This is a genomic window from Acidimicrobiia bacterium (genome assembly GCA_035651955.1).
GTDB lineage: Bacteria > Actinomycetota > Acidimicrobiia > IMCC26256 > JAMXLJ01 > JAMXLJ01.
This window is the reverse complement of record DASRES010000008.1, coordinates 56368-109866: the sequence shown is the minus strand read 5'-3', so window position 1 is coordinate 109866 and position 53499 is coordinate 56368. Positions and strand designations below refer to the sequence as shown.

Sequence of the window (53499 nt, the reverse complement as noted above, 5' to 3'; positions counted from 1 at the left end):
GTCAGCGCCGTGCGGTCACGCGGGCGGCTCGGGGGAGACTCGTTCGCACCGCAGCGCGTGCCCTTCGCTCGTGAGGCATCGACCCGTCTCGAGGTCCCACTCCCAGTCGTGCACCGAGCAGTGCAGGACCCCGCCCTCGATCGTGCCGAAGCGTGTGAGATCGGCCTGGCGGTGCGGGCAGCGGCGCTGCAGGCGCCAACCGCCGGACACGAACGTCTCGTCCTGTCGCAGCCGGTCGTGGTACGCGCGCTCGACATATGCCATGCGCGCGGGTGAGAGCGACTTGAAGAACGTGTGCACGTACTCGTTGAACGGCCCGTTGCGGTGCGCGCGGAACCGGCACGACAGGAGCAGCGAGTTCACCCAGTCGTCGAGGTGCCGCTCGATGCAGGCCTCGACGAGGGCGCGGTCGACGTCGAGCCGGTAGACGACGTCCTCGCCGTCCCACTCGCGCACCTCGCCGCGCACGAAGTCGACGACGACACCGACGTCGCCGAGATGCAGCAGGACGTTGCCGCCGATGCCCGAGCGCGTCAGGGGCGCGTCGACGAGCAGCGGCTCGAACCACGCCCGGAGGTCGGCGACGACGTCGCGCCGACCGCGCGACCACGACTCGCGCTCCGCCGTGAGCCAGCTCTTCCAGTCCGCGCGGTACTGCTCGAGATAGGCGCGCTTGTCGGTGAACGGCTCGATCAGCTCGTCCTCGGGGACGGGCTGACGCACCGTCACCTCACCGTGCGCGAGCTCGACGGCGGTCCCGGGAACGACGAGGTGAGCAGGGACATCGCGCCGTTGCAGCCGCTCCAGCCACACCGTCTGGTCCGGGAAGATGTTGTCGTCGGCGCGGTCGAAGTCGTTCAGCTCCCACAGCTCGTCGTCGAGGAAGCACGGGGGTCCCGCGCTCGGGAAGACGTGACGCGCGCGCATCATCGCGACGTAGCGCTCCGCACGGTCGAGACCGTTCGCGCGCTTCTCGGTCGCGAGGCGCGCACGCTCCGCAGGCGGGAAGTCGTAGACGACCGGGTACCAGCTCGCGCCCGAGAACTGCAGGAAGTGCGCGTCGAACGGGCCCGCGGCCTCGATCTCGCCCGGGTCGCCCGGACGTGCGTCGTTCTGGTTGAGGACCCGCGCGGTCTCGTCGGCGAGGACGATCGCGGAGTCCCCGAGCGGACCGTCCGCGGGCGCCGTCATCGCGAACACCGTCACCTGCAGCCCGCCGAGGTCGACCCGACGCGCGTGGCGCGTGCGCACGAACTCCGTGAACCCGAGCTCCCGCAGGGCGTCCTCGAGGAACGGCACCCGGAACGCCGGGAGCAGCACACGCGCGCGCTTGTCGACGTGGCGCGCGAGGAAGTCGGGATCGAAGTGGTCGCGGTGCAGGTGCGAGACGTAGAGGTAGTCGGGCGAGGTGAACGGCGCCGGATCGAGCCCGTCGTTGCGCGGGAACGGGAACCACGACCCGAAGTACGCGGGCGTGAACCACGGGTCGCACAGAACCGAGCCGCCACGCGTCTCGACGAAGAGACCGGCGTGGCCGAGGAACGTGACGCGCATCCGGCAAGCCTACGGTCGCTCCCACCGCAGCCCCGGATACCGGCCCCGCAGACGCTCGCCGCTCAGGCCGATGGTCGCGCTCGCTGCGGGCCGGGATACCCGGCCCGCGGACGCTCGCCGCTCAGGCCGATGGTCGCGCTCGCTGCGGGCCGGGATACCCGGCCCGCGGACGCTCGCCGCTCAGGAAAACCGCGCCTCTCGTGCGTTCGGCGGGTACGGTGCGCCGCGGAACAACCACGGCGGGCACAGTGGGCGGAGCATTCCGAACGGCCCATTCCGAACGGCCTGGCCGATCGACCCTGGGATCCCGAGCTGGGAGGTCTTGATGAACCGTAGGGAGCTGGTGCTCGCGCTCGCGGAGCGTGCCGACACCGACCGTCGCACAGCGGACGAGATGCTGTCGTCCCTCGTCGACATCATCACCGAGACGGTGTCGACGGGCGAGCCCGTCGCCATCTCCGGCTTCGCGAAGTTCGCCCGCGTCGACCGCAAGGCCCGCATGGGCCGCAACCCGCAGACCGGCGAGGCGATCAAGATCGCCGCGTCCCGCAAGGCCCGGATCACCCCGCTCAAGGCCTTCAAGGACTCGGTGATGACGGGCAAGCGTGCGAGCGGTCGCAAGTCGCCCGCGAAGAAGACTGCCGCGAAGAAGACCGCGGCGAGGAAGGCACCCGCCCGCAAGGCGACCGCGAAGAAGACGACGGCGAAGAAGACCGCGAAGCGCCGCTGACCAAACCCGCGAAGATGCGGCACTGACGTACGCAATGCGTTCGTCAGTGCCGCATCTTCGCGTCCGGGCCCCGGCGGGATACGTTCCCCTGCGTGCCGGAGCGTGAGCCGATCCCCGAGGGACTGGACGACGCGGCCCGCCGCGGCATGGCCGTCGCGTTCCATGCGGGCGCGGACCCGTGGCGCGTTGCCGTCGTCTCCCCACACGGCACGCTCACGTACGGCGAGCTGAACGCGCGCGCGAACCGGCTCGCCCGCGCGCTGCGCCGGCGCGGCCTGCGCGCCGGCGACTCGGTCGCGCTGCTGTGCGCGAACCGTCCCGAGTTCGTCGTCGCGTTCGTCGCGGCCCAGCGCTCGGGCCTCCGCCTCACGCCCGTCAACTGGCACCTGACCGGGCCCGAGGCCGCGTACATCGTCCGGGACTGCGACGCGCGTGCACTCGTCGCTGACGCGCGCTTCGCGGACGTCGCGCGCGACGCCGTTGCCGACGGCGACGTGGTCCGGATCGCGGTCGCGGGTTCCATCGCAGGCTTCGAGGACGCCGACGACGTGATGGACGCCGAGGACGGCCGCGATCTCGAGGACGCGACGCTCGGCACGACGATGCTCTACACGTCGGGGACGACCGGGCGGCCCAAGGGAGTGTTCCGGCCGGACGGGCTGCGCGCCGACCCGACCCTCGCGATCCGGATGCACGGGTACCGCGCGGGCGACGCGCACCTGTGCACCGGGCCGATGTACCACGCCGCTCCGATGCTGTTCTCGCTGACCATCCCGCTCGTCGCGGGCGTGCCGATCGTCGTGATGGACGGGTGGGACGCGCGTCGCGCGCTCGAGCTCGTCGAGGAGCACCGTGTCACGCACACCCACATGGTCCCGACCATGTTCCACCAGCTCCTCGCGCTGCCGGACGACGTGCGCCGCGCGGCGGACGTGTCGTCGCTGCGCTCGGTGTGGCACGGCGCGGCACCGTGTCCCGTCTCGGTGAAGCGCCGGATCATCGAGTGGTTCGGCCCGATCGTCAGCGAGTACTACTCGGCGACCGAGGGGCTGGGAACGTTCGTCGACGCCGCGACGTGGTTGCAGCATCCGGGCACCGTCGGTCGTCCGTGGCCCGCCGACCAGGTCGTCGTCGGCGACGACGAGGGCAACCCGCTCCCCGCCGGTGAGGTCGGCGTCGTGTGGCTCAAGGCCGCGACCGTCGGACGCTTCGAGTACCACGGCGACCCCGAGAAGACGAAGCAGACGTACCGGGGCGACTACTTCACGGTCGGGGACCTCGGCTACTTCGACGCCGACGGCTTCCTCTACCTGACCGACCGCAGCGCGGATCTCATCATCAGCGGCGGCGTGAACGTCTACCCCGCGGAGGTCGACGCCGTGCTCCTCGAGCACCCGGCCGTCGGTGACGCCGCGACGATCGGCGTCCCGAACCCCGAGTGGGGCGAGGAGGTGAAGGCGGTCGTCGAGCTGCGGCCCGGCGTGACGGCGAGCGACGCGCTCGCGGACGAGCTGATCGCGTTCTGCCGCGACCGCCTCGCGCACTACAAATGCCCGCGCTCGATCGACTTCGTCACGACGCTGCCCCGCAGCGACACCGGCAAGGTGTACCGCCGCCGCCTGCGCGACGAGTACCGAACGAGGGAGAGCACGTAGATGCGATACCGGCCGCTGGGGGACTCGGGTCTCGTCGTGTCCGTGGTCGGGCTCGGCGCGAACAACTTCGGGATGCGCGTCGACCTCGAACGCACGCGCGAGGTGGTCGACGCCGCCCTCGACGCCGGGATCACGCTGATCGACACCGCGGACGTCTATGGAGGCCGCGGCGGCAGCGAGACGATGCTCGGCGAGGTCCTGAAGGGGCGCCGCGACGACGTGGTGCTCGCGACGAAGTTCGGCATGGACATGGGCGGCGCGAACGGTCCCGACTGGGGTGCGCGCGGGTCGCGCCGCTACATCCGCCGCGCGGTCGAGGCGTCGCTCGAACGGCTGCAGACGGACTGGATCGACCTGTACCAGTACCACGCTCCCGACGGTCTGACGCCCGTCGAGGAGACGCTCGGCGCGCTGCACGAGCTCGTCCTCGAGGGCAAGGTCCGCTACGTCGGGTCGTCGAACTTCGCGGGTTGGCAGGTCGCGGACGCCGACGCGGTGGCGCGCCGCAACGGCTTCACCCGCTTCGTGTCGGCCCAGAACTCGTACAGCCTCCTCGATCGGACCGTCGAGCGCGAGCTCGTCCCCGCCTGCCGGCACTACCGCGTCGGCATCCTCCCCTACTTCCCGCTGTCCAGCGGCCTGCTGACGGGGAAGTACAAGCGTGGCGAGGAGCCGCCCGAGGGCACCCGCCTGGCCGCGAACCCGCGCGCGCTCACCGACCGGGCCTTCGACACGCTCGAGGCCCTCGAGATCTACGCGCGCGAGCGGGGCGTCACGATGCTGACCGTCGCGATCGGTGCGCTCGCCGCGCTGCCGGCCGTCGGCTCCGTGATCGCCGGCGCGACACGCGCGGAGCAGGTCCGCGCCAACGTCGCCGCGGGCGACTGGCAGCCGAGCGCGGAGGATCTCGCCGCGCTCGACGCGATCGTCACACCGGGGCGTCGCAACGCGTAGCGCTCAGTAGCGCACCCAGGCCTGCGGCGTCTCGTAGCCGACGCTCGGCTTGGTCCAGTCGCACACCCCGCTCGGGAAGATGCGGGCGAGGCGAGCCTGCTGCGCGGCGTCGAACGTCACGTCGCCGTAGTCGTGCATGTCGACGGGCTTCAGCGCGCACTTGACGATGTCGTCACGCGTCGGCGCGCCGGCCGCGGTGCGCGAGTCGCCGAACGACGGGTAGGCCTGCGTGCACGCGGCGTCGTGCTCGTTCACGCCCGGCCCGGTGAGCTTCTTGCCGTCCGGGAGGATGCAGGTGTCCACCGCGGCCGCCGGGCGCTTCCCCGTCGTGAGCCACTGGTCGAGCAACGTGACGAATTGCACCGCGCCGACCGTCGCGCCCGTCGCCGACCCGCCGATCGTGGAGCCGGGCGGGACGGTCCACGTCACCTCGTTCGCGTCGTCGCTGCCGAGCCGGGCCCGGATCTCGAAGATGCGGAACCGGTCGTGAATGTCACCCTTGTCGTCCGTGTAGACGTTCGTCGCGACGACGGGGATGCTCCGCACCGCGCCACCCTCGAGGATGCGTCCGTCGCGGTAGGCGCGCTGCACCGCGGCCACCGGGGCCACCTCGCGCGGCGCGACGGGATTGCCGTCGATGTCGTAGCCGCCGACGCTCTCGTTGAGCTGCAGGAACTGGTCGACGGTGATGACGTGATCGCGCAGGGCCTGCAACCCGTACTGCACGCCGACGTTGTCGAGCGGGCGGTACGCGAAGCCGGTCTGCGGGTCGATGCCCGTCTGGTTGCGGTTCGCGTCCTGCAACGTGCAGCGCAGTCCCGTGGGATTCGTCTTCGCGTCGTAGATCTGCGAACGCGGGATGCGCGAGTCGCAGCCGACGGTCGGGTCGATGTTCGACAGGAACGACGACACCCACAGCGCGCACGTCCCCGTCGTCCGGTGCCCCTCGACGGCGGCCTGCTGCGCCGAGCTGAAGCCCTTGCCCGCGTTGCTACGGAAGTAGCGCTGCAGGAGGCCGCAGTCCGACACGCCGCCGGCGATGCTGATCGCGTCCGGGAACGGGAGGATCGGCGAGATCGCGTCGAGGATCCCCGGGTAGTCCTGCGAGATCAGCAACTGCTGGATCGCGCCGCCCGAGCCGCCGGTGCCGATCGTGAAGCGCGGCGGCCCGTAGCGCTTGGCCACCTGCTCCTTGACCATCATCGCGGTCTCCGCGGACAGCACGTCGTTGCACTGCACCTGGAACGTGTTGAACGTCGCGGTCGCGATCGCGTAGCCGGCACCGAGGAGGCCGGCGTCGACGGTCGGCGTGCCGAGCGCGCTGCCCTGCGCGTAGCTCGTGCCGCAGCCGCCGCCGAACTCGTAGACGAGCCGGTGGTTCCAACCACGGTCGTCGAACGTCTTCGGCGCGTTCGACCCGCTGAGCGCGCCGGGGTCCAGGATCGAGACCCAGTAGACGGCCCGGTTGATGGTTCCCTCCTCTACGCGCACGATCTCGTCGACCCGCTTGCCGTCGACGGTCGTCGTCGCGAGATCGGCGGGGCGCGGCCCCGGCACCGTGAGCGGGAGGAAGCTGCCGTTGGTCGAGCGGTACTCCCACGTCGTCTTCGGGGGCGCGCCGCAGTCGGCGTCGGTGGGCGCGCCGAGCCCGAGCTGCTGCGTCGTGCAGACGAGGAGGGGAAGGTGCGGACCCGAGAACACCGGGCCGGTGATCGGGTAGTCGTGCACGTCGAGCGTCGCGCGACGCGAGCCCGCGACCGCGGTGATCGTGTGCGCGCCGGGCGTCATCCCGCCGACGAGCGCGAGCACCGTCGTACCGTCGCGTCGTTGGTCGCTCGTCGCGGCCGGCTTGCCGTCGAGCTCGAAGTGGACGTTCGGGTCGTTCCCGACGCCGTCCACGCGGACGAGCGTGTCGACGCCGGTGACCATGTCCGGCCGGCTGGACGCGTCGGTCAGCCCGATGTGCCCGGCCGTCGTGGTACGCGACGAAGCGGACGAGTGCTTGCTGCCGCCGCTGCACGCCGCCGCGGCGAGGACGAGTCCGGCGAGGAGCGCGAGGGCGCGGCCGTGTGGGGAGTGGAGGCGCATTGCGGCATGCTTTCACGCCCTGGACGCGAGGTCCCGGCATCCCGGTTTCGTGCCGCCCGCTGCCGTCGTACCCTCGCGCTCGTGACCGACCTGCTGGAGCTGCAGGAGCGCGCGGCGGGCGAGTTCGGGAAGCGCGTCGACGCGGTGCGCGACGACGAGTGGTCCGCGCCGACGCCGTGCAACGAGTGGAACGTCCGCGCGCTCGTCAACCACATCGTGTACGAGGACCGCTGGGCCCCGCACCTCGTTCGAGGCGAGACGATCGAGCAGGTCGGGACGCGCTACGACGGTGACCAGCTCGGCGACGACCCTCGCCGCGCGTGGACGGATGCGCGCGCGGCCGCGCTGTCCGCGTTCCGCGCACCCGGCGCGCTCGACGGGACGGTCCATCTCTCGTACGGCGACGAGTCGTCGGCCGTGTACCTCGGTCAGCTCACTGCGGACCATCTGCTGCACGCCTGGGACCTCGCCCGCGGCATCGGCGCCGACGACACGCTCGATCCGGAGCTCGTGCAGTGGGCGTGGGACACGATGAAGCCGCAGGAGCAGATGCTGCGCGCGAGCGGCCTGTTCGGGGAGGCGCTCCCGGTCCCCGACGACAGCGATCTCCAGACCAAGCTGCTGGCCCTCGTCGGCCGCCGGCGTTGAGGGAGGTGGGATGCGGTTCAACCACATGGAGCTGACGTTCGCTCGCGGCACCCTCGACGACACGATGCGCGCCGACGTCGATGCGTTCTACGAGTCGATCTTCGGCTGGCGCGGCTCGGACGTCGACGTCGTCGGCCAGCGCGCGCACTACCTCCACGTCGACGACGGCCAGTTCATCCTGCTCGCCGAGAGCGGCAAGCCGATGTCGTCGCCCGGCTACGACCACCTCGGCCTGCTGCAGGCCACCCGCGACGAGGTCGACCGCCTCCTCGAGCAGTGCAAGCGGTACCGGGAGAAGGACGACCGCGTGCAGATCAAGGAGTACGAGGACCTCGTCATCGGCGACCTGACCGTCCACGCGTTCTACGTCAAGTACCTGCTCCCCATCTACTTCGACGTCCAGTGCATGGAGCGCGCGTAGCGGACGGCGCGTCGAACATGCGCTCGTACACGGCCTGGAGACTGTCGACTGCCGGTGCGCCACGCGCGAACGCGGCACGGACGGCACGAAGCGTCTCCGTCGTCTGAACACGCCTCTCGAACGCCTGCGCTCGCAGCCGCGCGGCGTTCGCACACGTCTCGCGCACGTACTCGGCGCGGTCCCAAGCCGAGCGGTACATGCGGTCGCTCATGGTGCGACTCTCCTGCCCGGCCGTGCGAGGGCGCAACCAGCCTTCGTGACACTCGCCGGACCGAGGTCCGCGCTTGCACGCCTTCGGAGCTGGGTACGGTCGCGAGCACTCGCCGACTTTGGTGACTCTCGGGCGCTGCTAGGACCCTCGCTGCTCTTCCGAATGGAGCAACGGTCAGTGTGCGCCGCTGAGGCCGACGACTTCCGACTGCCAGGAAGCGGGCCTCATGCTCCGAACACCCGAGGACTTCGCGTCGTTGTACGCGGACGTCGCCGAACAGCGGGTACGCGCCGAAGCGAACGTTGCGGCTGCCCTCGCCGCCCGCGCGGCGGCCGCAGACATCGCGCGGGTCGCGTGGGGCGCCCGCACCGTGAACCGATCTCAACCTGAAGGCTGACTGACAGCTGCCGCTCTCTTCGACGCTGAGCCCACCACGCGCAACTCACGTTCAGTCGTAGTGGCGGAGGCGCGGCCAGATCACGGACCACGGCACGCGCTGGTCGCGACAGACGTACATCGCCACACCGCGCTCCTGCGGATCGATCGGTCGCGCGTCGGTGCTCTGCAGCGTGCCGACCTGCACGACGCTCCCCCAGTACCGCGACAGCACGCTGCGGTCGACGCCGACGGCGAGCACGGGACCGTCGCCCGCCCGACCGTAGCCCCACCACCAGTACGAGTTGTGACCGCTGATCGCTTCCGGGAGCCGCGCCGACGAGTGCCAGAAGTCGACGGCGCCCGCCTCGCTGTAGTCCTCGGTGAGGATCGTGGCGTGCGCCTGCTCGGGGCGCGGCAGCGCGTGGAAGCGCGCCGCGATCTGGTCGACGACGTCGTGCCAGCCGAGCATGCCGCCGATGTCCTTGTTGACGTTGTCGATGCCGAGCGCGGTCACCGTCCGGACGGGAAGCAGCGGTGTGAACAGGGGCAACGTGACGAGCCCCGTGACCACGACCGCGCCCGTCATCACGCGCCACGCTCGCTCCGTCCACCGCCGCTCGATCACGACCGCGCCCGCCGCGACGAGCGGCAGATACCAGGAGCCGAGGTAGTACGCCTTGCCCGCCGCGGCGAACAGCACGACGAGCAGCACGACGTAGCCGACCGCGAGCCAACGCCACTGCGCGAACGCGCGGTCGGACCACGCGCGGCGTAGCGCGGCGAGCCACACGAGCGTGCCCGCGAGCGACACCATGCCGAGCTGGAGCGGCAGGAACTGCGGGAGATCGCTCCCCGCGTTGTTCCGTCGCAGGTTGCGGAGGAACTCGAGCGTCGCCCAGTGATGAGTCGCCTGCCACACGACGTTCGGCAGGAACATCACGAGCGCGATCGCGACGGCCGCCCCCGCCCACCGGTTCGCGAGGAGCCGGCGCTGCGGTGTCGCGAGCAGGCCGACGACGGCGCCCATGATCCAGAACGCCATCGTGTGCTTGTTCAGCAGCCCGGCACCGCACACGACGCCGACCGCGAGCCACCACCGGACGTCGCCGGTGCGCACGATCCGCACGACGAACAGCGACGCGAGCGCCCAGAACACGATGTCGAGGGTGACGGTGCTGAGGAAGTGGCTCGTCGTGCCGTAGAGCGGGCCGAACGCCGCGACGGTCGCCGCGAGGACCTGCGCGCGCCGCCGGCCACCGAGCTCGCGTGCGAGGAGCGCGCCGAGCACGACGACCGCTCCGCCGATCAGCGCCGGGAAGACGTGCAGCGCCGGGATCGAATGGCCGAACACGGTCTCGCCGAGCCGGTAGATCCACGGGACGAGCGGCGGGTGGTCGACGTACCCCCAGGCGAGATGGTGGCCGCCGGCGAGGTAGTAGAACTCGTCGCGGTGCGCCCCGTAGAGGGCCGACGTCGCGAACTGGAACACGATCTTCCCGACCGCGATCGGCAGCACGATCCGCCACGCGATGCGCGCCAGTCCACGCGTGTCGTCGCCCGCGACCGTGCGCTCCGGTGCGGCGACCGCGGTCACGACCCCTCGCTCAGCAACGACGCGGCGAGCATCGCGAGCACCGTGCGACGCGCGCGAGCGTCGTCGACATCGGCGGAGTCGGGATCACCGAGCCGGTGGCGCGCGAACCATGTCACGGTCTCGACGACCAGACGCGCGGCGATCGCGGGATCGTCGACGCGCCGGAACGCTCCCGACGCCGCGCGCCGCTCCACGTAGCGGGCGAGCATGCGCAGGATCTCGCGCCGCACGCCCTCGTAGAAGACGCGGCTGAGCTCCGGCCAGTCGCGCGCGGAGCGCTCCAGCATGTCCGCCGCGAGCCGCGTCCGCACCGTGACGTCCCACAGCTCGTCGAGCACCGCCACGAGCTCCGCGCGCGCGTCGCGTGTCGACCGGCGCTTCGCGGCCGAGCTCAGGACGGGGAGGCCTGCCGCGACGTCCATCCGCTTCGCGACGCGCGCGAGCAGCTCGTCGCGGTCGGGCGTCGGGAGCGGCAGGTCGGCGTCGGCGTCGATCTCCGCGAACGTCCGGTCGACGACGAGCGCGAAGAGCGCCTCCTTCGACGCGACGTACCCGTACAGCGTCCCGAGCGCGATGCCCGCCTCCCGTGCGACGTCGACCATCTGCGCGTCCCGGAACCCGTTGCGGGCGAACACGCGCAGCGCGGCGTCCGCGACGTCGGCCAACCGGCCCGGTGCACGCGTCCTCGGCACCCCCGGATACTAGAACAGCCGATTCGGTTATTTCAAGATCCGCCGACGGGGGTCCGGTCGGCGACCGGCACGCGTTTGTGCCCGGCGCGCGAGGGGAACGCGAACCGCACCGGACAGGAGGAGACGTGACGGAACCGACGGTTGAGACGTTCGCGGCCGAACCGGTCTGGCTCGACGACCAGGTGATCGTCCGCCTCTCGGGTGAGCTCGACATCGACACCGCGCCCACGCTGCGAGGCTGCCTCGAACGGGTCGCGCTGGTCGGTCAGCACAAGATCGTGATCGACCTGTCCGAGCTCGAGTTCTGCGACAGCACCGGCATCGGCGTGTTCATCGAGTGGCAACGACGCGCGCGCGAGGGCACGTTCGACCTCGTGCTGCGCTCGCCGCGCGCGCACCTCCGCCGCCTGCTCGAGTTCGCGCTGCTCGACGGTCTCGTCGAGGGGCGGGCGGCCGAGCCCGACGCCGACGGCGAGACCGAAGCCGGCTAGGCCGTTCCCGCGACCACCTCGCCGCGCGCGGCCGCGGCCTCCGGCTCGAACACGAGCGGCAGGCTCTCGGTCTGGCGGATGCCGGGCGAGTACTTGAGGTGCGCGTCGGGCGCGATCCGGTACTCCGGGATCCTGCGGTGGAACTCCTCGAGCGCGACGCGCAGCTCGAGCCGCGCGAGGTGCGACCCGAGACAACGGTGGGGACCGGCACCAAACGCGACATGACGGTTCGCCTGGCGCGTGAAGTCGACCGCGTCGGCACCGCCGAAGGCCTCCTCGTCGGAGTTCGCGGCACCGATCACGATCGCGGCGCGGTCACCCTTCTTCAGCTCGACACCGCCGAGCGTCGTGTCCTCCTTGAGGACGCGGGCGACCATCTGCACCGGCGTCTCCCACCGGATCAGCTCCTCGACCGCACCCGATGACAGCGTCGGGTCGTCGACGAGGCGGCGGCGCTGCTCGGGGTGCTCCGCGAGGTACGCGATGAAGCAGTCGAGCGTCGCGGTGACCGTGTCGAGGCCGGCGAGCATCAGGAGGTGGCACATGCCGAGGAGCTCCTCCTGCGTGAGCGGCCGGCCCTCCATCTCCGCGTGCACGAGCCGGCTCAGCAGCCCGTCGTCCGGGTGCTCGCGCCGTTGCGCGATCGCGCGCTCGAAGTACTCGTTGACCTCCCGGCCCGTCTGCTCACGAATCGCGACCGCCGCGTCCCAGTCGTTCGGGTCGACGTCCGGTCGCACGGTGTTGTCACGCCACTGCAGCAGCAACGGCAGGTCGCTGATGGGCAGACCGAGCAGCAGCAGGAACACCGTCGACGGCAGCGGGGTCGCGAACTCCTCGTGGAAGTCACACTCGCCTCGCGACGCGAACCCGTCGATCAGGCGGTTGACGTACTCGCGCACGCCGGGCTCGAGCTCGGCCATGCGCTTCGGCCCGAACTGCGGGTCCAGCAGGCGGCGGTAGCGGGAGTGGTCCGGCGGGTCGACCTGCAGCGGGATGAGCGCGTGCTCCTGCCCGATCGACACCGCGTCGGGCGCCGACGAGAACTGCTCGGGATGGCGCAACGCGTGCCACACGTCCTCGTAGCGCGAGATCGTCACCTCGGGAACACCGTCGAAGCCGGTTCCGCGCGCGACGGGACACTCGTCGCGCATCTTGCGGTACGCGTCGTGCGGCTCGTTCGCGTTCTCGGGCGTGAACAGGAACATGGTGGGGTCGTCGTACAGGTCCGACATCACGACTCCTTGTCGTCGCTCGAGCCGTCACTCGAAGGTCGTGGGCCCGCGCCGGGTGCGGCGCGAAGCCCGTTCCACCAGAACTGCCAGAGGTAGGCGGCGGTCTCGGTCGCGTCGGCCCGCCCGATCGTCACGTCGTGGATCGCGGTGAGCAGCAACCCGAAGACCGTCGCGGCGTCGCGCGCGGGATCCGCGCTGCGCGCGACACCCGACGCGACCGCGGCCGCGATCTCGTCGGCGAGCAGGTCGACCATCGGTGCGAGCGCGCCGCGCAGCTCGTCCGGACGATGCTCCGCCAGACGGCGGTGCTCGCGCACGAGCACACCCGCATACCCGGCCGCGCCGGGCAGCGCGACCATCGCGAACACGCCGTCGACGTACGCGCGCAGCCTCGCAGTGGGATCGGTGTGCTCGTCGACGACCTGCGCGAGGAGCTGCGCACCGATGCGGGTGTCGTCCTCGAGGAGGGCGAGCAGCAGGTCGTCCTTGCCGCGGAAGCAGCGGTAGAAGGTCTTCAGCGAGAGGCCCGAGCGCGCCGCGACCTGCGGCACCGTGAACGCGGCGTTGCCCGACTCGTCCGCGAGGTCACGAGCCGCCTGCACGAAGCGCTCCATGCGGGCGACCGAGCGCGCCCGCGCGGTCTCCAGCGAGCGTTCGAGCGCGCGCTCCTGCCACGCGGGGGCGGTCGTCGGCACGTTCGGCGTGGTCCCGGTCATGTCGGCCTCGGCCGTGTCGTCGGGTGCGGCGGTCGGGCGTCCGGCGCGGTCCGCTGACCCTGTTGTTGTACCCGGTGGAGAACGTCATTATCCCACGCAGTCAACGGCAGGGCCAACGCGCCCGCGCGCGCGGTCCCCGGCCGGGGCCTCGTGGCAGGTCAGGCCGGGTTCAGCCGCCCGCCGCGGCGCCCGACCCGCCGCCGAACCGGCCGCCACCGCCGAAGCCGCCGAAGCCGCCGAAGCCGCCGGTGCCGGCCGCGCCGCCGATCGTCACGCGCGTCGCCTGGTAGGTCCCGTCACTCCCCTGGGGGCCCTGGACGACGACCGTGTCGCCGATCTTCACGTCGGCGAGCGAGCCGGCGTCGGTCTTCGAGAACTGCGACCCCGGGTTCGTCGCCACCTTCACCGTGTTGCCCTGGAAGTCGGTCACGTAGATGTTCGAGCCGTCGATGAGCTTCACCTGGCCGACGACCCCACGCCCGTTCGCCGCGCCGGCTCCACCGGCGCCGGCCGCACCCGTGCCACCCGCGCCCCCCGTCCCAGTACGCGCGCCGCCGCGCAGCGCGGCGAGCGCGTTCAACGCCGACGAGGTAGAGCTCGATGACGACTTCTGGTGCTTCTGCACGAGCACGCCTGCGTAGAACGCGACGCCCGCGACGACCGCGAACGCGAGCACCGTCGTCACGATGCTGATGCGCCGGCGGCGCGGCGCGATCGCGATCGGCGTGTCGTCGTCGGGACCGCCGTCCGACCCGCCGCCGTTCACGTCCCGCGCGTCGGCGTCGTCCGGCTCGTGCAGCTCGGTCCACACCGGCTGCGTGATCTCGAGCTCGTGCTCCGGTTCGCTGCTCATGCTGGTGCTCCTGGTGTCACACCGTCTGGTCGCGCTCGACGCTCATTCGTGTCGCAGCGCTTCGATCGGGCGCAGGCGCGCCGCGCGACTGGCGGGATAGATGCCGAAGAAGAGGCCGACGGCGAGCGCCACACCGAACGCCAGCGCGACCGAGTAGGCCTGGACGAGTGGTTGCACCCCGACGATCTTGAAATTGCTACCGACGATGCCGGCAACGACACCGAGGACGCCGCCGAGCACGCTCAGCAGCATCGCCTCGACGAGGAACTGCAGCATGATGTCGCTGCGCCGCGCGCCGACCGCCTTGCGGATGCCGATCTCGCGCGTCCGCTCGGTGACGCTCACGAGCATGATGTTCATCACGCCGATCCCGCCGACGAGCAGCGAGATCGCCGCGACCGCGCCGAGCAGCACGGTCAGCACGTGGTTCGTCTGGTTCGACGTCGACAGCAGCGATGCCTGGTTCAGCACGGTGAAGCCGAGCTGCGTCGGGTCGGTCACGCGGTGCGTCGACATCAGCGTCGACGTGATCTCGCTCTGCGCCGCGTCCATCGCCTTCGACGACGTCGCCTCGACCGCGATCTGGTTCACGTTGCCCGTGTTGCCGGTCAGGCCGTCCTGCACCGCGGTGATCGGCGCCATCGCGACGTCGTCCTCGTCCTGCAGGCCGTTCGTCCCCTTCGACTGCAGCACGCCGATCACCTGGAACGTCGTTCCGCCGAACTGCGCGTTCAGCCCGACGGGATCGGCGCCCTGACCGAACAGGTTCGTCACGACCGTCTGGCCCAGGACGACCACGCGCGCGTGCCTGGTGACGTCGGTGTTGTCGAAGAACCGGCCGGCCTGGATCTTGTAGTTCCGGATCGACTCGTAGACCGGGGTCGTGCCGACGAACTGGCCCGGCTGGTACGTCGCGCCCTGGTACGTCGCGGTCACCTGTGCGTTGACGACCGGCGCGACCGACTTCACGTCGGGCGTGTTCTGCTTGCTCTGGAGCGCCTTGACGTCCTTCAGCGTGAGCTGGTTCGCGCGCGGCTGCGTGCCGGTGAAGGCCCGGCCCCCGCGGCCCGCGCCGAACCCGCCCCGGAACACCGTCAGCGTGTTCGTGCCGAGGCTCTGGATCTGCTCCTGCACGTTGTGCGACGAGCCGGTGCCGACCGCGACGAGGAGGATCACCGCGCCGACGCCGATGAGGATGCCGAGCATCGTCAGCGCGGAGCGCAGGCGGTTGGCGACGACGCCCGCGATCGCGAAGCGGAGGTTCTCGGTGATCTTCACGACGTCAAGGCGACACGCCGCGCGGCCCGTCGCTCGTCCGCGACGATCCGTCCGTCGCTGAACCGCACAATCCGCTTCGCGTGGTCGCCGACACTCGCCTCGTGCGTGATGACGACGACGGTCCGGCCCGCGTCGTTGAGGCCGTCGAAAATGTCGAGCACCTCAGAGGCCTGCGACGTCGCGAGGTTCCCGGTCGGCTCGTCGGCGAGCAGCAGCGGCGGGTTGCCGACGATCGCGCGCGCGATCGCGACGCGCTGTTGCTGGCCGCCGGAGAGCTCGTTCGGGCGATGACGCACGCGCGTGCCCAGCCCGACGGACTGCAGCGCGCTCATCGCCAGCGCGCGACGTTGCCGGCGCGGCACGCCGGCGTAGACCAACGGCAGCTCGACGTTCTCGAGCGCGTCGAGGCGCGGCAGCAGGTTGAAGCTCTGGAACACGAGCCCGATCATCCGGTTCCGCACCGTCGCGAGATCGACCTCGTCGAGCTCGGTGACGTCGTAGCCGTCGAGCAGGAAGCGCCCGCGCGTCGCCGCGTCCATGCACGCGGCGATGTTCATCAACGTCGTCTTGCCCGAACCCGACGGACCCATGATCGCGACGTACTCGCCGCGGTCGACGCGCAGCGACACGTCGCGGAGCGCGTCGACGCGCGCCTCGCCGACCCCGTACGTCTTCCAGACGTGCTGCATCGAGATGACCGGGCGCGGCATCCGCCGCGCGACGTCAGCCACCGCGACCGCCGAACCCACCGCCACCGAAGCCGCGCCCGACGCCGCCGAGCCCGCCGCCGCCCAGCCCGCCACCACCGAGCCGGTTCGTCAACCCGCTCGTCCCCGACCCCGTCGTCGCCGACGCGCCGGGTGCCGACACCGACGTGACGACACGGTCACCCACCTTGAGGCCCGTGAGGACGACGGTGTCGGTGTCGCCGACCATCCCCGTCGTGACCGGCGTCGTCACCTGCTTCTTGCCGATCAGCACGCTGACGGTCGCGTTGGCGCCGCTGCCGCGCACGGCCGCGCTCGGCACGTGCAACACGTTGTCGGCCTCACCGGTGATCACCGTGACCGACGCGGTCATGCCCGGCTTGACGTTGGCGGCCGTCTGCGTGAGTTGCACGTTCACCTGATACGTGACGACGTTGCTCACCACGGTCGACGTCGTCGCGACGCTCGTCACCACACCCGGCACCGTCGTGCCCGGCAGCGCGTCGAACGTGACCGTCGCCGGCTGACCGGGCTGGACCTTCGTCGCGTCCGACTCCGAGAAGCCCACGCTCACGTCGAGCGACGACACGTCGACGAGCGTGATGAACGAGCTCGACGACGACGAGCTGCCGGAGGACGCGCTCGACGACGTGCCGGTGCCGGAGGAGCCGGTCGTGACCGCAGCGGTCGCGCCGGTCGCGCCCGTCGTGCCGCCGCCCGTCCCGCCGGTGCCGCCCGTCCCGCCGCCCGCGCCCCCGCTACCGCCCGACGCACCCGAAGCACCGGATGCGCCCGAGGAGCCCGACGCGCTCGACGACGACACCGCGCTGTTGCCGCCTCCGCCGACCGTCTGGCCGACGCTGCCGTTCACCGCCGTGACGACCCCGTTCGACGGCGCGACGAGCACCGTATCGTCGAGCGCCTTTTGCGCGTTCGCCTGACTCGCCTGTGCCGAGATGATCGCCGCCTGGTCCGCGGCGACGTCGGCCTGCTGCGGCGGCTCGGCCTTCACCGCGTTGGACGCGAGCGTCGTCTGCTGCTGGTTCTGCGCCTGCGTGAGCGCGTTCTGGGCCTGGTCGACGGCCTGCTGGTCCTGCGCGAGCTGGTTCGCGGGCGCGTGCGCGGCCTGGTCGGCCGCGAGCTTCTGCTGCGCGTTGGCGAGGTTCTGGCTCGCGGTGTCGACCGCGCTCTGCGCCTGCTGCGCGGCGAGGTTCAGCTGGTTCTGCTCGGCGGGCGTGAGCACCTGCTCGAGCTCCTGCAGACGCGCCTGCGCGGCGTTCGTGTTCTGTTGCGCCGCGGCGAGCTGCTGCTGCGCCTGGGTCGCGTCGAGCTTCGCGAGCACCTGACCCTTGGTCACCTGCTGGCCCGGCGAGACGTCGATCTCCGAGACCGTCCCGCTCGTCGCGAACCCGACCGAGTACGTGCCGGCGGGGACGACGTTCCCGGTCGCCTGCACGCTCGACTGCACGACGCCGCGCTGCACCGTTGCGGTCCGGATGATCGGTGCGCTCGAGCCCGACGCACCCACCGACGTGGCGGCGAGCACCACGACCGCGACGAGCGCGGCCGCGAGCACGACGTCGTACCACTGGACGCGACGGCGTTGCGGACGGTCGAAGAGCCCTGCGGACTCGTCCGCACGCGCGTCGACGGCCTCACGCCGAGCCAGCGCGCTCACGCTTGAGAGCCACCTGTCGTGCTGCTGGTGCCGCCGTTGTCACGGCCGCCGTTGCCGAAGAAGCGGCCACCGTTCGGCAGGAGCGGCGCGCACACCTTGTTCGCGGCCTGGAACGTCGGGTCGTTGCGGTTGATCCCGCGCAGCCCGCCGAACCCGTTGCCGTTGCCCTGGTCCGGGATCGTGACGCCGTGGTCCTTCATGCAGCTGCGGTACGCGTTCAGCGCGGCCTGCATCTGCTGACGCTGCTGCTGCGTCTGGGGCGGCAGCTTGCTCTGGCACGCCTGCTGCGCGGCCTGGAGCTGCTGGCGCTGCTGCGGTGTCAACGGCGCGCGCGACGACGGCGGGGTCGATCCGTCGTTCGGGGCGCCTTCCCCGCCGCCGTTGCCACCACCGAACCCGCGGCCGCCGAACGTCACGCCGTGCTGACGCAGGCACTGCCGGTACGCGGCGAGCGCGGGATTGTTGCGGCCGCGGCCCGTCGACGACGCGGTGGTCGTCGACGTCGACGAGCTCGTCTTCGACGATCCACCGCCGCCGCACGCGGCGAGCGCGATCGCGCCCACGACCGCGGTCACGATCACGGCGGCACGGCGCCCGTGTCGCGTCGTCGGTGCCTCGTTCACCGTCGTCCGTCTCATTGGCTCCCTCTCGCCGGAGCCTCCCGGCCTCCGGACGTGCCGTTTCCGGCGGCACATTGGACACCCTCGACCTGATGGCGACCTGAAGTACGCATGAGGATTTCCTGATATCCGCCAGATCGCGCCCGTCAGCCGGTCGACGCGCTTCCGACGGGGTCGATCACGGCGAGCTCCTCGTGTCGGGGGTTCGCCGGACACATCGGACGTCCGCATCGCCGACCCGACCCCCGACGCGTCCTTCTCAGCCAACTCTTCGGCGCTCCGGCCGCCATTCGTGGCGATGCACCGCACGACCGGGGTGCCCTCATGGTCGTCTCATCGTCGTCGCCGCTTCTCGCACGAACGTCCGTTCGCTACCGTGGAACGACCGTGGCCGTCCACCAGCCGTCCTTGCTCCATCTGGGCGAACCGCGCGTCGACCGCGGCGCCCTCATCGAGCGCGTCCCGCTGGACGAGCACTCGTGGGTCGACGTCGGGCGGGGGTTCGTCCTCGGTGCCGACACGCTCCTCGACCGGCTGCTCGCGCGCGTCGAGTGGCGGCAGGGCCGGCGCTGGATGTACGAGCGGATGGTCGACGACCCGCGCCTGTCGCGCCATTACACGCGCGACGAGCCGCCGCCCGACACCGCGATCGCGGACATCGGCCGCGCGCTCGAGGAGCGCTACGGCGTGCCGTTCGGCGGCGTCGGCGTGAACTACTACCGGGATGGTCGCGACAGCGTCGCGTTCCACCGCGACCGCGAGCTGCGCCGTCTCGACGACGGTCTCGTCGCGATCGTCACGCTCGGCGCGCGCCGCCCGTTCCTCGTCCGCCGTCACGAGCCGCCGCGCGGCCGGTCACGCGACTTCTCACCTTCGCGCGGTGATCTCGTCGTGATGGGCGGCCGCTGCCAGATGGACTGGGAGCACGGCGTGCCGAAGGTCGCGAGCGCGGGCCCCCGCATCTCGCTCTCGTGGCGCTGGTCCCGCGACCCCTCGTCAGCCTGACGCGTGTTCGAGGCACGCGGCCGGCTGGCATGCGTGCGCCGCATCCGGGTGCGTGACGCTCGTGACGCTCGCGCCCCGGCGGATCGTCCCGAACGCGATGACGCCACCGGCCGCGGCGACGAGCGCCGCGATGCGCAACGCGGTCGGGTACCCGCTCGCGAACGCGCCCTTCGCGGTGCCCGTCATGCCCGCGACGGCGGGCACGACCGCGATCGCGAGCAACGACGCGAGGCGCGCGACCGCGTTGTTGATGGCTGACGCGATGCCCGCGTGCCGCTCCTCAGCCGCGGCGAGCACCGCCGCAGTGAGCGGGGCGACCGTGATCGTGAGGCCGATGCCCAACACGACGACACCCGGGAGCACGGCCGTGAGATACGAGTCGCCCGCGCTGATCTCACCGAGCAGCGCGAGCCCGACCGCGACGACGAGCGGCCCGACGGTCATCGGGATGCGCGGACCGATGCGTTGCGCGAGTGCGCCAGCCCGCGCGGAGAACAGGAACATCAGGATCGTCAGCGGCAGCAGTGACGCGCCCGCGTACAGGGCGCTGTAGCCGAGATCGACCTGCAGGTGCACGACGACGAGGAAGGTCGCGACACCCAACGCGGCGTAGACGGCGAGCGTCGTCGCGTTCGCGCCGCTGAACTGCGACGACCGGAACATCGCGAGCGGGACCATCGGCTCGCGTGCGCGCAGCTCGACGAGCAGGAACGCCGCGAGCAGGACGACACCGCCGATGCCGGCACCGACCGACAAGGGCGGCCACTGCTTCGCGGGCCCCTCGATGAGCGCGTACACGACGCCGGCGAGACCGAGCGTGAGCGTCGCGGCTCCCGCCACGTCGACGTGGCCGCTCGCCTCGGTGTCGCGTGACTCGGGGACGTGTCGTTGCACGATCCACACCGTCACGAGGATGACGGGCAGGTTCACGAGGAACACGAGCCGCCACGACACCGCGTCGACGAGCCATCCGCCGAGGAACGGGCCCACCGCCGTCCACACCCCGGCGAGCCCGCTCCACGCGCCGATCGCGCGCGGGCGGTCGTCGGGATGGAACGACGAGGAGATGATCGCCAGGCTTCCCGGGACGAGGAGCGCGGCCGCGATGCCCTGCAGGACGCGCGACACGATCAGGACCTCGACGTCCGGCGCGACCGCGCACGACGCGGAGGTGACGAGGAACCCGAGCAGTCCCCACACGTACACGTGACGGCGGCCGCGCAGGTCGCCGAGCGAGCCGCCGAGGACGATGAGGGAGCCGAGCGTCAGCAGGTAGCCGTCGAGCACCCACTGCAACCCGGCGAGGTTCGTGTGCAGACCGTGCCCGATCGCGGGCAGCGCGACGTTGACGACGGTGCTGTCGAGGAACGCGACGCCCGAGCCGAGGACGGTCGCGGCGACGACCCACCGCCCGCGGGGCGTCGCGAGCCGCAGCGGCAGGTCCGTCGCGGCCGGCGTCACCGGCGTCCCGGACGTCGTTCACGCCGCATGAAGAAGGCGAGCACCCCGATCGTCAACGCGATGACCTGCCCGCCCACGACGATGCGGTTCACGTCGATCGCCGGCTGCCACGACACGTTCCCGTCGCGGATCACGACCACGCCTGCGGGACGAGCGCTCAACTTGAGGCCCGCCCGCCGCGCGCCGCCGCCGCGACCCTCGGCCCGCTTGCCGCCCGCGCGCCCCCGCAGGCGCGCGGCGGGGATGACCGTGACCCCGTCGCGCTCGATCGGGTCGCCGAAGACCCGTCGCGCCGTCAGCACCTTCCTGGTCGCGCCCGTCACACCGCCCGCTGCCATCGCGTTCCTCCGTCTCTCCGTGTCGGCGCCGTCGCGACACGAACTCCCCCAGCCTCCCCCTGATTCCGCGCCCGCGCCCGTGCCGGTGCCCGCGCACCGGTCCGCGTTCGCCGGTTTGCGGAGCGCGCGCGAGGGGTACGCGGCCGCCTCGGCTCGGCGGAGTCCCACGAGAAGGAGGGGGTCTTGTCCAGAACCTTGTCCCGGGCGCTCGCCGCGATCGCACTCGTCGGCGGGACCCTCGTCGCGACGGCCGCGGTCACCAGCGCGCCCGCCGTCGGCGCGTCAGCATGGGCACCGGCCGCGACCGCGGCGATCCATCCGGGCGTGCAGACGTTCACCAACGGTGCGCAGTGCACCGCGAACTTCGTGTTCTCCGACTCGTCGAACGTCTACATCGGCCAGGCCGCGCACTGCGCGGGGACGGGCGGGAACACCGCGACGAACGGGTGCACGTCGGCGTCGCTGCCGCTCGGCACACCGGTCACCGTGACGGGTGCGTCGAAGCCGGGGACGCTCGTCTACAGCTCGTGGCTGACGATGCAGGCTCAGGGCGAGACGGACGCGAACACCTGCCAGTACAACGATCTCGCGCTCGTGCAACTCGACCCGTCCGACGTCGCGAACGTCAACCCGACCATCCCGCACTGGGGTGGACCCGACGGGATCGCGACGAGCGGGACGACGGTCGGCGAGCTCGTCTACTCGTACGGCAACTCCGAGCTGCGCGGCGGCGTCACGCGGCTGAGCCCGAAGACCGGCGTGAGCCTCGGCGACTCGGGCAACGGCTGGAGCCACGACGTGCTCACCGTGACCCCCGGCATCCCCGGCGACTCGGGCAGCGCGTTCCTCGACGCCCACGGCAACGCGCTCGGCATCCTGAGCACGTTGCAGCTCGCTCCGCTCGCGGGATCGAACGGGGTCGGCGACCTGAACCTCGAGCTGCAGTACCTGCACACGCACACGTCGTTCACCGCGGTGCAGCTCGCGCTCGGTACGCAGCCGTTCAACGGGAACCAGCTCCCCCTGGGCTAGCGGCCGAACGTGACGCGCACGTCATATCCCCGCTCTCGGCGCACACAGCGCCAGGCAACCCCGTGGTCGCACTCGCTCCTCGCGCGGGATAGCCGGCTCGTGACGCTCGCCGCTCCCGGGGCCCCGGCTCGCTGCTCGGCGGGATACCCGCCTCGCGGCCGCTCGCCTTTAGGCTCCCGCGCCGCAGATCACGCGGCGCGGGAGCCTTGACCATGCAGCAGTTCCGGGGCGTCATCGGGCGGTACCACTGGGAGTCGCAACCGTGGTGGCCCGAACCGGTGCGCGCGCCGCGCGGCGCACCCAACGTCGTGCTCGTCGTGCTCGACGACGTCGGCTTCGCGCAGCTCGGCTGCTTCGGGTCGGACATCGAGACGCCCTCGTTCGACGCGCTCGCGCGCGACGGGCTGCGCTACGCGAACTTCCACACGACCGCGCTGTGCTCACCGACTCGCTCGTGCCTCCTGACGGGTCGCAACCACCACTCGAACGGCATGGGCCGTGTCATCGAGCTCGCCAGCGGGTTCCCGGGCTACAACACGCAGATCCCGCGCGAGAACGGCTTCCTGTCGGAGATCCTGCGGGAGCACGGTTACGCGACGTGGGCCGTCGGCAAGTGGCACCTCACCCCCGAGGACGAGTGCAACCTCGCCGCGCCCCGTGACCGGTGGCCGCTCGGTCGCGGGTTCGAGCGCTTCTACGGCTTCTTCAGCGGCGAGACGCACCAGTTCGCGCCCGCGCTGATCCGCGACAACCACCAGGCCCGTCAACCGCGCCGCTGGCAGGACGGCTACCACCTGACCGAGGACCTCGTCGACGAGGCGATCGGTCTCGTCGCCGACCTGCGCGCGGTGGACACCGAGAAGCCCTTCTTCCTCTACTTCGCGACGGGCGCGTGCCACTCGCCCCATCAGTCGCCGGCCGAGTGGGTCGAGCACTACCGCGGTCGCTTCGACGAGGGTTGGGACGCGTGGCGCGAGCACACGCTGGCGCGGCAGGTCGAGCTGGGAGTGCTCCCGGCCGGGACCGAGCTGTCACCGCGACCGGAGTGGGTGCCCGCCTGGGACGCGCTGTCGCGCGACGAGCAACGGCTGTACGCGCGCTACATGGAGGCGTTCGCCGGCTACCTGTCGCACACGGACGCGCAGGTCGGCCGGCTCGTCGACTTCCTCCGCGAGACGGGCGACCTCGACGACACGTTGCTCGTCGTCCTGTCCGACAACGGCGCGAGCAGCGAGGGCGGGCCCGTCGGGTCGCTGAACGACGTGCGGATCTGGAACGGCGTCGCGCACACCGTGGACGAGGCGCTCGCGCGCATCGACGAGATCGGCGGCCCTCGCTGCCACAACAACTATCCGTGGGGCTGGACCGTCGCGGGCAACACACCGTTCCGCCGGTGGAAGCGCGAGGTGCACGAGGGCGGTGTCGCCGATCCGTTGCTCGTGCACTGGCCGAACGGGATCGGCGGGCGCGGTGAGACGCGCCGGCAGTACGTGCACGCGATCGACTTCGTGCCGACCGTGCTCGACGTGGCCGGCATCGACGCGCCCGACACGATCCGCGGCGTCACCCAACGCCCGATCGAAGGGGTCAGCTTCGCGGCGACGTTGCGCGACGGCGACGCGCCCGACCGTCACGAGACGCAGTACTACGAGATGTTCGGTTGCCGCGCGCTCTACCACGGCGGCTGGAAGGCCGTGACGTTCGTGCCGATCCAGTTCGGCGACCCCGCGATCGACCAGGCGCCGTGGGAGCTGTACCGCGTCACCGACGACCCGTCCGAGTGCCACGACCTCGCGGCCGAGCACCCGGACGTCGTGCAGGAGCTCGTCGAGCGGTGGTGGGTCGAGGCCGCGAAGTACCAGGTGCTGCCGCTCGACAACCGTCCGATCTCGGCGTTCGTGCTCGACCGCCCCCACGCCGTTCCGGCCCGGCCGTCGTACCTCTACCGGTCCGGCTCGTCGATGGTGCCCGAGGCCGCGGCCGTGAACGTGAAGAACCGCACGCACGTCCTCACCGCGGACGTCGACGTACCCGCCGACGGTCGCATCGAGGGCGTGCTGCTCGCACAGGGATCGTTCCTCGGCGGGTGGACGTGGTACGTGCTCGACGGGCGGTTGCGGTACGCGCACAACCTCGCCGCGCGCGAGCTCCATCGTGTCGAGGCCGCGGACCCGTTGCCGCCCGGCCGACACCGGTTGCAGTTCCGGTTCGAGAAGACGGGCGAGGCGCGCGGCGTCGGGTCGTTGCTCGTCGACGGGGCGGTCGTCGCGACCGGTGACATCCCGCACTTCACGCCGAACCGGTTCTCGCTCACCGGCGCCGGCCTCACGTGCGGCTACAGCGGCGAGCTGCCCGTCGTCGACGACTACGAGGCGCCCTTCACGTTCACCGGCGTGATCCACGGCGGCGTCCGCGTCGACGTCGACGGTCCCGCGTTCGTCGACCCGCAGGCCGAAGCCGAGATCGCGATCACGACGCAGTGACCCGTTCTGTGAAGCCTCATGCACCTGGTGTGTGGTTGACGCTTCACGGAATGACAGGGTGACGCCGCATGCTGTTCGCCGACCTCGTCGCCGCGTCGAGTGCGGTCGCGGCCACGCGGTCGCGCACCGCGAAGACCGACACGATCGCGGCGATGCTGCGCGGGCTGCACCCGGACGAGGTCGTGCCCGCGGTCGGGTTCCTCGTGGGGGACCCCCGGCAGGGTCGCGTCGGCGTCGGGTGGCGGACGATCACGTCGATCGACGTGCCGCCCGCGACGGACCCGGCGCTCACGGTGCTCGACGTCGACACGGCGATCGACCGCATCCTGGGCGCCACCGGGCCCGGCTCGGTCGCCGCGCGGCGCGGGATCATCACCGGCGTGCTCGCGCGCGCGACGCACGCAGAGACCGACTTCCTGCGCCGCCTGTTCGTCGGCGAGCTCCGCCAAGGCGCGCTCGAGGGGATCATGGCGGACGCGATCGCGAAGGCCACACACGCTCCTGCGGCGCGCGTGCGGCGTGCCGCGATGCTGACGGGGGACCTGCGCGTCACCGCGCGGCTCGCGCTCGAAGGGGGCGCGGCCGCGCTCGACGACGTCCACCTCGAGGTGCTGCGACCCGTCCTCCCGATGCTCGCCGGTTCCGCCGAGACGGTCGAGGACGCGCTGGACCAGACGGGTCCCGCGTCGGTCGAGTGGAAGCTCGACGGCGCGCGCATCCAGGTGCACCGCCACGGCGACGACGTGCGCGTCTTCACTCGCAACCTCAACGACATCACACCGCGCCTGCCCGGGGTGGCCGACGTCGTGCGCGCGATGCCCGTCGACGACGTCGTGCTCGACGGTGAGGCGATCGGCGTGTCGCAAGAGGGCGACGGTGACGACGCGCGGCCGGACCGCTTCCAGGACACGATGCGCCGCTTCAGCGCCGACACGATGTCGACGGCTCGCTCGGCTCCGCCCTCCCGGCCGTCCGGCCAGGGCTCCACCTCGCAGCGCACCATCGACCCCGACGGCCGCGCGCTGCGGGCGTGGTTCTTCGACGTGCTGCGCGTCGACGGCACCGACCTCCTCGACACCGAGCTGCGCGAGCGCGCCGCGGTGCTGGAGCGGATCGCGGGCGCACACCGCATCCCGGCCGTCACCACCGACGACCCGGTTGTCGCGTCGCGCATGCTCGACGACGCGCTCGCGGCCGGCCACGAGGGTGTGATGGTGAAGTCACTCGTGTCGCCGTACGACGCCGGGCGCCGCGGCGGGTCGTGGCGCAAGGTCAAGCCGGTCCGGACGCTCGAGCTCGTCGTGCTCGCGGCGGAGTGGGGGCATGGACGCCGGCGCGGCTGGCTGTCGAACCTCCACCTCGGGGCGCGCGACCCCGACGGCGGCTTCGTGATGGTGGGCAAGACGTTCAAGGGTCTGACCGACGAGCTGCTCCAGTGGCAGACCGAGCGGCTCCAAGAGCTCGCGGTCGCGGAGGAAGGGATCACCGTGCACGTGCGACCCGAGCTCGTCGTCGAGATCGCGCTCGACGGTGTGCAGGTCTCGCCGCGCTACTCCGGCGGTGTCGCGCTCCGCTTCGCGCGCGTGAAGCGGTACCGGCCGGACCGCTCCCCCGCCGACGCCGACACCATCGACACCGTGCGGTCGATGCTCTGAGAGCACCCCGTACACTGGGAGGCCCCCCTCCGAAAGGCTTCTTCCCGCATGCCCGCGCGCGCCGACCTGCGCAACGTGGCGATCGTCGCCCACGTCGACCACGGCAAGACCACCCTCGTCGACGCCATGCTCTGGCAGACGGGCGCGTTCCGCGCCAACCAGGACGTTGCCGAGCGCGTCCTCGACTCGAACGACCTCGAGCGCGAGAAGGGCATCACGATCCTCGCCAAGAACACCGCGGTGCGCTACGCGGGCGTGAAGATCAACATCGTCGACACGCCCGGCCACGCGGACTTCGGCGGCGAGGTCGAACGCGGGCTCACGATGGTCGACGGCGTCCTGCTGCTCGTCGACGCGAGCGAAGGACCGCTCCCCCAGACGCGCTTCGTGCTGCGCAAGGCGCTCGAGGCACGCCTGCCCGTCATCCTCGTCGTCAACAAGGTCGACCGGCCCGACGCCCGCGTCGCGGAGGTCGTCGACGAGACGTACGAGCTGTTCCTCGACCTCGACGCACGTGAGGACCAGATCGACTTCCCGATCGTCTACACGAATGCGCGCGCGGGTTGGGCGTCGGTCGACCCGGACACCGCGGGCACCGATCTGAAGCCGCTGTTCGAGCTCCTGGTCGACCACATCCCGGCGCCGACGTACGACGAGTCGCACCCGCTCCAGGCGCTCGTCACGAACCTGGACGCGTCGCCGTACGTCGGGCGGCTCGCGATCTGCCGGATCAGGCACGGCACGATCAACAAGGGGCAGACCGTCGCGTGGTGCCGGGCCGACGGCTCCGTCGAGCGTGTGCGCGTCACCGAGCTGTACGTGAGCGAGGCCCTGGAGCGCGTCGACGCGGCCGCGGCGGGTCCCGGCGAGGTCGTCGCGATCGCCGGGCTCCCGGGCGTGACGATCGGCGAGACGCTCGCCGACCCCGACGACGCACGCCCGCTCCCCGTCATCACGATCGACGAGCCGAGCCTCGCGATGACCATCGGGATCAACACCTCGCCGCTCGCCGGTGCCGAGGGCACGAAGCTGACGGCGCGACTCGTGAAGAGCCGCCTCGACGCAGAGCTCGTCGGCAACGTCTCGCTGCGCGTGCTGCCGACGGAACGGCCGGACGCGTGGGAGGTCCAGGGTCGCGGCGAGCTCCAGCTCGCGGTGCTCGTGGAGACGATGCGCCGGGAGGGCTTCGAGCTCACAGTGGGCAAGCCGCAGGTCGTCACGCGCGACATCGACGGGAAGCTGCACGAGCCGGTCGAGCGCGTCGCGATCGACGTGCCCGAGGACTACCTCGGTGTCGTCACGCAGCTGCTCGCGCTGCGCAAGGGGCGCATGGAGCAGATGGTGAACCACGGCACCGGCTGGGTCCGGATGGAGTACGTCGTGCCGGCGCGCGGCCTCATCGGGTTCCGCACCGAGTTCCTCACCGAGACGCGCGGGACCGGGATCCTGCACCACGTGTTCGAGGGCTACGAGCCGTGGACGGGCGAGCTGCGCACGAGGCGGGCCGGGTCGCTCGTCGCGGACCGCCGGGGCGTGACCACGACCTACGCGTTGCTCAACCTCCAGGAGCGGGGCGAGCTGCTCGTGGGCCCGGGCGTGGAGGTGTACGAGGGGATGGTCGTGGGCGAGAACGCGCGCGCCGAGGACATGGACGTCAACCCGACGAAGGAGCGCAAGCTCACGAACATGCGGTCGTCGACCGCGGAGGAGCTCGTGCGGCTCACGCCGCCGCGCACGATGTCGCTGGAGCAGGCGCTGGAGTTCATCGCCGACGACGAGTGCGTCGAGATCACGCCTGCGAGCGTCCGGCTGCGCAAGGTCGTGCTCGACGCGTCGCAGCGCGGCCGGCTCCGTCACTCGCGCAAGCAGCCGCGCGACTGACGCAGGCGCTCACGACGCGAGCCAGGCGTCGATGCGCGTGATCGCGTCCTTCACGACGTCGGCCGGGGCGGCGCTCGCCTCGAACGACGTGCGCGCGACCGCGGCGAGCCGCTCGTCGTCGAAGCCGAGCACGTCACGGCACAGCTCGTACTCGCGCAGGACGTCCGTGTCGAAGAGCAGCGGGTCGTCCGCGCCGACGCTGCACCGCACTCCGGCATCGAGCAGGACGCCGAGGGGGTGCGCGGCGAGCGACGGCACGATCGAGAGCATCACGTTCGACGTCGGGCACACGTCGCAGCACACGCCGCTGTCCGCGAGCCGCTGCACGAGCGCGCCGTCCTCCAGAGCGCGCACACCGTGCCCGATGCGATCGGCGCGGAGCGCGTCGAGCGCGCCGACGACGCTCGCCGGCCCGGCGAGCTCACCGGCGTGCGGCACCGAGAGCAACCCGGCGTCGCGCGCGATCGCGAACGCGTCCGCGAACGGCTCGGGCGGGAAGTGGGTCTCGTCGTTCGCGAGCCCGAACGCGACCACCCCGCGCCCCGCGTAGCGCGCCGCGAGCTGCGCCTGCGCGACGGCCACGGTCGTGGCGCGCGTGCGGTCCGCGACGAGCACCAACCCGAGACCGACACCCAGGCGCGCGCCCGCGACGGCGGCCTCGTCGAGGACGACCTCGACCTGGTGCTCGACGGGCCCGAGCCGCTCGCGATGATCGGGCGGGTAGAACTGCGGCTCGATCCACGTCGCACCGTGCGCGGCGGCGTCCTCGATCGTCTCCCGGACCAGGCGGCGGAGGTCGTCGTCGCTGCGGACGACGTCGCACGCCGCGAGGTAGACACCCGCGAACTTCGAGAAGTCCCCGTATCCCGAGACGTCCGGCACGGCGACGCCGTCACGCGCCGCGAGCTCCCGCAGCGTCGACATCCGCATGCACGCGTCGAGATGGACGTGGAGGTGGGCCTTCGGGAGCGCGGCGAGATCGCGCATCCCGAGAACGTACCGCCGTCGCCGCGGCGTAGCCTGGTGACGTGACCGACGATCGCGGCGAGCACCGCGACGAGCACGTCGAGCCGGTGGACCTGGACGCGCCCGCCGCGGGCGCCGAACCGTACGAGCGACCGGTCGACCGGTTCCGGCGGAGCGCGGTGGGATCGGTGCTGGCGGCGGGGATGCTCGGGCTGCGCGACGTCTTCGAGCCGGAGAAGAAGGAGGAGGTCGCGATCGTCAGCGAGGCGCCCACGCGTCCGGACGACAAGCGCGTCCGGCTCCTGCTCGATCCCGACCACCCGGACCGGTCGGTGGTCATCCTCCGGCGGGACCAGGACTGACGAGCGTGCAGACGGGCAGGGGGCCGGGGCGAGCGTCGTTCACCGCGCTCGCCGTCGCGCTCGTTACCGTCGTCGCGCTCGGCGGGTGCGTCTGGATCAAGCAGGCGAGCCACGCGGTCGGCACGGCTGCCGACGGCGACGCGCCGAGCACGAACCCCGTCCTCGACCTCGCCGGCAACTACGTCGTGTTCCAGTCGGACGCGACGAACCTCGTCCCGGGCGACACGAACGGCGTCACCGACGTGTTCAAGGTCGGCACGACGAACGACCACGTCGAGCGCGTGAGCGTCGCACCCGACGGATCCCAGGCGAACGGCGCGAGCCGCAACCCGTCGATCGACTGCTGCGGCGGCGAGGTCGTCTTCGAATCGGACGCGAGCAACCTCGTCGCGGGCGACACGAACGGCACGACCGACGTGTTCGTGCGCAACATGACGACGAAGGTGACGTCGCTCGTGAGCGTGGCGAGCGGCGGTGGACCGACCGACGGCGCGAGCACGCACCCCTCGATCAGCAGCGACAGTCGGTTCATCGCGTTCGAGTCGACGGCCGACGACATCGTGCCCGGCGTCTCCGGGCACCAGGTGTACGTCCGCGACATGCAGTCCGGCACGACTCGTGTCGTGAGCACGTCGTCGTGTGCGGGCGGTGGTGTGGCCGGCAACGGCACGAGCACCGGACCGCACCTCAGCGACGACGGCACGACGGTCGCGTTCACGTCGACGTCGACGAACTTCGCGGTGAATCCCGGCAACGGCGCGCCGAACGCGTATGTCGCGCCGACAGGATCATGCGCGGTCCCGAGCTTCGTCGGCGTCGACACGACGGGACACGCGCTCGCACACGGCAGCGTCGCGACGTCGCTCGACCACGACGGGAAGATCGTCGCGTACGACCCGAGCGGTGCCGCCGGCGTGTACGTGCGCGATCTCGTCGCCGCTACGACGACCGCGGTCGACGCGGGCGATCCCTTTGCGACGGGCGGCGCGCTGAGCAACGACGGCCTCACGATCGCGATCCAGGCGAGCGGCCCGTCCGCGGCGACGTCGCCCGTCGCCGCGGTCTATCGCGTGCCGACCGGTGCACGTCTCGTGACGAGCACCGACGCGTCGGGCAACGTGCGGACGGTGACGACCGGCTCTCCGGTGTTCATGACCCGGTGGTCGCAGTACTTCGCGTACGCGGCGCCCGGGCCGTCGTCCCTTCCGCAGGTCTTCGAGCAGACGATGGCACCGGTCCCGACCGTGACCGGCGTGAGCCCGCCATCGGTCGCGCGCGGCTCGACGAACGTCGTCCTGAAGGTGACGGGAAGCGGGTTCGTGAGCGGCGCGACCGTCTACGTCGTGGCCTCGGGCGTGACGCTCGGCGCGACGACGTACGTGAACGCCACGACGTTGCAGGTCCCGATCACCGTCGCGAACGACGCGACGCCGGGCTCGCTCACCGTCGTCGTCGCCAACCCGGGCGGCCTGGGCGCGACCTACGGCAGCGCGGGGAGCTGCAACGGCTGCCTGAGCGTCGCCTGACCCGGCCGCCGGGCTCTGACATACCATCAGGTCCTCCGCACGCCTGCTGATCGGACAACGCGGCGGCGAGCGGAGCAGCCCGGAGGGTGCGCAGCGAGCCCGCAGGAGCGGCGAGCCTCGCGAGCGCGGCCAGAGAGCAGGAGCGCTTCCGCATGCACACCGAGATCTGCGACCGGCTCGGCATCGAGTTCCCGATCTTCGCGTTCACCCACTGCCGCGACGTGGTCGCCGCCGTCAGCAACGCGGGCGGGTTCGGGGTGCTCGGCGCGGTCGGGTTCGACCCCGACCAGCTCGAGATCGAGCTCCAGTGGATCGACGAGCACGTCGGCGACCACCCGTACGGCGTGGACGTCGTCATCCCCGGCAAGTACGAGGGCATGGGCGAGAGCGACCCGCAGAAGCTGACGCAGCAGCTGCGCGAGATGGTCCCCGCCGGTCACCTCCAATTCGCCAAGGACATCCTCGCCCAGCACGGCGTCCCCGAGCTGCCCGAGGGCGAGAGCGGCAGCCTGCGCCTGCTCGGCTGGACCGCGGCGACCGCCGCGCCCCAGGTCGACGTCGCGTTGAACCACGACAAGGTCCGGCTCGTCGCCAACGCGCTCGGCACGCCACCGGCCGACATCGTGGACGAGATCAAGCGCAGCGGCCGCACCATCGCCGCGCTGTGCGGCTCGCCGGACCAGGCCCGCCGCCACGTCGAGGCCGGCATCGACATCGTCGTCGCGCAGGGCGGCGAGGCGGGCGGCCACACGGGCGAGGTGGGCTCGATCGTGCTGTGGCCCCAGGTCGCGAAGGCGGTCGCGCCGACGCCGATGCTCGCGGCGGGCGGGATCGGCAGCGGCGAGCAGGTGGCGGCCGCGCTCGCGCTCGGCGCGCAGGGCGTCTGGACGGGCTCGCTGTGGTTGACGTGCGAGGAGTCGGCGCTGTCCCCGGTCCAGAAGCAGCAGCTGCTCGACGCGACGAGCCGGGACACCGTGCGGTCGCGGTCGTTCACCGGCAAGCCGGCACGAATGCTGCGCAACGACTGGACCGACGCGTGGGAGCGCCCCGACACGCCCGACCCGCTGCCGATGCCGTTGCAGTACATGGTGTCGGGCGAGTGCGTGAGCCGCGCGAGCGCGTACCCCGAGAAAGCCCGCGACGTGCTGTTCAACCCGGTCGGTCAGGTCGTCGGCCAGATGAACCAGGTCCGCAAGGCCCGCGACGTCGTGCTCGACCTCGTCGAGGGCTACGTCGAAGCCGTGGAGCGTCTCGACTCGCTCAACGCATGACCGAGTTCAACATCGGCCGGGTCCACGAGACCGTCGCGGCCGCGGTCCCCGACCGCGAGTGCATCGTGTGGCGCGACCGGCGCCTCACGTACCGCGACGTGACGGAGCGCTCACGCCGTCTCGCGACGTACCTCCACCGAGCCGGGCTCGGCGCGCACACCGAGCGCGGCGCGCTGCACGGGTGGGAGTCCGGTCAGGACCATCTCGCGCTCTACCTCTACAACGGCAACGAGTACCTGGAGGGGATGCTCGGCGCGTTCAAGGCGCGCGTCGCGCCGTTCAACGTGAACTACCGCTACGTCGCGGAGGAGCTGCGCTACCTGTTCGCGGACGGGCGCCCGCATGCGATCGTGTACCACGCGTCGTTCGCGCCGTTGCTCGCCGACGTCCTCCCCGGTCTGCCCGACGTCGCGGTGCTGTTGCAGGTCGCGGACGAGTCGGGCGAGGCACTGCTGCCCGGCGCGGTCGACTACGAGGACGCGCTCGCGTCCGTTGAGCCGGAGCTCCCTCCCGTCGCCGCGTCGCCGGACGACCTGTACCTGCTCTACACGGGCGGGACGACCGGCATGCCCAAGGGCGTCGCGTGGCGTCAGGACGACATCTTCATGGCCGCGATGGGCGGCCGGCAGATCGGTACGTGGCAGGAGCTCACGAGCTACGACGAGATCGCGCAGGCCGCGCGGGACAGCTTCGGTCTGCGGATGACGCCGACGCCGCCGTTCATGCACGGCGCGTCGCAGTGGGCTGCGTTCATCTGCATGACGGGTGGCGGCACGATCGTCATCCAGGACAACACGCGCCGTCTCGACCCGGCCGACGTGTGGAGCACCGTCGCACGTGAGCGCGTGCAGTCCGTCACGGTCGTCGGCGACGCGTTCGCCCGGCCGCTCATCGACGAGCTCGAGCGCGGCGACTACGACGTCAGCTCGCTCGTCGGGTTCGGCAACGGCGGCGCACCGCTCAATCCCGCGTTGAAGCAGCGCCTGCTCGACCTGCTGCCGAACCTGTTCGTGTCCGACTCGGTCGGCTCCTCGGAGACGGGCGCCCAGGCGACGCACCTGTCGACCAAGGACGGCGTCAGCACGGGGACGTTCGTGCCCGGTCCGGGCGCCGTGGTCGTCAGCGAGGACCTCACGCGGCTGCTCGAACCCGGTCACGAGGGCATGGGTTGGCTCGCGCAGACGGGACACGTCCCGCTCGGGTACCTGCACGACGAGGCGAAGACGAAGCGGACGTTCCCGGTGATCGACGGCGTGCGGTACGCGGTGCCGGGCGACCGCGCGATCTGGCTGCCCGACGGCCAGATCGAGCTGCTCGGCCGCGATGCCGTGACGATCAACTCGGGCGGCGAGAAGATCTTCGCCGAGGAGGTCGAGCAGGCGATCGCCGGCCACCCGGCCGTGCGCGACGTGATCTGCGTCGGCCGTCCGAGCGAGCGTTGGGGCAACGAGGTGGTCGCGCTGGTGCAGCTCGCCGACGGTCGCACTGCCACGCAGGACGAGCTCGAGCGGCACGCGTCGGAGCACGTCGCCCGCTACAAGCTGCCGAAGGCGTGGCTGTTCCTCGACGAGATCCGTCGCTCGCCTGCGGGCAAGGCCGACTACCGCTGGGCCGCGCAGACGGCGCGCGACGCATCGGGCGCGTAGGCGCGCACCAGCCTCGGCGCGTCACGCAGCGGTCTCGTCGTCGACCAGGCCGAGCACGTCCGGCTCGGCTACCGCCTCGCCCGCAGGCTGCGCCGCACGCGCGGGCAGGTAGCGCAACGTCAGCGCGATGCCGGCCGCGGCCGCGACGACCGCGACGAGCGATGCCGCCCCGAACCCGGTGACGAACGCGTCGCGCGCCGCGTCCGCGATCGCGGCGCCGATCGTTCCGGGGGCGTGCGCCGCGGTCGCGAGCGCGCTCGCGACCGACTCGCGTGCGGCGTGGACCGCGGCCGGCGGAAGGGCGACGGCGTGCAGTCGCGACGTGAGTCGCGCGGCGTACGCGGAGCTGAACACCGATCCCAGCGCGGCGACGCCGAGCGTGCCGCCGAGCTGGCGCGTCGTGTCGTTGACGGCGGAGCCCGCACCTGCCTTCGCGAGCGGGAGCGATCCCATGATCGACTCGGTCGCGGGTGCCGTGGTCATCGTGAGACCGACGGCGAGCAGGATCATCGACCCCACGATCGGACCCCAGTACGCGGTGCCGGTGTCGAACGTCGCAGCGACGGCAAAGCCGGCGGCCATCGCGGCGAGCCCGCCCGCGACCACGAGCTTGGTGCCGAAGCGTTCCGCCAGCCGCGGAGCGACGGGCGCGGTGAGCCCGGCGGTGAGCGCGAACGGCAGCTCGCGAAGACCCGTCCCGAGCGCCGAGTAGCCGCGCACGAACTGGAAGTACTGCGTCAGCACGAAGATGAAGCCGTAGAGCGCGAAGTACGCGACGGTGATCGAGACGCTGGCCGCGGTGAACCGCATGTTGGAGAAGATGCCGACGTCGAGCATCGGGTCGGGACGGCGACGCTCCCACACGACGAACAGCGCGAGCAGCAGCGCGGCGCCGGCGAAGCCCGCGAGCGACGTCGTCGCCGTCCATCCGCGGCGTGGCGCGTCGATGACGGTCCACACGAGCAACCCGACGCCGGCCACGGACAGCACGAGCGCGACCGGGTCGAACCGACCGGCGCGCTCGTCGCGCGAGTCCGGGACGAACAGGCGTCCGAGGACGATCGCGGTGGCGACGATCGGCACGTTGACGAAGAACACGGAGCCCCACCAGAAGTGCTGGAGCAGGAAGCCGCCGGTGACCGGTCCGATCGCGACCGCGAGCCCGGTCACAGCGGCCCAGATGCCGATCGCCCGTCCCCGCTCGACGGGATCGGTGAAGACGTTGGTGAGGATCGCGAGCGTCGCCGGGAAGACGAGCGCGGCGCCGATCCCCATCGCGGCCCGCGCGGCGATCAGCAACGGCGCGCTCGGCGCGACCGCGGCGGCCGCCGACATCGCGCCGAACCACACGAGACCGAGCTCGAGCATCCGCTTCCGGCCGAGACGGTCACCGAGGTTCCCCGCCGCGATGAGCAGGCCCGCGAACACGAGGCTGTACGCGTCGACGATCCACTGCAGCTGGGTGGTCGTGGCGTGGAGCTCGCGCGACAGCGACGGCAACGCGACGTTCACGACGGTGTTGTCCACGACGACGATGAGGATGCTGAGGCACAGCACCGGCAGGATCAGCCACCGCCGCTCGTGCACGAGGTCTCGGTCCATTGACGTTCCTCCCGTCGTCCGCCTCACCGGCAAATACTCGCTAGAACGATCTTTCTAGTCAACCGAATTCGGGTACGATGTGGCGCGTGGCACGAACCGAGGAACGGCCGACGAAGGAGCGGATCGTCCGCGCCGCGCGCCGTCTGCTGTCCGCCCACGGCTACGAAGGCACCGGTCTGAAGGAGCTCAGCGAGACCGCTCGCGCGCCGTACGGATCGATCTACTTCCACTTCCCCGGCGGCAAGGACGAGGTCATCGCGACCGCCGTGCGCGACGCGGGTCGCGAGCGGGCGGCCGCGTTCGCGGTCGAGCTGTCGGAGGCGTCACCGGCCCACGCGATCGACGCGCTGTTCCGGCGAACCGCCCAGGCGCTCGAGGACGCCGACTACGCGCGCGGCTGCGTGGTGGGAACGCCGTCGCTCGACGCCTCGACGTCGTCGGAGATCGTCCGGGCCGCGTGCGACGAGGCGTTCGCGTCGTGGATCGACGCGATCGCGGCCTCGCTGCGCGAGCACGGGTCCACCCGCGCTCGCGCGCGCGAACTCGCGTCGACCGTGATGGCGACGTTCGAGGGCGCGTTGATGCTGGCCCGGTCGCAACGGAGCCCCGAGCCGCTGCTCGCGGCGGGCAAGGTGATGCGACAGGTGCTCGAGGAGCCGCCGGCGCCGCGCCCGCGTCCGTCACGCGCGGCCGCCCGGTAGCCTCCCCCGCCGTGCCACCCGGTCGGTCGTCGCCGCGCCTCGTCGTCAGCTTCGACATCGATGGCACGATGGTCTTCGGTGACCCGGCCGGGCCCGTCGCCGTCGACCTCGTGCGCGCGCTCGCCGCGCTGGGTCACGTCGTCGGGTCGGCGTCGGACAGAACGCGCACCGAGCAGGCCGCGCTCTGGTCGCGTCACGGTGTGGACGTCGCGTTCGTGGGCGGGAAGCACCATCTCGGCGAGGTCCGCCGGCGGTTCCCCGCCGACCGCTACGTCCACATCGGGGACACCGTCGTCGACGAGCACTTCGCGCTCGATGCGGGCTTCGAGTTCTTCGACGTCGTGGGTCTTCCCGAGCCCGGTTCGCCGGGATGGATCATGTGACGGGCGCGAGACGCGCGCTCGTCACCGGCGCGGACGCGACCGTCGGCGCAGCAGTCGCCCGTACGTTGCGGGCGCGCGGTATGGACGTGGTCGAGGCGTTCGACGCACCCGTCGATGTCGCCGTGTACGCGGCCGTCGACGTCGACACGCTGGCGGTCCAGCTGTTGCGCGACACGGACGAGGAGACGTGGCGCCGGCGCTGCGAGGATCCGATCGCCGGGTTCGTGGCATGGTTGCAACGCGTGCACCCGTTGGTCGTGTCGTCACGCGGGACGGTCGTGCTCGTCGCACCGAGCGTGTCGCAGGAAGGTGCAGCCGGGCTCGTCCCGTACACGACCGCCGTCGAGACGCAACGCCTGCTCGCCAAGTCGGCCGCGCGGCAGTGGGCCGCGGACGGCATCACCGTGCTCGTCGTCGCGCCACGTCTCGACGCGCTGGTCTCGTCGCCACTCGACGGCACCGACGCGCTGCGCACGGACCCCGTGCTCGACGCGCCCGCCTACGACGCCGATGCCGTCGCCGCGGTCGTCGCGCTCCTCGCCGATCCTGCGGCGCGCGTGATGACCGGCGGGACGTTCGCCGTCGACGGGGGCGCGCTCATGACTCCCTGACCGCGCGCCGCGTCACGCGGCGAAGATGCGGTCGCGGGTGGTCGGGTCGAGCGGTGGTGGGCCGGGCGCGTAGATGCGCCCGTCGGGTCGTCGGAACACGAGCCCGTCCGCGCGGTTCGGGTCGCCGCGCACGCGCCAGCCGTGCTCGTGCACCCAGCGGTGATGGCGCGGGCAGACCATGAGCAGGTTGGCGGCCTCGGTCGGCCCGCCGTGCTCGTAGTGCACCATGTGATGGGCCTGGAGTCCCCAGGTGCGCGTGCAGCCGGGGAACCGGCACGTCCGATCCCGGTGACGCAGGATGCGGCCCAACGCCGGTGACACCGTGCGGCGGCGCGCGCTCAACGCGACGGGGTTGCCGAACGCGTCCCGGATCAGCAGCTGGATCCACGCGTCACAGCGCAGGCGGCGACACACCTCCGGCGAGATCGGGGCGTCGTGGTCCCCGACGAACCCCGACGCCGTGTCGTGTTCCATACGGACCACCACACACGCACGATCGGTGTCGCTGTCGGCCGCCAGGTTCACGCCCGCGAGCTCGGCCAGCGCGTCCGCGTACCGGGCCTCCCACGACTCCACCGACCCGTCCGGGCCGACCGGATCGCGCTCCACGATCCGCTCCAGCGCGCGGGTCAGCTGCTCACCCTGCTCCGGCGTGAGCCGGCCCTTGAGGCGCAGCATCTTGATCCGCTGATCGAACCACCACACCAACGACCGCTGCCGCTGACGCTCCACGTCGTCGGCCTCACGCGCCCTGCGCCGCAGCCCGGCCCGGTAGCCGAGCTGCGCCGGCGAGTACCCACGCCCGTGCTCCGCCCACCAGCCGTCGCTCTCCGCGTTCGCGATCTGGGCGAGCGGCACCAACTGATCCCACGAGAGCTCGCCGCGCGCCGCGACCTCCGCGACGCGCGGCAGATCCTTCAACGCGCGCGCCGTCGCGACCTGCTGCACCGCGTGTGGGCGCGTCACCAACGACTGCGCCGCAACCCAACCCTCCATGTCGAGCGCACCGTCGTCCGCGCCCGCGTCACGTTCGTCGAGCACCGCGAGCACGTGCAGGCGCTGGACACGCACCGCGTTCTCCAACGCGTCAACTGCCCGAACGCGACCTTCAACTCCTCCGTCGAGCACTCGCGGAGACGTGCCAACAGCTCCGACTGCTCGAAGCCCGCCGCCTCGTCGGAGACCTCACCATCCCGCGAATGCCCGACCCTGCCCTGGTCGAACATACGGCTAGGGTATCGAACACATGTTCGCTCTGTCAAGCGAAGCGTCCCATGCCACCGAGACGGACGCGCCATGCTGTCCCGCCGTGCAGCGGGGACGAGTGGTGCTGATCACCGGCGCGAACCGCGGCATCGGGCGTGGGCTCGCGCTCGCCTTCGCCGCGCGAGGCGCCCGCGTGGTCGTCACCGCGCGTGACGTCGCCGGTGGCGAGACCGTCGTCGACGAGATCCGCGCGCGCAACGCCGACGCGTGCTTCGCGCGTTGCGACGTCACGCGTCGCGACGACGTCGAGCAGGCGGTCGCCACGGCGGTCGACCACTACGGCGGGCTCGACGCGATGATCCACAACGCGGTCAGCGTGCGGTCGAGCGAGCCACACGACGTCGCGACCGCGCCGCTCGAGCTGTGGGGCGAGCACGCGTCGGTGTCGATCACCGGCGCGTACCACTGCGCGGCCGCGGCGTACGGGCCGCTGCGAGACCGGGGCGGTGCCATGCTCGTCCTCACCTCGCCCGCGGGCATCAACGGCTCGCACAACCTGCCGTTCTACGCGGCGGTGAAGGGCGCGCAACGCGCGTTCGTGAAGAGCCTGGCGCGGGAGTGGGGTCCCGACGGCATCCGCGTCAACGGTCTCGCGCCCCTCGCCACGACACCCGCGCTCGCGAACGCGTTCGCGCACGACCCTGCGATGGAGGAACGCCTCACGCGTCTCGTCCCGCTCGGCCGCTTCGGTGACCCGGAACGGGACATCGGGCCGGCGGCCGTGTTCCTGTGCAGCGACGACGCCCGCTACGTCACGGGGCAGACGCTCGTGGTCAGCGGCGGCCGCCTCACGAGCCTGTGAACGAGGGACGTCCATGACCGCGCTCGCACCCGCTTCCGTCTCGATGCGGCTGTACCCGCACAACGAGCTCGGCGCGCCCGCGATCGTCGACGAGCTCCGCACGCAGGCGCGTCTCGCGGTGGAGTCCGGGTTCGACGGCGTCATGACGAGCGAGCACCACGGGGGCTTCGCCGGGTACCTGCCGAACCCGCTGCAGATGTGCGGCTGGCTGCTCGACGCGATGCCGGACGGATGGGCCGCCCCCTGCCCCATGCTCCTGCCGGTGCGACCCGTCGCGCTCCTCGCCGAGGAGGTTGCGTGGCTCGCGGCGCGCTTCCCCGGGCGCGTCGCGGTCGGTGTCGCGCCGGGCGCGCTCCGCCTCGACTTCGACGTCATGGACGTCCCCTTCGACGAGAACATGACCCGCTTCCGCGCGGGCCTCCCGCGCCTTGCCGCGATGCTGCGCGGTCACGACCTGGGTGAGCTCGAGCACGACCGCGCGCTCGCCGCGTGCGCCCGCGCGCCCGTCCCCGTCGTCAGCACCGCGATGAGCGCGCCCGCGGTCCGGCGCGCGGCGCGCGCAGGTGCCGGGATCCTGTTCGACGGCGCGACCGCGACCGATCGTCTCGGGACGCTGTCGGGCGAGTACCTCTCGGCCGGCGGCGACGGGCGTCGCGTGCTCATCCGGCGCGTCTGGCTCGGTAACCCGCCGCGCGACGCGTTCGACCGCCAGCTCGAGGTCTACCGCAGCTACTCCCCCGCGGCCGCGCAACAGCACTGGCGTGACAACGGCTTCGTGTGCAGGACCGACGCCGCGGAGCTCGCCGACGATCTCGCGACCGCGATGCGCGAGGCCCGAGCGGACGCGCTCAACATGCGTGTCCACGTGCCCGGCGTCGCTCCCGACGCGGCCCGCACCCAGATCGCCCGGCTCGGCGAGGAGGTCGTCCCGCTGGTGCGCGACCGGATCGAGGGGGTCCCGTGACCGTGCGCGCCGGCCGCCTGCAGGTCGGGATCGTCCCGTCCGACCTCGGCGCGTCGCTCGCGTTCTACCGCGACGCGCTCGGGCTGCCCTACGAGGGGACGCGACCCGCCCTCGAAGGACGCTCGCTCCATCTGTTCGCGGTCGGTGACGCGGTCCTGAAGCTGCTCGAGACGGGCGACACGCCCCGCGCTCGCGCGCCGCGCGGGGCATTCGCCGACGCGACCGGGGTCCGCTGGATCACCGTCGACGTCGACGACCTCGACGCCGTCGTGGCGCGCTGCGAGGCGGCGGGCGCGCGCACGCAGCTTCCCCTGACCGCGTTGCGTCCCGGGCTGCGCCTGGCGATCGTCGAGGACCCCGACGGCAACGCGATCGAGCTCGTCGAACGCTCGGACGGCGCGTGACGAGCAACTATCCGTTGAGCGCGCCGACGCGCCGCTCCATCGGGAGTTGCTGCGCGCGGCGCGAGCGCGACCGCACGCGGACGGGCCGCATCACCGCGAGCGCGAACCCGCTCAGCACGACGACGCCGCCTTCGACGAACAGGGACGCGAGGCCGAGGGGCTCGCGCCAGTTGCCGATGTCGTCCGTCGACGACGGGAGGCCGGTGCTGCGCGAGAGGACGTAGCCGACGATCGTCGCGGCGGCGACGCTCCCGGCGACGCTCCACACGACGCGCGACCCGCGGGCGACGAGCGCGAGCGCAGTCCCGACGCACACCGTGATGAGCACTGCGTACAGCACTCCGAGGTACGGCGTCTCCGAGAACTTCGAGAAGTGTCGAGGAAGTGGATCAGCGCGGTCCCGAACAGGCCGATGGTGCCCGCTGCTCGCAGGACGGTGTCGTCGAACCCACGCTCGAGTCGCTGGTCGTTGCGCGTGATCGTCATCGTCGCTCTCGCTCCGTTCGTCGCGGACGTTCCGAAGGAGGCGTTACGGACGACAGCCGCGCGCGGATGTCGCGATCGCGCAACATGAGACCGCGATGACCGTTGCTCCATACGCGCGTCAAACGCGCGTCGAGCGCCATCCGAAATGTGCTCGGCTCCGTAACGGGACCCCCGGTAACGTGACGTCGTGCCCGCGGTCCCGCTGCTGACGTCCGTCGCACCCGTCGAGCGCCACCGTCTCGACGAGCGCTCCTGGGTCGACGTCACGCGCGGGTGGGTCGCGAGCCCGGGACCGATCTATGAGGACCTCGTCGAGCGGGTCGAGTTCAAGACGTCGCGGTTGTGGCGGTACGAGCGCTGGGTCGAGGAGCCGCGCGTCGGCGCGTGGTTCACGACTGCGACGCTGCCTCACCCGGTCCTCCGCGACGCGCAGCGCGCGCTGCAGTCGCGCTACGGCGTCACGTTCGACGGCGCGTCCGTCATCTGGTACCGCAACGGCCGTGACAGCGTCGCGTTCCATCGCGACCGCGAGTTGCGCTTCTGCGAGGACACCGTCATCGCGATCCTGACGTTCGGGCAGCGCCGGCCGTGGCTCCTGCGACCGCGCACCCGGCGCGACAAGTGGATCGCGCCCGACGGTGGCGCCACGCACGACTTCGCGCCCGGTCCGGGCGACCTGCTGGTGATGGGCGGACGGTGCCAGGCCGACTGGGAGCACGCGGTGCCGAAGGTCGACGTGCCGATCGGCGGCCGCGTCTCGGTGCAGTGGCGGTGGACGTCGCGGCGCGGCCGTCCCGAGGTGGGGGGCTCGTACCGCGCCCCGCGCAACTTCGCGTAGGAACATGACCGACCCGCTCGACAACGCGGTCTGGCACGCGCTCACCGGGCCGCAGCACGACGTCGCGCAACGCAACGCGTCGGCCGCGCGCTACGAGCCGGATGTCGCTCCGTTCGCCGCGCTCCCCGACGAGCCGAGCGCCGCCGCATGGGACGACCTGCGCGCGCTCGTCGGGCCCGGGAACGGCGCCGTGCTGTTCCGGGCCGAGGTCGACGCACCCGACGGGTGGGAGGTGCTGTGGCGCGGGATCGGGTTCCAGATGGTCGCGACCACGCCACCGCCGGGCGCTGCTCGCGACGGCGCCGGGGTGACACCCCTCGGGCACGCGGATGTCGACGACATGACGGATCTCGTCGCACGCACGCGCCCGGGTCCGTTCCTCCCCCGGACGATCACGCTCGGGACGTACCTGGGTGTCCGGCTCGACGGGAAGCTCGTCGCGATGGCCGGCGAGCGGATGCGCCTCGACGGCTTCACCGAGGTCAGCGCGGTCTGCGTCCACGAGGCGTACCGCGGTCGCGGCTACGCCGCGCGACTCGTGGGCGAGCTCGTGGCGCGCGTCTGCGCGCGGCGCGAGACCGCGTTCCTGCACGTCGTCGGGGACAACGCGCCGGCGATCGCGCTGTACGAGAAGCTCGGGTTCGTCGTGCGGCGAACGATCGAGGCCGCCGGCGTGCGCGCGCCCGGCTGAGTCAGCGCGCGGCGAGTCTTCGCGCGACGTCGCCGAGGCGCTCGTAGCTGCCGTCGCCGCGACGGGCGGCCATGCCCGCGTGGTACAGCACGACCTGCACGTCGAAGTCGCGCAGTGGCGCGCACCGCTCGGCGACGACGTCGGGCAGCTCGTCCCACGTGCCCTCGACGACGAAGTGCGCGAGCAGCTCGTCGTCGATGACCTTCGCCATCTCGGCCGGAGCTCCGCTCTTCTGCGCGGCACGCAGCCGCGGCGTCGTCTCGGGCGCGCCGAGCTGCTCGAAGATGAACGCGTAGTTCGGCGTGGACCCGTAGAACGCGACCATGGCGCGCGACGCCTCGCGCCACGGCCGGCGCTCGCCCTCGTCCGCGCCCGGAACGGTGAACAGGGGGACGAACACCGTGAACGTCGAGGGGTCGCGCCCGGCGCGTGCGAGCCCCGCGCGGACGTTCGGGACGAGCGTCTGCTCGTAGTACGCGGGCGCGTTCAGCGGATGGACGTGCACGCCGTCCGCGACCGTGCCCGACATGCGCAGCATCCACGGGTTCACCGCGGCGACGTCGACGGGCGGGTTCGGCGCGCCGATCGGGCCGGGCGACCACGTCGGCGGCAGCAGCGAGAAGCGGTAGAAGTCACCGTCGTACTCGAGCGGCCGGTCGCCGCGGAACGCGTCGAAGATCGCGTGCAGCGCCTCGACGTACTCGCGCAGCCGCGGTCCGGGGTGGTCGAACTCCGACGAGTAGCGACGCTCGACGTGCGCGCGCACCTGCGGCCCGACGCCGAGACGGAAGCGGCCACCGGTCGCCTCGGCGAGCTCCCAGGCGACCGACGCGGTCACCATCGGGCTGCGCGGGAACGCGACAGCCACGCCGGTCGCGAGATCGAGGTCGGCACCCGAGAGCGCCGCGGCCGCGCACGACAAGTAGGCGGTGCGGCCCGCCTCCGTCACGACGAGGCCCGCGTAGCCGGCCGCCGCCGCGCCGCGTGCGACTTCTTGGAAGTCGCGCAGCGCCGTGCCCCCGGTCATCATGTGCGCCTTCATGCGCAGCGAAGCTACGCGACCGTACGATCCGCCCGTGCCACCCGACCTGATGCCTGCCGCCGTGTACACGGGTGAGCGTTCCGTCGACGTGCGCGAGGTGCGCGTGCCCGAGCCGCGTCCCGGTGAGGCGCTCGTCGAGGTGTCGCACTGCGGCGTGTGCGGCACGGATCTCCACCTCGTCCTCGAGGGATACGCCCGGCCGGGGTCGATCCTCGGTCACGAGTGGTCGGCGACGGTGGTCGACGCCGGCGACGGCACGCGCTTCGGTCCCGGGGCGCGCGTCGTCGGCAACCCGACGCCCGGGTGCGGGCGGTGCCGCGCCTGCCTCCGGGGCCGCCCGTCGGTGTGCCTCGAGCGCGAGCCCGTCGACTTCACCGAGTGGCGCGGCGCGTTCACGCGGTACCTCGCGGTTCCCGAGCGGTCGCTGTCGCCGGTTCCCGACGGCCTGTCGACGCGACACGCGGCGCTGACCGAGCCGACCGCGATCGCGCTCCACACGGTCGCGCTCTCGGGCGTGACGACCGAGGACCGCGTGCTCGTGACGGGCGCGGGCCCGGTCGGGCTCCTGACGCTCGCGGTCCTGCGGGCACAGGGGATCACCGACGTCACGGTCGTCGAGCCCTTCCCCGCTCGGCGGGCGCGCGCGGCGGAGATCGGCGCGCGACGCGTCCTCGATCCCGGCGAGCTCCCACGCGCGCCGCTCGGCCGGCCGGTCGACTCGCCGTTCACGATCGCGTTCGAGTGCTCGGGGAACGCGCGGGCCGCCGAAGCGGCGCTCGACCAGCTCGACTACGCGGGCACGCTCGTCTTCGTCGGCACCGGACACGAGGAGCCGCGCGTGAACCACAACCGGATGATCGTGCTCGAGCTGACCGCGCTCGGTGCGTACAACTACGGAGCCGACGGCTTCTCCGGCGCGCTCGACCTGCTCGCGTCCGGCCGTCTCCCCGTCGACCTGCTCGTCGAGCCCGACGACGTGACGCTGGACGAGCTCGACACGACGATGCGCCGTCTCGCGCGCGGCGAGCTCCCCGGCAAGGTGCTCGTGCGGCCGGAGGTCTCCCGATGACCGAGCCGCGCTCGTTCACGCCCCGGATCAACCATGTCGCGATCACCGTCGACCCCGCGCTCCTCGACGACCGCGGCCGCGCGGAGCTCCTCGGGTTCTACGGCGACGTCTTCGGCTGGACCGAGGGCGACAACTCGAGTGAGGAGGGGAACCCGCTCATCCTCTACACCGGGACCTTCGGCCAGTTCGTGTACCTGCTCCCGGGGACGCCGTACCTGCGCGCGCCGTCGCTCGACCACTTCGGGCTGCAGGTCGCGACGCTCGACGAGCTCCACGCCATCGTCGGGCGCGCGAAGGACGTCGCCGCGCGCGACGAGCGCGTCCGCGTGATCGACGTGCATGCCCGCGTGACGCACGGGCCCGAGCGCTCGTACACGATGACGAGCGCCTACATCGGCTTCGTCCTGCCGTTGATGATCGAGCTCCAGCACCTCGCGGTGCGCGATCGGGACCCGACCCGGACGGCGCCGTAACGGCGAATTCAGACGTCAGCTCGCGAGCCGCCGTTCAGCGGCGAGCGTCCCGGAGGGCGGCCGCAGGTACCCTGCGGCCGAGCGAGCGCGACCAGCAGGTGACGCCGGCGGCGAGCGTTCAGCTCGCGAGCCGGCGGCGCCGGGGCCGGCGGGGCCGGACGACGCGGGAGAAGACGGCCTCGATCGTCAGCACCCCGCGCCGGATCTGCGTCCGCTCGCGCGGGGTCGTGCCGCCCCACACGCCGTGCTCCTGGCCGGTCACCAGCGCGTATTCGAGGCACTCCCGCCGCACCGGGCAGCGGGCGCAGATCCGCCGGGCGGTCGTCGGATCGGACTGGTCGGGGAAGAACGTCCGGACGGAGCGCTCGCGGCACGCGGCCTCGAGGCGCCAGCGGGGGTCGTCCGACGCCGTGATCAGTTGCTCCACCTGGCCTCCCTGCGTGCGCTCGCTACCCCCCAGCGTGGCCCGCAAAGCTACCGAATCGGTCACTTCTTGTCTATATGCGGCAAACCTCCCGAGGGTGGACGTCAACGAGCGGTCAACTCCGGGCCCCGTCTCAGGCCCCTCTCAGGACCGGCCGCCACCATCAGTGCCCCGGCGCGGCACACCCGGGACCCGACGGAGCTCGAGCGAGATGACGGCGACGACCACGGCGAGCCCGACCATCCCCACCGGGCCGCGGGCCGGCGCGGTCCGGCGCGCGCGGGCCGACCGAGCCTGGATCGTCGCCGTCGCGGTCGTCGCGAACGGCCTGCTCGCGATCGCGCTCTGGCTGCGACACGGGGAGCTCGCGAGCGCGTCCGGACCCGGTGCCGTCGCGACCGCCGTCGGTCAGGTCACCGGCCTCCTCGGCGCGTACGCGCTCCTCGTCGGCGTGCTGCTCATGGCGCGGGTGCCGTGGCTCGAGCGCTTCCTCGGCTTCGACCGGCTCGCGGTGTGGCACCGCTGGGTGGGGTTCACGACCGTGTGGCTCCTCGTGGCGCACACCGTGTTCATCACGATCGGGTACGCGGAGGCGAACCGCGAGTCGCTCGCGGGCCAGACGATGGACTTCATCCGCCACTACCCGGACGTGTTGATGGCGTTCGTCGCGCTCGTCCTGCTCCTCGCAGTCGGCGCGACGTCCGTCCGCGTCGCGCGTCGAGAGCTGCGACGCGAGACGTGGTACGCGACGCACCTGTACGCGTACGTCGCCGTCGCGCTCGGGTTCGCCCACCAGCTGGCGGTCGGCAGCGACTTCAGCGGTGACGCCGTCGCGCGCGCATGGTGGGTCGCGCTGTTCGTCGTCACGCTCGGCGCGGTCGCCGTCTGGAGGGTCGGTGTACCGGTCGCGTTCAACGCCCGCCATCGGCTGCGCGTCGCGGACGTGCGCCGCGAGGGCCCGGGCGTCGTGTCGATCGCGATGACGGGTCGCCGTCTCGAGGAGATCCACGCCCGACCCGGCCAGTTCTTCGTCTGGCGGTTCCTCGCGCCGGGCGGGATGTGGAGGGCGCGACCGTTCTCGCTGTCCGCCCCGGTCGGGCGGAACCGACTCCGCATCACCGTCAAGGAGGCGGGCGAGCAGACACGCGCGCTCCAACACGTCCGCCGGGGAACCCGCGTCTTCGCCGAAGGACCGTACGGCGCGTTCACCGACGAGCGCCGCACGCGGCGCCGCGCGGTGCTCATCGCGGGTGGCATCGGCATCACACCGCTGCGCGCCCTGCTCGAGACGATGCCGGCCGCGCCCGGCGACCTGACCCTGCTCTACCGGGTCGCGACCCCGAGGGACCTCGTCTTCCGCGACGAGCTGACGGACCTCGGGATCGAACGCGGCATCACGCTGCACGCGCTGACCGGCGAGGAGATCGGCGACGACGACACGGACCGCCTCGGCGTCCCGGCCCTCCGCGCGCTCGTGCCGGACATCCGTGAGCGCGACTGCTTCGTGTGCGGGCCGCCCGGCCTGGTCGACGCGGTGTGCCGCCGCCTGCACCGGCTCGGCGTGCCGCGCACGCAGATCCACTTCGAGCGGTTCGAGTACTGAAGGAGCGAGGACACCCGATGCGCCGCGTCGTTCCCGTTCTCGTCGCCACCGCCGCGGGGTTGGCCCTGCTGCTGAGCTTCCACACGTCGCCGGCCACGCCGACACGCGTCGCGCACGCGGCCCCGGCCACGAACCCGCCCGCGGCCGCGGCGCCGCCCACCACGGGCACGACCGCGCCGGCCGGGTCGTCGGGCGACACGTCGTCGCAGCCCTCGACGACGACGACCGCACCGTCGGCGCGTCGCGAGGTGGACGGGCCCACCGTCTCGACGCAATACGGCGACGTGCAGGTGCGCGTCACCGTGGCGAACGGCCGTCTCGTCGACGTCAAGGCGCTGCAGCTCCCCGGTGACCGTCCCCGCTCGGCGCGCATCAGCGACTTCGCCGGCCCCGAGCTCCGGGACGAGGCGTTGCAGGCCCAGAGCGCGAACATCGACGTCGTGTCGGGCGCGACGTACACGAGCGAGGGCTACGCGCAGTCGCTGCAGGCCGCGCTCCAGGCCGCCGGCGTCAACTCCTGACCGTGCAGCGGGCCGAGCCGTGCTGGGGCACGGTCGTCTCGGTCGACGTGCGGGACGCGGACCACGCGGTCGACGAGCGCGCCCTCGACGACGTGTACGCGTGGTTCGACCGTGTGGACCTGCTGTTCAGCACGTGGCGGGACGACTCCGAGATCGTGCGGCTCGGGCACGGTGCGCTCGCGCGGCACAACGCGAGCGACGAGGTCCGGACCGTGCTCGCGCTCTCCGACCGCGTCCGCGAGGAGACGGGCGGAGCGTTCGACGTGCGCGCCGGCGCGCACCCGGACGCGCCGCCCGCGCCCGGGCGCGCGCCGCTCGACCCGTCCGGGATCGTGAAGGGATGGGCGGTCCAGCGCGCCGGCGAACTGCTCGAACGCGCGGGTGCGCACGACTTCTGCATCAACGCGGGCGGCGACGTGCTGACGCGCCGCCCGCGTGATGAAGCCACCCCGTGGCGCGTCGGGATCCAGCACCCGTGGGAGCGCGACAAGGTCGCGGCCGTCGTGGACGCGTACGACCTCGCGGTCGCGACGTCGGGACGGTACGAACGTGGCGACCACGTCCTCGATCCGCGCACCGGACACCCCGCGACCGCGCTCGCGTCCGCCACGGTCGTCGGGCCGGATCTCGCGCTCGCCGACGCGTACGCGACCGCCGTGATGGTGATGGGCCGGGCCGGGCTCGAATGGATCGCGCGGCGCGGCGGCTACGAGGCGATGGCGATCACGAACGACGCGCGCGTCCTGAGCACGCCGGGCTTCGCGCGCTTCACGACACCCCGAACAGCTTCTTGACCTCGGCCTTCTGGACCTTCTCCGTCCCCGTCCGGGGCAGCTCGTCGACGACGAGGACGCGCTGCGGCGCCTTGTAGTCCGCCATGTGCTCGTGCGCCCAGTGCGCGAGCTCGTCGCCGCTCACGCTGCAGCCCTGGCGCAGCACCACGGCCGCGGCCGGCACCTCGCCCTTGCGCACGTCGGGGAGCCCGACCACCGCGGCCTCGGACACCGCGTCGTGCTGCTGGAGCGTGTGCTCCACCTCGACGGCGAACACCGAGTACCCGCCGTGCTTGATGACGTCCTTCTTGCGCCCCGCGAACTCGACCATCCCGAGCCTGGTTCGGCGCGCGAGGTCACCCGTGCGGAGCCAGCCGTCTGGGGTGAACGCGTCGTCGGGCGCGCCGCGACCGTGGTACCCGCGCATGACAGCCGGCGCGCGCACCGCGAGCTCGCCGACGGTGCCGCGCGGGAGCTCGACACCCTGCTCGTCGACGACCTTCATCTTGACGCCCGGCATCGGGACACCGACGAGGGGCGGCGTGCGCAGCGGGATCCCCGGCGGCGAGACCTTCAGCGCGACGCCTCCGCCGAGCTCGACCATCCCGTAGCCGTCGAAGAAGGCGGCGGTCCCGAGCGACGCGTGCAGCATCGGCAACGTGACGGTCGCGCCCATGCGCTGGAACCGCCGGGCCAGGTCGACGGGCATCGCGTCGGCGCCCGACCCCCACAGCCGCACCGAGCGCAGGTCGCGCGCCGGCGCACCGGCCTCGAGCATCATGCGGTACATCGCGGGGACGCCGACGAACATCGTCGCCCGTCGCTGCTCGATCGCGTCGAGCGCGACGTCGGGACGGAACTTGCGCAACAGGTAGACGGGCACGCCGAGACATGCCTGCATGACGAGCATCGAGAACCCGGCGATGTGCGCGACCGGCATCCCGGTCACCATCTCGTCGCGGTGGAGCCACGACGGGTAGAGCACGCCCTTGATCGCCTGGCCGACGAGCGCGCGGTGCGACAGCTGCGCGCCCTTCGGCTTGCCCGTCGTGCCCGACGTGTAGAAGAGCGCGGCGACGTCGCCGGGATCGACCGGTGCAGCCGGCATCGGCGCGGCGCCGTCGACCTCCGCGGGTGAGCGGACGACCAGCGCGGCCTGCGAGTCGGCGACGACGTGGTCGACCTCGTCGGCGCGCATCTTCGGGTTGACGGGCACGGCCACGCATCCCGCGCGCCCGGCCGCGAGGCACAGCAGGAACAGCGCGTAGCCGTTCGGCGTCGCGATGACGACGCGCGCGCCCCGACCCGCGCGCGCGGCAATGCCGCCCGCCCAGCGGGCGACGACGTCCGCGGCGTCGCGGTACGTCAGCACCATCCCGTCCGCGCCGTCCTCCGTCACGAGACGGCTGCCGTCGTTCAGTCGCGTGAGACGCTCGAGCAGCGTTCCGGTCGTGACGTCGCGGGCGCGCGCCAGCGTGACCCGCTCACGCAGGGACATCGGTTCTCTCCGGTTGCTCGCCCACGGCACGTCCCCCGACTGACACTGGCGTCAGGGAGTTCGTACCCGGCTCCGGGCCGCTCTGCACCGCGAGGGCCAGGGACGGGCGTCGCGCCGGTACGCGGTCGATCGCCGTCGCCACGAGCCAGCCGAGCCCGAGCAGGGCGACGGCGACGATGCCGTCGAGCCAGAAGTGGTTGGCGGTGACGACGACGACGAGCACGGTCAACGCGGCGTGCACGACGGCCAGCCACCGCCACCGGCTGCGCGTCAGGGCGCACACGCCGACGGCGACCAGCACCGCCCACGCGACGTGGACGGACGGCATCGCCGAGAGCTGGTCGGCGATCCCCCGCCCCGTCGAGCCGTAGACCGACTGCCCGTAGCGCAGCGCGGTGTCGACGAAGCCCAGCCCGTCGAGCATGCGCGGCGGTGCCACCGGGATCATCTGCACGAGCAGGCACGCACCGGTCGCGACCGCGAGCGCGTTGCGGACGCGCGGATACCGGTCCCGACGGCGCACGAACACCCAGACGAGGAACGCGATGGTCACGGGGAAGTGCAACGACGCGTAGTAGAGGTTGGCCAGCCGGACGAGCGTCGGGTGCGGGAGGAACCACGACTGCACGGTGACCTCGCTCGGCAGGTGCAACCAACGCTCGATGTGCCACACCGTGCGCGCGTGCGCGATCGCGCCCGTCACGCGCGTGATCGACAACGTCGCGGCGAGCTGCCACATCGCGAACAGCGCGAAGACCACGGCGGCCTCCGACGCGAACGCGGCGACGAACGTCGCGACGCGACCCTCCCCGCCGCGGCGCCGCGCGACGACGCCGAGCGCAGCCAGGGTGACGGCCACGACCGCGGCCGCCCGCCACGTCACCCACAAGCTCGGCAGGTGCACGCCGTCAGTCTGCCTCGGGCCCGCGACCGGGACCACGCTCAGTAGTCCGGGATGGCCTTCGGGACGAGGTCGTCGCCCGCGGCGCCGTCCACCTCGAGCAGCTTGCCCGTGATCCAGCTCGCCGCAGGCGACGCCAGGAACAGCACCGCGGCCGCGATGTCACGCGGCGTGCCGTTGCGTCGCATCGGCGTGCGGTCGCGCATGTGCTCACGCACCGACGGATCCATCCGCTCGAGGAACCCCCGCAGCGCGTCGGTCTCGACCGCGCCCGGCAGCACCGCGTTGACGCGTACGCGTGGCGCGAGGTCGGCGGCCATCACGCGCGTGAGCTGCGCCAGCGCAGCCTTCGTCGTCGAGTGCACCAGCGACCCGCGGGCGGCCTTCACCCCCGCGACCGACCCGATGTTGACGACGCAGCCTCCACGTCCATTGGTCGCCTCGGCTCCGGCGTCCCGGCCTCCGGCCACGCCTCCGCCTCGCCTCCGACCCGCTGTCAGCATCTGAGGAACGGCGAGGCGCGTGAGCTCGAACGGGACCGAGACGTTGAAGTGGAACGACGCCTCGAGCTGTTCGACCCGTGTGTCGAGGAACCGGTGCGACACCGAACCGCCCGCGTTGTTGACGACCACGTCGACACCGCCCAGCTCCGCGACCGTACGAGCGACGATCGCGGCCAGGAACGCGAGGTCGTTCACGTCGCCGGGCAGCACCAGCGCGCGGCGCCCGTGCGCGCGGACACGCTCGGCGACGTCGTCGAGCTGGTCGGCGGAGCGGGCGACGAGGGCAGTGTCCGCGCCCGCGGCCGCGAACGTGACGGCGATCTCGGCGCCGATGCCGCGTCCGGCGCCCGTCACGATCGCGACGCGGTCGCGCAGCGTGAGGTCGTCGAGGCTCGTTCCCGTCGTGTCCACGCTTCCGTCTACCACTCGCCCGCCGGCGTGTGTGACAACGTGTCCGCGGTGAAGCAGTGGCGAGTCCACCGATACGGCCCGCCGACGGCCGCGCTGCGGCTCGACGACGTCGATCCCCCGGTGCCGGGCCCGGGCGAGGTCCGGGTCGCGGTCAGCCGGACCGCGCTCAACCTCAACGACACCGACATGTGCCGCGGCATCTACCCGACGATCGCGCCGCCCCTCCCGTTCGCGCTGGGCATGGAGATGACGGGGGTCGTCGACGCCGCGGGCCCGGGCGCCGACTCGTGGATCGGCCGGCGCGTCGTCGCGGTACCGACCGGCGGGCACGGGGCGTACGCGCAGCAGGCCGTCGCGCCGGTCGCGATGACGTTCGACGCGCCCGACGCGCTCGACGACGACCACGCGGCTGCGTTCATGATCGCGTTCCACACCGCGCACCTCGCGCTGCACCGGCGCGCCGGGCTCCGCAACGGCGAGACGCTGCTCGTCCACTCGGGTGCGGGCGGTGTCGGCTCGGCCGCGGTGCAGCTCGGCGTCGCCGCAGGCGCACGCGTGTTCGCGACCGCGGGCGGCCCCGAGAAGACCGCGTACTGCCGGGCGCTCGGTGCCGACGTCGTGATCGACTACCGCACCGAGGACTTCGCGGCCGTCGTGCTCGAGGCGACGGAAGGGCGCGGCGCCGACGTCATCTGCGATCTCGTCGGCGGCGACGTCGCGCTCGGGTCGTTCCGCTGCATCGCGCGCGAAGGGCGCTACCTGGCGGCGGGCTTCTCGGGCGGGCAGGCGGGTGGCGAGGCCGGCCTCCCACCCCGCGCCATCAGCAAGGGCAACTTCTCGGTCGTCGGCGCCATGATGAGCTGGAACGACGACCCCTACCCTGCGGCGCGCGCCGCCGGGTTCAACGCGTTCGGGCGCGACGTCGGGCAGGAGACCCACGACGCGCTCGTCGCGCTGCTCGACGCGGGCGCGATCGCGCCGCGCGTCGGCCGCGTCGTCGGCTTCGACGAGATCCCGTCCGCGCTGGAGGACCTCGAGTCGAGGAAGACGATCGGCAAGAGCGTCGTGCACGTGACGCCGTGAGGAGGACGACGTGAACCTGGTCGACGCGCTGCGGACGACGGGCGCGATCCGCGAGTTTCGCCCCGAGCCGGTCCCCGACGACGTGCTCTTCCGCGTCCTCGACAACGCGCGGTTCGCGCCGAGCGGTGGGAACCGGCAGGGCTGGCGCGTGGTCGTGCTGCGTGACGGCGCGATCCGGCGTGCGGTGCGCGACCTGTACCTCGACGGTTGGTACGACTACCTCGCGATGCGCTCGCGCGGCCTGACACCGTGGGCGCCCGTCACCGACACCGCCGCCGAGCAGGCCGCGCTCGCGGATGCGCCCGCGATCCGCGACGCCGCGTC

52 protein-coding genes (1 of these 52 only partly in view) are annotated in these 53499 nt (G+C 72.2%); 30 read left to right on the top strand and 22 right to left on the bottom strand.

Translation table 11 applies throughout. The features are described from left to right. Nucleotides 1-15 precede the first annotated feature (15 nt). Nucleotides 16-1554, bottom strand: coding sequence for a Rieske 2Fe-2S domain-containing protein (locus tag VFC33_02490; protein ID HZR12097.1), 1539 nt, complete (start codon nt 1552-1554; stop codon nt 16-18). 325 nt (nt 1555-1879) lie between these two features. On the opposite strand from VFC33_02490, the gene VFC33_02485 reads away from it, so the two are divergent. The 3 genes from VFC33_02485 to VFC33_02475 all read left to right on the top strand — a co-directional run bounded on the left by VFC33_02485 (nt 1880) and on the right by VFC33_02475 (nt 4893). After that, entirely contained in the window at nt 1880-2284 is a 405-nt protein-coding gene (locus VFC33_02485; protein ID HZR12096.1) for an HU family DNA-binding protein, read from the top strand. Nucleotides 2285-2430: 146 nt separating this feature from the next. Continuing rightward, the gene (locus VFC33_02480) at nt 2431-3939 is read left to right on the top strand and encodes an AMP-binding protein (protein HZR12095.1); all 1509 of its coding nucleotides are present in this window, start codon (nt 2431-2433) and stop codon (nt 3937-3939) included. After that, nucleotides 3940-4893 carry an aldo/keto reductase gene (locus VFC33_02475; protein ID HZR12094.1) on the top strand — a complete coding sequence of 318 codons (954 nt, stop codon included), beginning with the start codon at nt 3940-3942 and terminating at the stop codon, nt 4891-4893. Between the two features lie 3 nt (nt 4894-4896). On the opposite strand, the gene VFC33_02470 is transcribed toward VFC33_02475, so the two are convergent. Then, nucleotides 4897-6981, bottom strand: a complete 2085-nt coding sequence (locus VFC33_02470) for a DUF6351 family protein (GenBank protein ID HZR12093.1) — start codon at nt 6979-6981, stop codon at nt 4897-4899. An 81-nt stretch (nt 6982-7062) separates the two neighbouring features. On the opposite strand from VFC33_02470, the gene VFC33_02465 reads away from it, so the two are divergent. After that, entirely contained in the window at nt 7063-7629 is a 567-nt protein-coding gene (locus tag VFC33_02465) for a TIGR03086 family metal-binding protein (protein ID HZR12092.1), read from the top strand. A 10-nt stretch (nt 7630-7639) separates the two neighbouring features. Further along, on the top strand, nt 7640-8050 hold the full coding sequence (locus VFC33_02460) for a VOC family protein (GenBank protein ID HZR12091.1): 411 nt from the start codon (nt 7640-7642) through the stop codon (nt 8048-8050). A gap of 659 nt (nt 8051-8709) precedes the next feature. Here VFC33_02460 and VFC33_02455 read toward each other — a convergent pair. Then, entirely contained in the window at nt 8710-10233 is a 1524-nt protein-coding gene (locus VFC33_02455) for a glycosyltransferase family 39 protein (GenBank protein ID HZR12090.1), read from the bottom strand. Next, complete coding sequence (locus tag VFC33_02450; protein HZR12089.1) at nt 10230-10925, bottom strand: TetR/AcrR family transcriptional regulator; 696 nt, start codon at nt 10923-10925, stop codon at nt 10230-10232. The genes VFC33_02455 and VFC33_02450 overlap by 4 nt, the downstream gene beginning before the upstream one ends. 125 nt (nt 10926-11050) lie before the next feature. Between VFC33_02450 and VFC33_02445 the strand changes: the two genes are divergently transcribed. After that, the gene (locus tag VFC33_02445; GenBank protein HZR12088.1) at nt 11051-11416 is read left to right on the top strand and encodes an STAS domain-containing protein; all 366 of its coding nucleotides are present in this window, start codon (nt 11051-11053) and stop codon (nt 11414-11416) included. On the opposite strand, the gene VFC33_02440 is transcribed toward VFC33_02445, so the two are convergent. The 7 genes from VFC33_02440 to VFC33_02410 form a co-directional block, all read right to left on the bottom strand. Next, nucleotides 11413-12648, bottom strand: coding sequence for a cytochrome P450 (locus VFC33_02440; GenBank protein HZR12087.1), 1236 nt, complete (start codon nt 12646-12648; stop codon nt 11413-11415). The genes VFC33_02445 and VFC33_02440 overlap by 4 nt on opposite strands. Then, nucleotides 12648-13364 carry a TetR/AcrR family transcriptional regulator gene (locus tag VFC33_02435; protein ID HZR12086.1) on the bottom strand — a complete coding sequence of 239 codons (717 nt, stop codon included), beginning with the start codon at nt 13362-13364 and terminating at the stop codon, nt 12648-12650. The genes VFC33_02440 and VFC33_02435 overlap by 1 nt, the downstream gene beginning before the upstream one ends. 169 nt (nt 13365-13533) lie before the next feature. Further along, complete coding sequence (locus tag VFC33_02430; GenBank protein HZR12085.1) at nt 13534-14217, bottom strand: hypothetical protein; 684 nt, start codon at nt 14215-14217, stop codon at nt 13534-13536. 42 nt (nt 14218-14259) lie between these two features. Further along, nucleotides 14260-15495 (bottom strand): ABC transporter permease, encoded by a 1236-nt coding sequence (locus tag VFC33_02425; protein HZR12084.1) that lies wholly within the window; start codon nt 15493-15495, stop codon nt 14260-14262. After that, nucleotides 15492-16226, bottom strand: a complete 735-nt coding sequence (locus VFC33_02420) for an ABC transporter ATP-binding protein (GenBank protein HZR12083.1) — start codon at nt 16224-16226, stop codon at nt 15492-15494. The genes VFC33_02425 and VFC33_02420 overlap by 4 nt, the downstream gene beginning before the upstream one ends. Beyond that, nucleotides 16219-17880, bottom strand: a complete 1662-nt coding sequence (locus VFC33_02415; protein ID HZR12082.1) for an efflux RND transporter periplasmic adaptor subunit — start codon at nt 17878-17880, stop codon at nt 16219-16221. Before VFC33_02415 ends, VFC33_02420 begins: the two co-directional genes overlap by 8 nt. After that, nucleotides 17877-18518, bottom strand: a complete 642-nt coding sequence (locus VFC33_02410) for a hypothetical protein (protein ID HZR12081.1) — start codon at nt 18516-18518, stop codon at nt 17877-17879. The genes VFC33_02415 and VFC33_02410 overlap by 4 nt, the downstream gene beginning before the upstream one ends. A 369-nt stretch (nt 18519-18887) precedes the next feature. Between VFC33_02410 and VFC33_02405 the strand changes: the two genes are divergently transcribed. Further along, nucleotides 18888-19505: an alpha-ketoglutarate-dependent dioxygenase AlkB gene (locus VFC33_02405; GenBank protein ID HZR12080.1), complete on the top strand. Its 618-nt coding sequence runs from the start codon at nt 18888-18890 to the stop codon at nt 19503-19505. On the opposite strand, the gene VFC33_02400 is transcribed toward VFC33_02405, so the two are convergent. Together VFC33_02400 and VFC33_02395 are read right to left on the bottom strand one after the other, a co-directional pair. Continuing rightward, nucleotides 19497-20966, bottom strand: coding sequence for an MFS transporter (locus VFC33_02400; GenBank protein ID HZR12079.1), 1470 nt, complete (start codon nt 20964-20966; stop codon nt 19497-19499). The genes VFC33_02405 and VFC33_02400 overlap by 9 nt on opposite strands. Further along, entirely contained in the window at nt 20963-21304 is a 342-nt protein-coding gene (locus VFC33_02395; protein HZR12078.1) for a sporulation protein, read from the bottom strand. Before VFC33_02395 ends, VFC33_02400 begins: the two co-directional genes overlap by 4 nt. Before the next feature lie 183 nt (nt 21305-21487). Between VFC33_02395 and VFC33_02390 the strand changes: the two genes are divergently transcribed. The 4 genes from VFC33_02390 (at nt 21488) to typA (ending at nt 28355) form a co-directional block, all read left to right on the top strand. Then, a complete protein-coding gene (locus VFC33_02390; protein HZR12077.1) occupies nt 21488-22336 on the top strand; it encodes a serine protease in 849 nt (282 codons plus the stop codon). A gap of 212 nt (nt 22337-22548) precedes the next feature. After that, the gene (locus VFC33_02385) at nt 22549-24819 is read left to right on the top strand and encodes an arylsulfatase (GenBank protein HZR12076.1); all 2271 of its coding nucleotides are present in this window, start codon (nt 22549-22551) and stop codon (nt 24817-24819) included. A 68-nt stretch (nt 24820-24887) separates the two neighbouring features. Beyond that, nucleotides 24888-26474 (top strand): ATP-dependent DNA ligase, encoded by a 1587-nt coding sequence (locus VFC33_02380; protein HZR12075.1) that lies wholly within the window; start codon nt 24888-24890, stop codon nt 26472-26474. A gap of 48 nt (nt 26475-26522) precedes the next feature. After that, nucleotides 26523-28355 (top strand): translational GTPase TypA, encoded by a 1833-nt coding sequence (gene typA / locus VFC33_02375; GenBank protein HZR12074.1) that lies wholly within the window; start codon nt 26523-26525, stop codon nt 28353-28355. A gap of 9 nt (nt 28356-28364) precedes the next feature. Here typA and add read toward each other — a convergent pair whose 3' ends face one another. Further along, entirely contained in the window at nt 28365-29342 is a 978-nt protein-coding gene (add, locus tag VFC33_02370; protein ID HZR12073.1) for an adenosine deaminase, read from the bottom strand. 41 nt (nt 29343-29383) lie between these two features. Here add and VFC33_02365 point away from each other — a divergent pair, with 41 nt between their 5' ends. From VFC33_02365 to VFC33_02350, 4 genes are all read left to right on the top strand, one after another. Beyond that, nucleotides 29384-29683: a hypothetical protein gene (locus tag VFC33_02365; GenBank protein HZR12072.1), complete on the top strand. Its 300-nt coding sequence runs from the start codon at nt 29384-29386 to the stop codon at nt 29681-29683. A 5-nt stretch (nt 29684-29688) separates the two neighbouring features. After that, the gene (locus VFC33_02360; protein ID HZR12071.1) at nt 29689-31209 is read left to right on the top strand and encodes a hypothetical protein; all 1521 of its coding nucleotides are present in this window, start codon (nt 29689-29691) and stop codon (nt 31207-31209) included. A 152-nt stretch (nt 31210-31361) separates the two neighbouring features. Then, the gene (locus VFC33_02355; protein HZR12070.1) at nt 31362-32480 is read left to right on the top strand and encodes a nitronate monooxygenase family protein; all 1119 of its coding nucleotides are present in this window, start codon (nt 31362-31364) and stop codon (nt 32478-32480) included. Further along, a complete protein-coding gene (locus tag VFC33_02350; protein ID HZR12069.1) occupies nt 32477-34126 on the top strand; it encodes an acyl-CoA synthetase in 1650 nt (549 codons plus the stop codon). Before VFC33_02355 ends, VFC33_02350 begins: the two co-directional genes overlap by 4 nt. A 21-nt stretch (nt 34127-34147) precedes the next feature. Here the strand turns inward: VFC33_02350 and VFC33_02345 are convergent, their stop codons facing one another. Then, on the bottom strand, nt 34148-35728 hold the full coding sequence (locus tag VFC33_02345) for an MFS transporter (GenBank protein HZR12068.1): 1581 nt from the start codon (nt 35726-35728) through the stop codon (nt 34148-34150). An 86-nt stretch (nt 35729-35814) separates the two neighbouring features. On the opposite strand from VFC33_02345, the gene VFC33_02340 reads away from it, so the two are divergent. The 3 genes from VFC33_02340 (at nt 35815) to VFC33_02330 (ending at nt 37423) form a co-directional block, all read left to right on the top strand. Beyond that, nucleotides 35815-36429: a TetR family transcriptional regulator C-terminal domain-containing protein gene (locus VFC33_02340; GenBank protein ID HZR12067.1), complete on the top strand. Its 615-nt coding sequence runs from the start codon at nt 35815-35817 to the stop codon at nt 36427-36429. A gap of 11 nt (nt 36430-36440) precedes the next feature. Beyond that, nucleotides 36441-36812 carry an HAD family hydrolase gene (locus VFC33_02335; GenBank protein ID HZR12066.1) on the top strand — a complete coding sequence of 124 codons (372 nt, stop codon included), beginning with the start codon at nt 36441-36443 and terminating at the stop codon, nt 36810-36812. 80 nt (nt 36813-36892) lie between these two features. After that, on the top strand, nt 36893-37423 hold the full coding sequence (locus tag VFC33_02330) for an SDR family oxidoreductase (GenBank protein ID HZR12065.1): 531 nt from the start codon (nt 36893-36895) through the stop codon (nt 37421-37423). Nucleotides 37424-37435: 12 nt separating this feature from the next. Here VFC33_02330 and VFC33_02325 read toward each other — a convergent pair whose 3' ends face one another. Next, on the bottom strand, nt 37436-38494 hold the full coding sequence (locus VFC33_02325; protein ID HZR12064.1) for a DUF222 domain-containing protein: 1059 nt from the start codon (nt 38492-38494) through the stop codon (nt 37436-37438). Nucleotides 38495-38732: 238 nt separating this feature from the next. Here VFC33_02325 and VFC33_02320 point away from each other — a divergent pair, with 238 nt between their 5' ends. The 3 genes from VFC33_02320 to VFC33_02310 are packed head-to-tail and all read left to right on the top strand — an operon-like array spanning nt 38733 to nt 40859. Beyond that, the gene (locus VFC33_02320; protein ID HZR12063.1) at nt 38733-39491 is read left to right on the top strand and encodes an SDR family oxidoreductase; all 759 of its coding nucleotides are present in this window, start codon (nt 38733-38735) and stop codon (nt 39489-39491) included. A gap of 13 nt (nt 39492-39504) precedes the next feature. Continuing rightward, nucleotides 39505-40455, top strand: a complete 951-nt coding sequence (locus tag VFC33_02315) for an LLM class flavin-dependent oxidoreductase (protein HZR12062.1) — start codon at nt 39505-39507, stop codon at nt 40453-40455. After that, nucleotides 40452-40859 (top strand): VOC family protein, encoded by a 408-nt coding sequence (locus tag VFC33_02310; protein HZR12061.1) that lies wholly within the window; start codon nt 40452-40454, stop codon nt 40857-40859. The genes VFC33_02315 and VFC33_02310 overlap by 4 nt, the downstream gene beginning before the upstream one ends. A gap of 7 nt (nt 40860-40866) precedes the next feature. Here the strand turns inward: VFC33_02310 and VFC33_02305 are convergent, their stop codons facing one another. After that, on the bottom strand, nt 40867-41199 hold the full coding sequence (locus tag VFC33_02305; GenBank protein HZR12060.1) for a hypothetical protein: 333 nt from the start codon (nt 41197-41199) through the stop codon (nt 40867-40869). Nucleotides 41200-41532: 333 nt separating this feature from the next. Here VFC33_02305 and VFC33_02300 point away from each other — a divergent pair, with 333 nt between their 5' ends. Beyond that, complete coding sequence (locus tag VFC33_02300; GenBank protein HZR12059.1) at nt 41533-42183, top strand: alpha-ketoglutarate-dependent dioxygenase AlkB; 651 nt, start codon at nt 41533-41535, stop codon at nt 42181-42183. A 4-nt stretch (nt 42184-42187) separates the two neighbouring features. Then, nucleotides 42188-42874, top strand: coding sequence for a GNAT family N-acetyltransferase (locus tag VFC33_02295; protein HZR12058.1), 687 nt, complete (start codon nt 42188-42190; stop codon nt 42872-42874). Nucleotide 42875: 1 nt separating this feature from the next. Here VFC33_02295 and VFC33_02290 read toward each other — a convergent pair whose 3' ends face one another. Next, nucleotides 42876-43916: a TIGR03617 family F420-dependent LLM class oxidoreductase gene (locus VFC33_02290; protein HZR12057.1), complete on the bottom strand. Its 1041-nt coding sequence runs from the start codon at nt 43914-43916 to the stop codon at nt 42876-42878. A gap of 34 nt (nt 43917-43950) precedes the next feature. Here VFC33_02290 and VFC33_02285 point away from each other — a divergent pair, with 34 nt between their 5' ends. Both VFC33_02285 and VFC33_02280 read left to right on the top strand, forming a co-directional pair. After that, nucleotides 43951-44985, top strand: coding sequence for an alcohol dehydrogenase catalytic domain-containing protein (locus tag VFC33_02285; GenBank protein ID HZR12056.1), 1035 nt, complete (start codon nt 43951-43953; stop codon nt 44983-44985). Further along, on the top strand, nt 44982-45458 hold the full coding sequence (locus VFC33_02280) for a hypothetical protein (GenBank protein ID HZR12055.1): 477 nt from the start codon (nt 44982-44984) through the stop codon (nt 45456-45458). Before VFC33_02285 ends, VFC33_02280 begins: the two co-directional genes overlap by 4 nt. Before the next feature lie 118 nt (nt 45459-45576). On the opposite strand, the gene VFC33_02275 is transcribed toward VFC33_02280, so the two are convergent. Next, entirely contained in the window at nt 45577-45885 is a 309-nt protein-coding gene (locus VFC33_02275; GenBank protein HZR12054.1) for a WhiB family transcriptional regulator, read from the bottom strand. 208 nt (nt 45886-46093) lie between these two features. On the opposite strand from VFC33_02275, the gene VFC33_02270 reads away from it, so the two are divergent. From VFC33_02270 to VFC33_02260, 3 genes are read left to right on the top strand one after another with little or no spacing between them, the layout of a single operon-like run. Continuing rightward, nucleotides 46094-47485 carry a ferredoxin reductase family protein gene (locus tag VFC33_02270; GenBank protein ID HZR12053.1) on the top strand — a complete coding sequence of 464 codons (1392 nt, stop codon included), beginning with the start codon at nt 46094-46096 and terminating at the stop codon, nt 47483-47485. Between the two features lie 17 nt (nt 47486-47502). Then, nucleotides 47503-48006 carry an FMN-binding protein gene (locus VFC33_02265; GenBank protein HZR12052.1) on the top strand — a complete coding sequence of 168 codons (504 nt, stop codon included), beginning with the start codon at nt 47503-47505 and terminating at the stop codon, nt 48004-48006. Between the two features lie 2 nt (nt 48007-48008). Then, entirely contained in the window at nt 48009-48800 is a 792-nt protein-coding gene (locus tag VFC33_02260) for an FAD:protein FMN transferase (protein ID HZR12051.1), read from the top strand. On the opposite strand, the gene VFC33_02255 is transcribed toward VFC33_02260, so the two are convergent. The 3 genes from VFC33_02255 to VFC33_02245 are packed head-to-tail and all read right to left on the bottom strand — an operon-like array spanning nt 48775 to nt 52092. Beyond that, nucleotides 48775-50277: an AMP-binding protein gene (locus tag VFC33_02255; GenBank protein ID HZR12050.1), complete on the bottom strand. Its 1503-nt coding sequence runs from the start codon at nt 50275-50277 to the stop codon at nt 48775-48777. The genes VFC33_02260 and VFC33_02255 overlap by 26 nt on opposite strands. Further along, nucleotides 50264-51181, bottom strand: a complete 918-nt coding sequence (locus VFC33_02250) for a phosphatase PAP2 family protein (protein ID HZR12049.1) — start codon at nt 51179-51181, stop codon at nt 50264-50266. The genes VFC33_02255 and VFC33_02250 overlap by 14 nt, the downstream gene beginning before the upstream one ends. 38 nt (nt 51182-51219) lie before the next feature. Continuing rightward, the gene (locus VFC33_02245) at nt 51220-52092 is read right to left on the bottom strand and encodes a glucose 1-dehydrogenase (protein ID HZR12048.1); all 873 of its coding nucleotides are present in this window, start codon (nt 52090-52092) and stop codon (nt 51220-51222) included. 48 nt (nt 52093-52140) lie between these two features. Here VFC33_02245 and VFC33_02240 point away from each other — a divergent pair, with 48 nt between their 5' ends. Then, nucleotides 52141-53175 (top strand): NADPH:quinone oxidoreductase family protein, encoded by a 1035-nt coding sequence (locus VFC33_02240; protein HZR12047.1) that lies wholly within the window; start codon nt 52141-52143, stop codon nt 53173-53175. Between the two features lie 10 nt (nt 53176-53185). Next, nucleotides 53186-53499 carry the 5' end (the start) of a nitroreductase family protein gene (locus VFC33_02235; protein HZR12046.1) on the top strand. 376 nt of this gene lie beyond the right edge of the window, so the window shows 314 of its 690 coding nt (coding positions 1-314); it begins with the start codon at nt 53186-53188; its stop codon lies off the right edge, out of view.

What these genes read in the sequence shown, in the direction of transcription:
- VFC33_02355 (HZR12070.1), top strand. Translation starts at nt 31,362, where the DNA reads ATGCACACCGAGATCTGCGACCGGCTCGGCATCGAGTTCCCGATCTTC.
- VFC33_02395 (HZR12078.1), bottom strand. Translation starts at nt 21,304, where the DNA reads ATGGCAGCGGGCGGTGTGACGGGCGCGACCAGGAAGGTGCTGACGGCG.
- VFC33_02470 (HZR12093.1), bottom strand. Translation starts at nt 6,981, where the DNA reads ATGCGCCTCCACTCCCCACACGGCCGCGCCCTCGCGCTCCTCGCCGGA.
- VFC33_02440 (HZR12087.1), bottom strand. Translation starts at nt 12,648, where the DNA reads ATGTCGGACCTGTACGACGACCCCACCATGTTCCTGTTCACGCCCGAG.
- VFC33_02350 (HZR12069.1), top strand. Translation starts at nt 32,477, where the DNA reads ATGACCGAGTTCAACATCGGCCGGGTCCACGAGACCGTCGCGGCCGCG.
- VFC33_02380 (HZR12075.1), top strand. Translation starts at nt 24,888, where the DNA reads ATGCTGTTCGCCGACCTCGTCGCCGCGTCGAGTGCGGTCGCGGCCACG.
- VFC33_02290 (HZR12057.1), bottom strand. Translation starts at nt 43,916, where the DNA reads ATGAAGGCGCACATGATGACCGGGGGCACGGCGCTGCGCGACTTCCAA.
- VFC33_02315 (HZR12062.1), top strand. Translation starts at nt 39,505, where the DNA reads ATGACCGCGCTCGCACCCGCTTCCGTCTCGATGCGGCTGTACCCGCAC.
- VFC33_02485 (HZR12096.1), top strand. Translation starts at nt 1,880, where the DNA reads ATGAACCGTAGGGAGCTGGTGCTCGCGCTCGCGGAGCGTGCCGACACC.
- VFC33_02330 (HZR12065.1), top strand. Translation starts at nt 36,893, where the DNA reads ATGGACGTGGTCGAGGCGTTCGACGCACCCGTCGATGTCGCCGTGTAC.
- VFC33_02490 (HZR12097.1), bottom strand. Translation starts at nt 1,554, where the DNA reads ATGCGCGTCACGTTCCTCGGCCACGCCGGTCTCTTCGTCGAGACGCGT.
- VFC33_02435 (HZR12086.1), bottom strand. Translation starts at nt 13,364, where the DNA reads ATGACCGGGACCACGCCGAACGTGCCGACGACCGCCCCCGCGTGGCAG.
- VFC33_02345 (HZR12068.1), bottom strand. Translation starts at nt 35,728, where the DNA reads ATGGACCGAGACCTCGTGCACGAGCGGCGGTGGCTGATCCTGCCGGTG.
- VFC33_02460 (HZR12091.1), top strand. Translation starts at nt 7,640, where the DNA reads ATGCGGTTCAACCACATGGAGCTGACGTTCGCTCGCGGCACCCTCGAC.
- VFC33_02295 (HZR12058.1), top strand. Translation starts at nt 42,188, where the DNA reads ATGACCGACCCGCTCGACAACGCGGTCTGGCACGCGCTCACCGGGCCG.
- VFC33_02480 (HZR12095.1), top strand. Translation starts at nt 2,431, where the DNA reads ATGGCCGTCGCGTTCCATGCGGGCGCGGACCCGTGGCGCGTTGCCGTC.
- VFC33_02430 (HZR12085.1), bottom strand. Translation starts at nt 14,217, where the DNA reads ATGAGCAGCGAACCGGAGCACGAGCTCGAGATCACGCAGCCGGTGTGG.
- VFC33_02280 (HZR12055.1), top strand. Translation starts at nt 44,982, where the DNA reads ATGACCGAGCCGCGCTCGTTCACGCCCCGGATCAACCATGTCGCGATC.
- VFC33_02265 (HZR12052.1), top strand. Translation starts at nt 47,503, where the DNA reads ATGCGCCGCGTCGTTCCCGTTCTCGTCGCCACCGCCGCGGGGTTGGCC.
- VFC33_02475 (HZR12094.1), top strand. Translation starts at nt 3,940, where the DNA reads ATGCGATACCGGCCGCTGGGGGACTCGGGTCTCGTCGTGTCCGTGGTC.
- VFC33_02385 (HZR12076.1), top strand. Translation starts at nt 22,549, where the DNA reads ATGCAGCAGTTCCGGGGCGTCATCGGGCGGTACCACTGGGAGTCGCAA.
- VFC33_02410 (HZR12081.1), bottom strand. Translation starts at nt 18,518, where the DNA reads ATGAGACGGACGACGGTGAACGAGGCACCGACGACGCGACACGGGCGC.
- add (HZR12073.1), bottom strand. Translation starts at nt 29,342, where the DNA reads ATGCGCGATCTCGCCGCGCTCCCGAAGGCCCACCTCCACGTCCATCTC.
- VFC33_02270 (HZR12053.1), top strand. Translation starts at nt 46,094, where the DNA reads ATGACGGCGACGACCACGGCGAGCCCGACCATCCCCACCGGGCCGCGG.
- typA (HZR12074.1), top strand. Translation starts at nt 26,523, where the DNA reads ATGCCCGCGCGCGCCGACCTGCGCAACGTGGCGATCGTCGCCCACGTC.
- VFC33_02255 (HZR12050.1), bottom strand. Translation starts at nt 50,277, where the DNA reads ATGTCCCTGCGTGAGCGGGTCACGCTGGCGCGCGCCCGCGACGTCACG.